This window comes from Bacillus sp. JNUCC-22, from assembly GCF_018861275.1.
GTDB lineage: Bacteria > Bacillota > Bacilli > Bacillales > Bacillaceae > Bacillus > Bacillus velezensis.
Genome location: NZ_CP076408.1, coordinates 2,204,395 through 2,259,940, shown reverse-complemented (window position 1 = coordinate 2,259,940; position 55,546 = coordinate 2,204,395). Strand labels below are relative to the sequence as shown.

Here is a 55,546-nt window from a genome sequence, read left to right as displayed (position 1 = left end):
GTGTATGAAAATGACGGAGACCCGATCACCCTGCTTGATCAGATCGCCGATCATTCAGAAGAGAAGTGGTTTGACAAAATCGCCCTCAAGGAAGCGATCAGTGATTTGGAAGAACGGGAAAAACTCATTGTCTATCTGAGATATTATAAAGATCAGACACAGTCGGAAGTAGCCGAACGGCTCGGGATTTCCCAAGTCCAGGTATCGAGGCTGGAGAAAAAAATATTAAAGCAGATTAAAGTGCAGATGGATCATACGGAAAGCTGACCTTTTACGGGCCGGCTTTTTTTATTTGTGCATAGGTGGTAATTTATGGTCTTTTGCCGCTGATGAATGAGAACAAAAGTGAACCGCATACTACATATATAACCACCCGAAAGATGGTGATGCAAGATGGAAAGACGAATATTTCTCAGACTTCGCCACCGCGTGAAGGCTCATACCGGAGATATCATCACAATCGGCGACGCCGCGCAGATCGCGGGACAGCAAAAGCTGAAAAAAAAACTGTCGGCACTGCCGCTGTATAAGGTCACGAAAAAAGACAAAAATATCGTCGTGCTGGACATCATAAAAGTGCTGAAAACCATTCATACCGCTTTTCCCGCGCTTGATGTCCAGACCGTCGGCGGCGCTGAAACGATAGTGGAAATCCATTACCAGAAAAAGCAGCTGTCAGCCGTTTTGTTCGTCGGTGTCTGGCTCCTGCTTTTTATCGGTTCATGTCTTGCCATTATGAATTTTCATGAAGATGTCAGTATGAGAGAAGTTCATATCGCCTTATATGAAATCATAACGGGCGAACGGAATGAATACCCGTATCTGCTTCAGATTCCGTACAGCATCGGCCTCGGTCTCGGTATGATCGTCTTTTTTAATCACATCTTCAAAAAACGCCTGAATGAAGAGCCAAGCCCGCTGGAAGTCGAGATGTTTAATTATCAGCTTGATCTCGATCATTATGTCGCAATGCACGAAAATGAAGAGACGATGAAAGATCTGCATGATCGTTAGCATTCTTTTCGTTATGTTTGTCGGGCTTGGCGGAGGGCTGACCGTGGGAGCGGGCTTTGTGGCTTTTTTAACCGTTATGGGAATCGTCCCCCGCCTTATGCAGCTGACAAAAACAATGCGCTTTGTACAGGCCTACGAAGGAGCTGTTATTTCAGGAGCTGTGTTCGGCGGCTGGGAAACCTTAAATATGAATCATTTTTTTTTATCTGAATGGCTGGCCGTTCCGGTCGGGCTTTTGGCCGGCATGTTTGTCGGCATGCTGGCCGCCGCGCTTACAGAAGTGCTGAATGTGCTTCCCATTCTTGCCAAACGGATCGGCTTCGGCAGCAAAATCATCATATTGCTGATGGCCATTGTGTTCGGCAAAATAGCCGGCTCTTTATTTCATTGGCTGTATTTTATCCATCATTCATAAGGAGGAACCGATGTGACAAACTTAAAAGAAAATTACAAAACAAAAGTGAAAGACTATCAGCCGAAACCGCCATATGTTTGGAATTGCGTCAAAGCCTTTCTGATCGGCGGTTTGATCTGTCTGATCGGGCAGGCTCTTCAAGACTTTTACATCCACTTTTTTAATTTTAATGAAAAAACAGCGGGCAACCCGACGTCCGCCACTCTTATTTTAATTTCCGCCCTTTTGACCGGATTCGGTATTTATGACAGACTCGGGCAGTTTGCCGGAGCGGGTTCAGCCGTGCCGGTGACGGGTTTTGCAAACAGTATGACAAGCGCCGCTCTGGAACACAGAAGTGAAGGACTCGTGCTCGGGGTAGCGACAAACATGTTTAAATTGGCGGGAAACGTCATTGTATTCGGCGTCGTGGCAGCCTATATCGTAGGTCTGATACGGTTTGCTTGTGAAAAACTGTTTTCGTAGGAGGAGAAAAAATGAAATTGACCGGAAAGCAAACCTGGGTATTTGAAAACCCGTTATTTGTAAATTCGGCGGGGACGGCCGCCGGACCGAAAGAAAAAGACGGCCCGCTCGGTTCGCTGTTTGATAAGACATACGATGAAATGCACTGCAATCAGAAAAACTGGGAAATGGCGGAACGTCAGTTAATGGAAGATGCCATCAACTCCGCTTTGCAAAAACAGAATTTGAAAAAGAGCGATATTGATTTGTTACTCGCGGGGGATCTTTTAAATCAAAATGTGACCGCCAACTACGTCGCCAGACATCTGAAAATTCCGTTCCTCTGTCTGTTCGGCGCCTGTTCGACATCAATGGAAACGATTGCCGTCGCATCCGCGCTCATTGACGGCGGTTTTGCGAACCGGGCGATCGCAGCCACGAGCAGCCATAACGCGACGGCAGAACGGCAATTCCGCAATCCGACGGAGTATGGCGGGCAAAAACCGGATACCGCCACTTCAACGGTCACGGGGGGCGGGGCGGTCATCATCAGCCAAAACCCTTCTGATATCAAGATTACAAGCGCAACAGTGGGAAAAGTAAGCGACCTCGGAATAACAGATCCGTTCGATATGGGATCCGCCATGGCGCCCGCTGCCGCCGACACAATCAAACAGCACCTGCAGGACTTAAACCGCACGGCGGATGATTATGATCTGATTTTAACGGGTGACCTTTCAGGCGTCGGCTCGCCGATCGTGAAAGATTTGCTCAAAGAAGAAGGCTATCCCGTGGTAACGAAACACGATGACTGCGGTCTTCTCATCTATACGCCGGATCAGCAGGTGTTTGCGGGCGGAAGCGGCTGCGCCTGCTCTGCGCTTGTTACGTACACACATATTTTTAATCAATTAAAAGCAGGGACTCTAAACAGGGTACTCGTTGTCGCGACAGGAGCGCTTTTAAGTCCGACAATGATCCAGCAGAAGGAAACCATTCCGACCATCGCGCACGGTGTGGTATTTGAGCGGGCGGGAGGTGCATCATAAATGGAATATCTGTTGGCTTTTGTTTGCGGGGGAATCATATGCATTATCGGTCAGCTGCTGCTTGACATTTTTAAACTGACACCCGCCCATGTGATGACAACTTTTGTCGTCATCGGCGCCTTGTTAGATGGGTTCGGAATATATGACAAATTTATCGAATTCGCGGGTGCGGGCGCGACGGTTCCCATCGTCAGCTTCGGTCACAGCTTATTGCACGGCGCCATGCATCAAGCTCACGAGCATGGATTTATCGGGATCGCCATGGGGATTTTTGAACTTACTTCCGCCGGTATATCTTCAGCGATTTTATTCGCATTTCTTGTAGCCGTTATTTTTAAACCGAAAGGATAATGCCTGATGACGAAACGGAAGGTCATTCTTGTGACAGACGGGGACGTATACGCCGCCAAAACAATTGAATATGCCGCGGAAAAAGTAGGCGGTCGGTGTATTTCCCAATCAAAGGGCAATCCGTCAACGAGAAGCGGGCCCGAACTTGTTCAGCTGATTAAAGCCGCGCCGAATGACCCGGTGTTTGTCATGTTTGACGATTCAGGCCTGCAAGGGGAAGGTCCGGGCGAAACGGCACTGAAATATGTCGCCTCACATCAGGACGTTGAAGTGCTGGGGGTGATTGCGGTCGCTTCTAAGACCCATCAGGCTGAATGGACGAAAGTCGATGTCTCCATTGACCGTGATGGAGAAGTGACGGAGTTTGGCGTCGATAAAACCGGAATGAGAGAAATGGACGAGCACAGAATGAACGGAGATACGGTGTATTGTCTGGATAAATTGGACGTTCCCCTCATTGTGGGCATCGGCGACATAGGAAAGATGGGGAGAAAAGATGACATATCCAAAGGCTCGCCGATCACGATGAAGGCGGTCGAATTCATTTTAGAAAGGAGCGAAAGCCATGCCGGAAAAACCGGAAAACATGATCAAGGTGTACCGGGATCCTAGAAAAAATGAACAATTTTTTAAAGACCGCGTCGGTATGGGAACGAGCTATGATGTCGGCGTCCGCAAAGTTCGAGTATTAGACCGGGAAGTTCAGATTTACTTTGTCAACGGATTAACCGATACTTTGTTTATCGTTCATTTAATGGAACAGCTCGTCGACATCAATAATTATGACGAGAATGCGGATGAAGCGATTGACGTTGTTGAAAACAGGCTTGTCAATCAGCAGGTCCAAAAAGTCAAAACGCTCGACGAAGTAACGGATCAGGTGCTTTCCGGACTTGTCGCCGTTATCGTTGAAGACGCGGGCTTCGCCTTTATCGTTGACGTCAGAAGTTACCCCGGACGCACACCTGAAGAACCGGATACGGAAAAGGTCGTCCGCGGAGCAAGAGACGGTTTTATCGAAAATATCGTCATTAATACAGCATTGATCAGAAGACGAATCAGGGACGAAAGGCTCCGCGTCAAAATTACGAAAGTCGGCGAGCGCTCTAAGACCGATCTTGCCATTGTGTATATAGAGGACATCGCGGATCCGGATCTTGTCAGCATCGTCGAAAACGAAGTGAATGCGATTGACATTGACGGATTGACGATGGCTGATAAAACGGTGGAAGAATTCATCGTCAAACAAGGCTACAATCCGTTTCCGATGGTCAGATACACGGAGCGGCCGGATGTGGCCGCCAATCACATTTTGGAAGGGCACGTCATCATCGTCGTTGATACGTCACCGAGCGTGATCATAACGCCGACAACGATTTTTCACCATGTTCAGCATGCGGAAGAATACAGGCAGGCGCCTTCAGTGGGAACATTTTTAAGATGGATCAGGTTCTTCGGTATTATCGCTTCAACGGTCCTGCTTCCGATCTGGTTCCTCTTTGTTCTTGAACCGTCTCTTCTGCCTGAAAGATTGGATTTTATCGGTTTAAATAAAAATACGCATATCCCGATCATTCTGCAAATCTTTTTGGCTGATTTGGGGATTGAGTTTCTCAGGATGGCCGCGATCCATACGCCGACCGCTTTATCCACCGCCATGGGTCTGATTGCGGCGGTGCTGATCGGTCAAATCGCCATAGCGGTGGGGCTGTTTTCAGCAGAAGTGATTCTGTACGTATCGATCGCCGCCATCGGATCATTTACCACGCCGAGCTATGAGCTCAGCCTCGCCAATAAAATGATACGCCTCATCTTAATGGTGCTCGTGGCCATTTTCCAAGTGAAAGGCTTTGTGATAGGTTTTACATTGCTGCTGATCATAATGGCGAATATCCGCTCGTTTCACACGCCGTATTTATGGCCGTTTTTACCGTTTAACGGCAAGGCGCTGTGGCAGGTGCTCGTCCGGACGACAGTGCCGGGAGCCAAAGTCAGGCCGAGCATTGTTCACCCGAAAGACCGTCAAAGACAGCCAAGCGGTTCATAATCGCATTGAAACCGACAGAAGATTATGATATTGTATGTCTTAACTTATACGGGACTTGTATAAGGACAGCTCAAAAGAAGCTGTCCTTTTCACCCATATGCGGATCAGAAAGAGGGAATGAGCATTGTTCTTACATGGCACAAGCAGACAAAACAAACTAGGTCATTTGGAAATCGGGGGTGTGGACGCGCTGTATTTAGCGGAGCATTACGGCACGCCTCTTTATGTTTACGATGTGGCTTTAATACGTGAGCGCGCTAAAAGCTTTAAACAGGCATTCATTGACGCGGATTTAAAGGCGCAGGTCGCGTACGCGAGCAAGGCGTTTTCTTCTGTTGCGATGATACAGCTCGCTGAGCAGGAGGGGCTCTCATTGGACGTTGTATCCGGCGGAGAGCTGTTTACGGCGGTTGCGGCTGGTTTTCCGGCTGACAGGATTCATTTTCACGGCAATAACAAAAGCGAAGAAGAGTTGAAAATGGCGCTCGATCATCAAATCGGCTGCATCGTCGTTGATAATTTTTATGAAATATCCTTACTCGCGGAACTGTGCCGCAAATCAGGGCGCACAATGGATGTGCTTCTGCGAATCACTCCGGGGGTAGAGGCGCATACGCATGATTATATTACGACGGGACAGGAAGATTCCAAATTCGGTTTTGATCTGCATAACGGGCAAATAGAAAAGGCGATTGAACAAGTATTACAGTCAGACCATATCCGCCTTCTCGGCGTTCACTGCCACATCGGATCGCAAATTTTTGATACGGCGGGCTTTGTGCTGGCCGCAGAAAAAATCTTCGCAAAACTGAATGAATGGAGAGAATCATTCGGCTTTGTCTCTGAAGTGCTGAATTTAGGGGGCGGCTTTGGCATCCGCTACACGGAGGAGGATGAACCCCTTCATCCCGCCGTTTATGTGGAAAAAATTATCGAAGCGGTAAAAGAAAACGCAGCGCTGCACGCTTTTGACATTCCGGAGATCTGGATTGAACCGGGACGCTCGCTCGTCGGAGACGCCGGAACGACGCTTTATACCATTGGTTCGCAAAAAGAAGTGCCCGGCACCCGTAAATATGCAGCGGTTGACGGGGGCATGAGCGATAATATCCGTCCTGCGCTGTATCAGGCGAAATATGAAGCCGTATCGGCAAACAGAATCGGAGAACACCACGATAAAACGGTATCCATTGCGGGTAAGTGCTGTGAAAGCGGTGATATGCTCATTTGGGATATAGATCTTCCGGAAGTGAAAGAAGGCGATCTTCTCGCCGTTTTCTGCACGGGAGCATACGGATACAGCATGGCTAACAACTACAACCGCATTCCGCGTCCCGCCGTCGTTTTTGTGGAAGACGGCGAAGCGCATCTTGTCATTAGAAGGGAAACTTATGAAGACATTGTAAAACTGGATCTGCCGTTTAAGACGGGGGTCAAACAATAAATAAAAAAGAGACCGGAACAATGGCGTCCGGTCTCTTTTTGCATTCAGCTGTTAGAACTTGATCCGCTGTCTCCTGTAAATACAGACACGATCGCATTCCAAATCGAAGCGAAGAAATCAATGACTTTTTGAACAAAGCTTTTGCCTTCATCGGATTGAATGAACTTCGTGATTTTGTCTTTTGCCTTGTCAAGCTGGCTGCCGACTTGGCCCCAATCAATCTTGGCATTTTTCATTTTATTAAACAATGAAACGAGCTGGTCTTTTTGAGCGTCAGTCAGTGTAATGTTAAGGTTTGAAGCCGCATCATCGACCTTTTTCTCGATTCCTTCTTTTGTATCGGGCACACCGTTTTTCGCGAAATCATCTTTAATGTTTGCGATGAGCGCGGAGGCGTTTTTATCCCCGATTTTATCCCCGAGATTTGAAGTGGTGACAAGCTCTTGGTTGGCGACCTGTTTTACATCTTCTGAAATCGCTTTGTCTGATGAGACTTCATATGCCTTGATGATTCCCGTTAATGCTGCGGTGCCTGATACCTCAAACGGCGCCGTCACGTATACTTTCGCATCTTTCACTCCTGCTGTCATCAGGGCGTTTAAGTACATTTCATCCGTGATGGAATCGATATTATGGGTCTTAACGTCAAGCCCGGACCCTTTCTTTGCCACCGTGATGGATGATGAAGAGATGGCTCTTGTGCCGATTTGGGCATTCGATATATATTTTCCCAGATACTCATGTTCTTCTTTATTCGTGACCGTCACTTTTGTCGCGTTATCAGGGACATTTAATTCGTCAAGCACTTTCTGACGGTTTTCGTTTGACAGATCCGCCCCCAGTGTGACGATGACATCTCCGACTGCGGCATCGGCCAGGCTGATTTTCGGTATTGTGCACAATACAACGGCCGCCGCCAGCAATCCAATCCACATTTTTTTCAAAGCGGTTAACCTCCTTCTTTTCACAAATGCCGTTTTGAAGCGGTTTGTGAGGGCCTGCGTGAAGCAGTTCCGATACATAGACGGCTGTGAAGCTGTTCTGGTTTCATTTTCTTTCTGCGGAAGCGGGGAGATTCGTTTTCCGGCTGAAGGTATGGTATAATAGCCGCGAAAAGAAGAGCAGAGGCCTCTTCCTTCAAAAGAATATCAAAAAGAAAGCCGGCTTACAATTGAAATTCATATTGAAGAAGGCTTTGACAAAAAACAATACGGAAGTAGGAATGAGAATGAAAACTGGTTACATCGAAATGGAAAACGGCAGCAGAATTGAATTTGAACTTTATCCGAATGAAGCGCCTAATACAGTCGCTAACTTTGAAAACCTGGCGAATACGGGCTTTTATGACGGCGTTATTTTCCACCGCGTGATTCCGGGCTTTGTCAGCCAAGGCGGAGATCCGACTGGGACAGGCATGGGCGGAAGCGGAAAAACGATCAAATGTGAAACAGAAGGCAATCCGCATAAGCACGAAGCCGGTTCTTTATCAATGGCGCATGCCGGTAAAGACACGGGTTCAAGCCAATTCTTCATCGTACATGAGCCGCAGCCGCATTTAAACGGCGTTCATACTGTATTCGGAAAAGTGACAAGCGGTTTAGAGCATGCGAAAAACATGTCTAACGGAGACAAAATGAAAGAAATCCGTGTAGAAGGATAATGACGGAAAACCCGCCTTTTTCAGGCGGGTTTTTTTATGTATATGAAAATTCTCATGTGTAAATCATGAAAAAATACATATATGAACATCAGTGATCATTCTGGTATAGTGAAAAAGACCGATTACAACAATGAAAAGAGGTAGAAACGTTGGTTCAATTGGCAACCGTTTTATTTGTCATTATCATTCTCGCACTTATGATTTGGTTCAGGGTGAAAAAGGGAAACAGGCCGATTAAAGGCGGCGGCTTCGGCATCATTCTCCCGCTTTTGATTATCGCCGTCATTTTTACATTCAGCATCAGCCAGCTCATGAATATCCCGGGAAAGCCGTTTCATTTTCCCGCTCTTTGGGAGCTCGCCATCGCCGGACTGTTAGGCGCGGTATTCGGCGTCATTATGCTGTCGCAAACCGCCTATGAAATTCGGGAAGACGGCTTTGTCTACTCCAAGCGGAATAAAAACTTTAAATATGTCATTATCGCGATTATTGCGATCCGTATCGTGCTCAGCCAATATTTCAAAAACATTGACGCGGCGGAATTCGCCGTTTTAACGATGGAACTTGCTTTTGTGTATTTGTGCATTTGGCGGATCGGAAGCTTCGTGAAATACCGTAAAATCAGCAGATCCGGCTTATAAAATGAAAAAAATGGATGAGGTGCGGGGCTTATTTGCCCTCTGTGCAGGGATTCATGGTAAAATAAAAACGACCATGGCTAATGGGAGGAAATCACTTGAAATCAGAAAAAGAAAAAACTTCTAAAAAAAGCGCCGTACTTGATTGGGCGAAAGCCATTATCATCGCTGTCGTTCTGGCACTGCTCATCCGAAACTTTTTATTTGCCCCTTATCTCGTTGACGGCGAATCAATGGATCCGACGCTGCATGACCGCGAGAGAATCTTTGTCAATATGACGGTCAAATACATAAGCGACTTCAAACGCGGCCAGATCGTCGTTCTGAACGGAGAAAACGAGCACTATGTCAAACGGATTATCGGACTCCCCGGCGACACGGTGCAAATGAAAAACGATCAGCTGTACATCAACGGCAAAAAAGTGTCCGAACCGTATTTAGCGGCAAACAAGCACAAGGCGAAGCAAGGCGGCTTTGACCGGCTGACAGAAGACTTTGGCCCGGTGAAGGTGCCGGACGACAAATATTTCGTCATGGGTGATAACCGCAGAGAATCTATGGACAGCCGCAACGGCCTCGGTCTTTTTACGAAAAAACAAATAGCGGGTACATCAAAATTCGTCTTCTTCCCGTTTAACGAAATTCGCAAGACGAAATAAACCGTACAGGCAGTTTTCTTCATGAGGAAAACTGCTTTTTTATATAAATTTATCTTTCCACCCTCAAAAACAGAACATAAATTCGTATATCTATTTAATAGATAGAAAGTTTTACAGATACATGAAACATCTTCCCTTTATGAAACGTTATATGAATAACTCACGCAGGGAAGAACGGTTTTCTATTCATGAAAAAAAGGAATATGACATAGTAATGAATAGATTGATACGGGCTGGAGGTAGAAAAATGGGAAGAATTAAAACAAAAGCAGCCATTTTACTTGTACTGCTGCTGTTATTAGCGGGCGGTTATATGGTCATAAACGATATTGAACTGAAAGACGTGCCGACTGCAATCGGACAAACCCTGTCCCAGGAAAAAGAAGAATATACAGTCAAAACATATAAAATTACGAAAATCGAAGGAACTGAGTACCACGGTACGGCAGAAAACGGCACAAAAATCATTTTTAACGGCGACAAGCTGAAGCAGGATCTCTCCGATGTGAAAAAGGGAGATAAGATTAAAGCGTATTTCAGCAAATCAAACCGGATTGACGGCTTATTGAAGGTCGTCAAAGTGAACGAATAAATAAAGGCGCCTTTTATGGGAAAAGGGCGCTTTTTATTTTTCTGAATAATTAGGTGCAAATTCATTGCGCCTGCCGCAAAGGATGTTATAATAGCGGATAAGGACAAAAAAATATTGATTGTATCCTTCGGGGCTGGGTGAAAATCCCGACCGGCGGTAATAAGGCGTTTTGCGCTTTACAGCCCGTGACCCGTATGCATCTGTATACGGTGGATTCAGTGAAAAGCTGAAGCCGACAGTGAAAGTCTGGATGGGAGAAGGATGAGAGAAGCTATGCAAAAAATAAACTTACTGTATAGTCTTATTTCCTATGGATTAAAACTGGCAAAGCCCCGAACTGTGTAAACATTCGGGGCTTTTTTGACGCCAAATTGCGTGGAAGAAGGGAGGGATAACGATGGAAGAATATTATATGAATACGGCAATAGAACTTGCCAGACGCGGTGAAGGACAGACACAGTCCAACCCTCTTGTCGGCGCTGTCGTCGTCAAAAACGGACAGATCGTCGGAATGGGCGCCCATTTGCAATACGGAGAAGCGCATGCCGAGGTTCACGCGATTCATATGGCCGGCAGACACGCAAAAGGCGCCGATTTGTATGTGACGCTGGAGCCTTGCAGCCATTACGGAAAAACACCGCCATGCGCCGAACTGATAATAGAGTCGGGGATAAAAAGGGTGTTTATCGCTGTGAAAGATCCGAATCCGCTTGTAGCCGGAAAAGGCATCGGAATGCTGGAAGCAGCGGGCATCGAAGTGAAAACCGGACTTCTCAGGCAGCAGGCAGAAGAGCTGAATAAAATGTTTCTTCACTTCATGCGGACCGGACTTCCGTATGTCACCTTGAAAGCGGCCGCGAGCCTTGACGGGAAAACAGCGACTGAAACCGGTGACAGCAAATGGATTACATCAGAGGCGGCAAGGCTTGATGCCCAGCAATACAGGAAATCGCATCAAAGCATTCTTGTCGGAGCAGGCACAGTCAAAGCCGATAATCCGAGCCTGACCTGCAGGCTTCCTGATGCGGTGAAGCAGCCGGTCAGAGTGATTCTCGATACAAAGCTGACCATTCCTGAAACGGCAAATGTGCTCACTGACGGTGCTGCGCCGACATGGATATTTACGGCCAAAGGTGCAGACGTGCAAAAGAAAGACCGGCTGACCGCACTCGGAATAAAAGTTATTCCGCTGGAAACAGACCGCATTCACGTCCCTGAGGTGCTCAGTATTCTCGCTGAAAACGGCATAATGTCCGTTTATGTGGAAGGCGGAGCATCCGTACACGGAAGTTTTGTCAAGGAAGGCTGTTTCCAAGAGCTTCATTTCTATTTCGCCCCTAAATTAATCGGAGGAACGCTTGCTCCCAGCTTGATCTCCGGTGAAGGTTTTCAATCAATGAAAGATGTCCCCCATTTACAATTCACACAAATCACCCAAATCGGGCCGGATATAAAACTGACGGCCATACCTAAAGATGGAAAGGATGGTGACGATGTTTACAGGAATCGTTGAAGAAACAGGCACGATCCAAGCAATCAAAAAGACAGGCCTTTCCATGGCATTAACCATCGCCGCTTCAAAAGTGACAAGTGATGTGAAACTTGGCGACAGCATTGCGGTAAACGGCATCTGCCTGACCGTAACCGGATTTTCTGACAATCAATTTACGGTTGATGTCATGCCGGAAACAGTGAAAGCCACTTCGCTGAACGGCTTGTCAAAAGGCAGTAAAGTAAACTTGGAAAGAGCGATGTCCGCCAACGGACGGTTCGGCGGCCACTTTGTATCAGGGCACGTGGACGGAACGGCGGAAATTACGCGGATCGAGAAAAAAAGCAACGCGGTCTATTACGATTTAAAACTTTCGCCGGAATTGACAAAAACGCTCGTATTGAAAGGTTCAATTACGGTAGACGGCGTGAGCCTGACGATTTTCGGTTTATCAGACGAAAGCGTGACGGTATCCATCATTCCGCATACCATCTCAGAAACGATTTTTCAGACGAAAACAGTCGGATCGACCGTAAATATTGAGTGTGACATGATCGGCAAATACTTATACCGCTTTTTGCACAAAACAGAACAAATGAAAAGCAATCAAACTATCACGGAAGCCTTTTTAAGCGAGAACGGCTTTTAGAAAGGAAGATCGATATGTTTCATCCGATAGAAGAGGCGTTAGAGGCGCTGAAAAAAGGTGAAGTCATCATTGTTGTCGATGATGAAGACAGAGAAAACGAAGGAGATTTCGTAGCGCTGGCTGAGCATGCCACGCCGGAAGTGGTTAATTTTATGGCGACCCATGGGAGAGGCCTGATCTGCACGCCGCTGTCTGAAGACATCGCCGGCCGGCTGGATCTTCACCCGATGGTCGATCATAATACGGACTCACATGAGACCGCGTTTACGGTCAGTATTGACCACAGGCTGACAAAAACGGGCATCAGCGCGCAGGAACGATCCTTTACCATTCAGGCGCTGTTGAACGAAGAATCTGTGTCTGACGATTTTCAGCGTCCGGGCCACATTTTCCCCTTAATCGCAAAAAAAGGAGGCGTCCTGAAGCGGGCCGGCCATACGGAAGCAGCCGTTGACCTTGCAAAAGCCTGCGGATCTCAGGGAGCGGGCGTCATTTGTGAAATTATGAATGAAGACGGCACTATGGCCAGAGTGCCGGAGTTAGCCGAAATCGCCGAACGCCACCAGCTGAAAATGATTACGATAAAAGACTTAATAGAGTACCGTTACAACATTACGACCCTTGTGAACAGAGAAGTTGATATTACGCTGCCGACTGACTTCGGCACGTTTAGAGTTTACGGATATACAAACGAGGTTGACGGAAAAGAACATCTCGCCTTTGTCATGGGGGATGTCCCGTTTAACAGCGAACCCGTTCTTGTCAGAGTGCACTCAGAATGCCTGACGGGCGATGTGTTTGCATCCCATCGCTGTGATTGCGGACCTCAGCTTCATGCCGCGCTTGCGCAAATTGCTGAAGAAGGCCGCGGCGTTCTATTGTATTTGCGCCAGGAAGGCAGAGGGATCGGTTTAATCAATAAGCTGAAGGCGTACCGATTGCAGGAACAAGGGTACGACACGGTTGAAGCGAACGAAGCGCTCGGCTTTCTGCCTGATCTGCGCAACTACGGCATCGGCGCCCAGATTCTCCGCGACTTAGGGGTTCAGCATATGAAACTTTTAACCAATAACCCCCGGAAAATCGCCGGCCTCGAAGGATACGGTCTCAGCATTTCAGAACGGGTGCCGCTTCAAATGGAAGCGAGTGAGCATAACAAGCAATATTTACAGACCAAAATGAAAAAACTTGGACATCTGCTTCATTTCTAAAAACAAATCTCACAAAAAAGGATGGATAACATATGAATATCATACAAGGAAACCTAGTAGGAACAGGACTTAAAATCGGAATCGTCGTCGGCAGATTTAATGAATTTATTACGAGCAAGCTGTTAAGCGGAGCGGAAGACACGTTGCTTCGCCACGGTGTAGAATCAAACGACATTGACGTCGCTTGGGTGCCGGGAGCGTTTGAAATCCCGTTTGCGGCAAAGAAAATGGCGGAAACGAAAAAATACGATGCCGTCATTACGCTCGGCACGGTTATCAGAGGAGCGACAACGCATTATGACTATGTCTGCAATGAAGCGGCAAAAGGCATTGCCCAGGCGGGAACGGCGACGGGCGTCCCGGTTATCTTCGGCATCGTGACGACTGAAACCATTGAGCAGGCCATCGAACGAGCCGGAACAAAAGCCGGAAATAAGGGAGCGGATTGCGCAGTATCTGCCATTGAAATGGCAAATTTAAACCGTTCATTTGAATAATTTGTTGAAAAGCGTTTAAAACAGCGGCGAAAATGATATAATGTGAGGAAACGGATCGCCTTTATGTATCCGTTTGATAGGACATGAATGGACATTTTGGATATAGAGGGGTTTTTATGTTAATTCGTTATAAAAAATCGTTTGAAAAGATTGCGATGGGTCTTCTGTCATTTATGCCGAATGAAAAAGATCTCAAGCAGCTTCAGCAGACAATAAAGGACTATGAAACGGATACTGGCCGCCAGCTCTTTCTTTGGAAAGAGGATGAAGATATCGTCGGAGCGATCGGAGTCGAAAAAAAGGACTCAGAAGTTGAAATCCGGCATATCAGCGTGAATCCTTCTCACCGCCATCAAGGAATCGGAAAGCAAATGATGGACGCCTTAAAACGTCTGTTCAAAACGGAGGCACTCGTTCCGAATGAATTAACGCAAAGCTTTTTTGAACGCTGTCAACATCAAAAAGATCAGGATATCTCATATAATAACTGACAAATGCTCCCGGAATCTTCACGGTTTCGGGAGCTGTTTTGATATAGAAAAAGCAGGGCTGACCGTCAGCCTCTGCTTTTTTTTCTTCTCTCAATTTCCCGTTCGCGTTCCTTAATGACATCCGTCCTGTCCCGCAGGCGGTGTTTATGAATAAGAAAGGTATCTGATACGCCGTCTTGCCCCCATGTATAGCCCTTTCGGCGGCATTCGGCAAGACATGCTTCTTTCAGGGCTTCATCTGTAATCGGCAGCATAACACTTCTGTAAGGCAGGCCCGCTTCTATATCGTCTGACAGCGTTTCTATCAGCTCAATCAGCTTCGGGTGGCTGAGACCGAGAGAACAGACCGCCTGCTTTTCAGACCGGAGAATACGTAAGCTGTTGGCAATCAGCCGTTTCGCCCCGGCTTCATTTCCCCTGCGCTGGTGATACAGAGCGACGGCAAGCTGAATCAGGCCGACCCAATGAATGCTCCGCTTTTCAGCCGGGCTTTCTTTCCAATATTCCTCTAACAGTTCATGACACTCAAAATAATCTCTTGATGCGTGAAATTCGGCCAAAAAGCCGATATAAGCTTTAGGATACAAGCCGATTCCTCCTTTTATGCTAAAACCAGTGTACCACAGCGCTATGAAAAGGAAAAAAAGAGCGGCTTGGTGTCTGAAGCCTGAGGAACTAGCAGATGTAAGATGCTCCTACGACAACGAGCAAAATAAACAGAACGACAATTAATGCAAAACCTCCGCCGAAACAAGCTCCGCTCATGTGAAATCAGCCTCCCTTTGTTTCAAGTTTACACGGCTATCATATGTGCATCCGCCTTTAAAGGTATAGGCGTATATCTTCTTTTTCAGTATTTTCTAAATAACGGAGGACGTGTATAAAAGTATTGGACGAGAGCATTTCGGTGGATTATACTAAAGGGTAGCCAGTTTTTCCGGCAATGAGAGTGATATTGAAAATGGTGAGATAATGGTAGAATATCAAGTGAAAATTGATACGTTTGAAGGCCCATTGGACCTGCTGCTTCATCTGATTAACCGTCTTGAAATCGACATATACGACATACCCGTGGCAACCATTACTGAACAATATTTATTATATGTACATACAATGCAAGAGCTTGAACTTGATGTCGCCAGTGAATATCTGGTCATGGCGGCGACGCTTCTCAGCATTAAAAGCAGAATGCTGCTTCCGAAACAAGAGGAAGAGCTGTTTGAAGACGAAATGCTTGAAGAAGAAGACCCTCGGGACGAGCTGATTGAAAAGCTGATTGAGTATAGAAAGTATAAAACCGCTGCGAAGGATTTAAAAGAGCGGGAAGAAGAAAGACAAAAGTCATTTACAAAGCCGCCGAGTGATTTAAGTGAGTATGCAAAAGAAATCAAACAGACCGAGCAGAAACTGTCGGTGACCGTTTATGACATGATCGGCGCGTTTCAAAAGGTGCTTCAGCGTAAAAAAATCACGCGGCCGAAAGAAACGACCATTACAAGACAGGAAATACCGATTGAAGACAGAATGAACGAAATCGTAAAAAGCTTAAAAACGGCGGGGAGAAGAATAAACTTCACGGAGCTTTTTCCCTCTCGGCAAAAGGACCATCTCGTCGTGACGTTTTTAGCAGTCCTGGAACTGATGAAAAATCAGCAGATTATCATTGAACAGGAAGAAAACTTTTCAGATATATACATTACGGGGAGTGAATCCATTCATGGCGCTTGATATCGTGAATTGGAAAGCGATTGTGGAAGCCTTGCTGTATGCGGCGGGTGATGAAGGGCTGACCAAAAAGCAATTGGTGACGGTGCTTGAAATAGAAGAAGCGGAACTGGCCGGAATCATGGAAGAAGTGGCCGCTCAGTACAAGGAAGACGACAGAGGCATCGAGCTTACCGAATATGCGGATACGTATATGCTTGGAACGAAAAAAGAATTCGTGCCTTATTTGAAAAAACTAATCGAAGTGCCGTCAAAAGGGCTGTCACAGGCTTCTTTGGAAGTGCTGGCGATCGTTTCGTACAAGCAGCCGATCACACGGGCGGAAATTGAAGATATCCGGGGCGTGAAGTCTGAGCGGATTCTGCACAGCCTCGTGTCAAAAGCGCTGCTGTGTGAGGTGGGCCGCGCCGACGGTCCCGGCCGGGCGATTTTATACGGCACGACACCGGTATTTCTTGAACAATTCGGCTTAAAAACATTGGAGGAGCTCCCGCCGCTTCCTGAAAATGCGGAGGAAGACGTTCTCCAGGAGGAAGCCGATTTATTCTTTGAAAACTTCAACCAAACTTTTGAGGATATTAAATAATAATCGTTTTTCATCATACGATAGTAGGGAAAGGCCATTGATGAATGACGCAAATGACGACGTACAAGAGAGGAAGGAAACGGACGGAAATGGGAAATTCGATTGTGAGGGCTCATACTGAAGAAACTGGTGAATTTTTAGCCGAGGTTGTCACGATGGTCAGCAGCTATTTAAATCATACAACTTTGCCGGAGATGCGGGCTCAAGGAGAGGCGGATGAGGCATACTGCCGCGACGTGCTCAGTGTGCTGAGGAGGATGACCGTCTTTTGCGAAGGCGCCCAGGAAGCCTGCAGGCGGCTTTTAATGCAGGAGACGTTTCATGAGGCGAGAGCGGAAAAAACGCTGTATAAAGTATATCATCAGTGCGTGGAAGAGTTTTTCATGCCGAAAAAGGATACATGGTACGAAAACAGCCGCGCCGCTTATACAGGCCAAAGCGCGATTGAATTCTACCAGCAAGTGCCGGACTCGCTGCGGAGCCTTCTGCTTTCGCTCAGCAGTGAATTTCTGCGCATGCGGGAAGAATTGGCGCAATATGAAGCATCAGGCTCAAATATGGCATCAGTCAGATAAAAACTCTTCCTTTTGGGAGAGTTTTTTTATGTGAAAGTGATGCAATTGGTATTCATAAGTCATGGACATGCGCATAAACTTGTACAAACCCACAACAAGGACGTGAGCATTCATGCGCTTTCTCAAAAAAGCTGCCGTATTTCTTTTGACTTTTGTTATTCTTTTTTCCATTACAGACGGCAATACGGCACATGCCCAAATACATGTCAGCGCAAAAAGCGCGATTATAATCGACGGAGCATCTGGCAGGGTGTTATTCGCCAAGGATGAACATCATAAGCGGCGGATTGCAAGCATTACGAAAATCATGACGGCGGTGCTGGCGATTGAATCAGGGAAGATGGAAGAGACCGTGACGGTTTCCCCGAATGCCGTAAAAACGGAAGGCTCAGCCATTTATCTTCAGCCGGGACAAAAAGTAAAGCTGAAAGATCTCGTATACGGGCTTATGTTAAGGTCAGGAAATGACGCCGCTGCGGCAATAGCGGAATATGTCGGCGGAAGCCTTGACGGTTTTGTATTTATGATGAACAAAAAAGCCGAGCAAATCGGGATGGAAAATACAAAATTTCAAAATCCGCACGGGCTGGACGACCATGAAAATTTATATTCAACGGCGTATGACATGGCGCTTTTGACTAAATACGCGATGAAAATCAAGGAATACCGGACCGTTTCAGGCACAAAAGTGTATAAGGCGGAAACGATGGACCGGGTATGGAAAAATAAAAACAAGCTTCTCACAGGGCTCTACCGTTACAGCACAGGCGGAAAAACAGGTTACACAAAAATCGCGAAACGGACGCTCGTCTCGACGGCCTCAAAAGACGGTACGGATCTCATCGCGGTCACCATAAATGATCCGGATGATTGGGATGATCATATGAATATGTTTAATTATGTCTTTGATCACTATAAAACCTATGTCGTCGCCAAAAAAGGCGGCATTCCGAAGCTGAAAAAGACGTTTTACGGAAAGCGCGCTTTTATTGCCCGGGATGTAAAATATTTGTTAAAAGAGGATGAAATCGACGATGTAAAAATCCGCACAACCTTAATAAAACCGAAAAAAGCCTGGAAAAAGGACGCCGCTCTCATTCCTGATGTCGTCGGCCGAATGACTGTTATGCATGATGGGAAAGTGATCGCCAGGATCCCCGTCTATTATGAAAACGAGCGCCATAAAAAACCGAAAAAGCATTTCATTGAGACGTTTACGAGCCTGTTTATGAGCGCGGCGGGCGGTTCGTCATGGTCAATTTAATCTGGGTATGTCTGACGGTAATCGGACTTGTCTTTGCGATGTTTAACGGTACCTTGCAGGATGTGAATGAAGCCGTTTTTAAAGGAGCGAAAGAAGCGGTTACGATCTCGTTCGGATTAATGAGCGTTCTCGTGTTCTGGCTCGGCCTGATGAAAATAGCCGAGCAGTCCGGCCTTTTGGATATATTCAGCAGAATGTGCCGCCCGTTTATTTCTAAGCTGTTTCCCGATATTCCCCCTGATCATCCGGCGATGGGATACATCTTATCAAATCTCATGGCAAACTTTTTCGGACTGGGAAATGCGGCGACACCGCTCGGCATTAAAGCCATGGAGCAGATGAAAAAGCTGAATGGAGGTAAGTCTGAGGCCAGCCGTTCCATGATTACCTTTTTGGCGGTAAATACTTCGAGTATTACATTGATACCGACAACCGTCATTGCCGTGCGCATGGCTTACTCGGCGAAATCACCGACCGATATCGTCGGGCCGACCATCTTAGCGACTTTAATTTCGGGAATCGGCGCGATTTTCATTGACCGCTACTTCTGGTACCGCCGTAAAAGAAAAGGGAGGTAAGCGAATGGAAATGGTGAATTGGCTGTCTTTAGCCATGATTCCGATTATTATCGCCGGTATATTGATATACGGCACGATCAAAAAAGTGCCGACGTATGAATCATTCGTTGAAGGCGGAAAAGAAGGAATTGAGATTGCGTTTTCCATCATTCCGTATTTGGTCGGGATGCTGGTGGCGATTACCGTATTCCGGGCCTCGGGCGCGCTGGATTTTGTCATGGGGCTGTGCAAGCCTCTCTTTACAGAAATCGGCATTCCCGCAGAAGTCGTGCCGCTTGCTCTGATCCGCCCGATTTCGGGGACGGCGGCGCTCGGCATGACGACAGATCTGATCGCCGTGTACGGGCCTGATTCATTTATCGGCAGGCTGGCTTCGGTCATGCAGGGATCGACTGACACGACGCTGTATGTCCTGACGGTGTATTTCGGGGCGGTCGGCATCAAAAAAATGGGGGATGCTTTAAAGGTTGGTCTTCTTGCTGATTTGATCGGGGTGGTTGCATCAATCATCATAGTTACGTTATTATTTGGAAGCGCCTGAAATCAGGCGCTTTTTATATATCAAAATAACTCTCCTTGAAAAAGCTTGTTTGTTCAAGGGGAAAAAAGTAAGATTATACTTGAGGTGAACGACATGGAAAGACTGCAAAAAGTTATTGCTCATGCCGGCGTGGCATCACGCAGAAAGGCGGAAGAGCTGATAAAAGAAGGAAAAGTAAAGGTGAATGGAAAAGTAATAACAGAGCTCGGCGTAAAAGTGACCGGTTCTGATCAGATTGAAGTAAACGGATTAAAGGTGGAGCGGGAAGAACCCGTGTACTTTCTGCTTTATAAACCGAGAGGAGTGATCTCAGCAGCTGATGACGACAAAGGGCGGAAAGTGGTGACCGACTTTTTCAAAGAAGTGCCGCAGCGCATTTATCCGATCGGCAGGCTTGATTATGATACGAGCGGACTTTTATTGCTGACAAATGACGGCGAGTTTGCCAACAAACTCATGCATCCGAAATACGAAATTGATAAGACGTACGTCGCCAAAGTGAAGGGGATTCCTTCCAAGGAACTTCTGAGAAAGCTTGAGCGCGGCATTCAGCTTGAGGAAGGCAAGACGGCGCCGGCCAGAGCGAAAATGCTTTCCCTGGACAAAAGAAAGCAGACGAGCATCATTCAGCTGACGATTCATGAAGGCCGAAACAGACAGGTCCGCCGCATGTTCGAGGCGATCGGTCATGACGTGCTGAAACTAAAACGTGAAGAATACGCATTTTTAGATTTAAGAGGCCTGCGCACAGGAGACGCAAGAGAATTGTCGCCGCATGAGGTGAAAAGGCTGCGGGCTTTAGCTGAACACGGTAAAAACGCTTTCTAATTTTCACATAACCTTCAAAAATTACAAAACGTGTTGATGATATAATTGAATGGATTTGCAGGCAGGGGAGGGGAGCAGTGTACAATGAACAAAAAACGGCGGCGTTTATTCATTCGGACCGGCATCCTTCTCATCTTACTCTGCGCGCTCGGATATACCATCTATAATGCCGTATACACAAACGGTGAGCGTATATCTGAGGGGTCCAAAGCCCCGAATTTCGCGCTGAAAGATACAGAGGGCAGACTCATAGAACTGAGTCAGTTAAAAGGAAAAGGTGTTTTTCTGAATTTCTGGGGAACGTGGTGCGAGCCGTGCAAGCAGGAATTTCCCTACATGGAGAATCAATACAAGCATTTTAAAGACCTCGGTGTCGAGGTGGTTGCGGTAAATGTCGGCGAATCAAAAATTGCAGTACATAATTTTATGAAAACATACGGCGTCAATTTCCCGGTTGCGCTCGATACTGACCGGCAAGTGCTGGACGCGTACGGCGTATCACCTATTCCGACGACATTTTTGATCAATCCCGACGGAAAAGTCGTGAAAGTGGTGACCGGCACGATGACAGAACGCATGGTTCATGACTATATGAATTTAATTAAGCCGGAGGCGTCTTCATGAAAAAGGTCAAATGTGAATGCAGGCACGTGAATCCAGCCGGGACGGTTTTATGCGAGTCGTGCGGGAAGCCGCTTGATGATCAAAAATCGCTGCTTGCGGATATGCGGTACGACGGCAGCGCAAGGCGTTCGCAAACATATAACAAAACAATCGTAGATAAGGTATGGAACTTCTTTTCTTCCGTAAAAGTCGGAATATGGCTGATCGTCATTACTCTGGCGGCGTCTGCTTTCGGCACGGTTTTTCCGCAGGAAGCTTATCTGCCGCCGGGCGCCCAGCCGGATACATATTATGAACAGCAGTATGGCATAATCGGTCAACTGTACTATCTGCTGGGATTTCATCACCTGTACGGCTCATGGTGGTATATGCTCCTGATCGCATCCATTGGTATATCACTGGTCATCTGCAGCTTGGATCGGGTGATTCCTTTGTACAGGGCGCTGAAAAATCAAGGAGTTCGGCGGAATCCGATCTTTTTGAAGAGGCAGCGTCTATACAGCCGGACAGAAACCGAGCTGAGCGGGGATGCGGCTGATAGCCTCAGAACACGATTGAAAAAAAAGCATTATAGAGTGCGAGAACAAGAGGGAAGCATTCTGGCGGAAAAAGGCCGTTTTTCAAGGTGGGGGCCCTACGTCAATCATATCGGTCTGATCATTTTTCTGATCGGAGCCATGCTGAGATTTGTACCCGGTATGTATGTCGATGAAACGCTCTGGGTCCGTGAAGGCGAAACCGCTCAGATCCCCGGCACTGATGGCAAGTATTACTTAAAAAACAACCGGTTCACGATGCAGACATATAACAAAGACACTGAGAAAAAAGTATTCGCCGACGCCATTGACAGAGCCGGAAACGGCAAAGTCGCCAAATCCTTCACAACGGACGCGGTTTTGTACAAGAGGGAAGGCGACATTGTATTCGGCGAAAAGCCGAAGCTTAAAAGAGTCAAAGAAAACAATATCCGCGTCAATGAACCGCTGCGTTTTGACTCCTATTCTGTGTATCAGGTGGACTATAAAGAAAACCAGCTCGATCAGATGGTATTTCAGCTGATCGACCAAAAAACAAAACAGTCATTCGGCAAACTGAAGATCAATCTTCTTGATCCCGACACGGACTATGATCTTGGTAACGGTTACAAAGTGCAGATCGCCAGTTATCTTCCTGATTTTTATTTTAACAAGGACGGAGAACCGAGCACGAAAACGAAGGTTCCTAACAATCCGGCTTTTGTCTTTAAAATCACGGCTCCTGACAAGCCAAAAGGGGAGAAAAGTTTTGTTGCGATTCAGCAGACTGTTGAAGGTTCCGAAAGTAACAAGTACAAATTAAAATTCGACCATGTGGAAACGAAAAACATTACAGGACTCACCGTCAGAAAAGACTTAACCTTATGGGTGCTTGCCGTCGGCGGCGCGATCTTTATGATCGGCGTCATTCAAGGAATGTACTGGCAGCACAGAAGGATCTGGATCAAAACAGGTGATCATGAAGTGCTTGTGGCGGGACATACGAACAAAAACTGGTTCGGTCTGAAAAAAGATATCGAATTTGTTCTTAGCGGGACCGGGATTCAAGAGCCGGCCGATCAAAAAGAATTGGCCAAAAATCAGGCCTAGTGAAAAAGGAGTGGTGTCATGGCGGAGCTGAGCGCAAATTTTCTTTATGCTGCCTTTTTGATTTATTTAATTGCCGTCCCGGTTTTCGGCGGCGCCATCCGGGGAACAAAAGGTGCTAAGGACGGTAAGGGCCGCTGGTCGGCTATCGGAATCACGTTAACCATTTTCGGATTTCTTTGTCATCTCGGCTACTTCATTGCGAGATGGTCGGCAAGCGGACATGCGCCTGTCAGCAATATGTTTGAATTTACGACGTCATTCGGCATGATGCTTGTTCTCGCTTTTATTATTATTTACTTTATTTACAGACTGCCTTCATTAGGCATGTTCACATTGTCTATCGCGCTTTTGCTTATCGCATATGCAAGCATGTTTCCGACAGACATCACGCCGCTTATTCCGTCACTGCAGAGCAATTGGCTGTACATTCACGTCACGACGGCGGCGCTCGGGCAGGCGATTCTTGCGATCAGTTTTGTAGCCGGCGTCATTTTCCTGTTAAAGCATGTCGACCAATCCAGACCGGGCAAAAAAACGTTCTGGCTTGAAGTCATCATGTTTATACTCGTGACGACCGTGGCATTTATCGCCGTCACGTCGGCATTCCGGCTGGCGGACTACAAAGCTGAATTTAATTGGGTGGATAAAAAAGAAGCCAAAAGCGTCATGATATATGATATGCCTGCGCTTGTCGGCCCGCATGAGGGAGAACTGCTTACGGAAGGCGCAATGAAGCCGCTTATTGAGCTTCCGGCCATTTTTTCAGGCAGAAAGGTCAATACGGTGATCTGGTCGTTTGGCGCAGGTCTCGTTTTATACGGTGCGCTCAGGCTGATATTCAGAAAGAGAATCAGCGCTCTTATCAGCCCGCTCGTCAAAAATGTGAATCTGGACTTGGTCGATGAAGTCGGCTACCGCGCTGTTTCCATCGGTTTTCCGGTATTCACACTCGGCGCGCTTGTGTTTGCGATGATTTGGGCGCAGCTTGCATGGACGCGTTTTTGGGGCTGGGACCCGAAGGAAGTATGGGCGCTGATCACCTTTTTATTTTACGCAGCGTATTTGCACTTGCGGCTGTCAAGAGGCTGGCATGGCGAAAAGTCCGCGTGGCTTGCCGTCATCGGCTTCGCCATTATTATGTTTAACTTAATTTTTGTGAATCTCGTGCTTGCCGGACTTCATTCGTACGCATAGATGCAAAAAGCCGATACAGTTCTCAAGCTGCCGCACAGTTTGTTAAAATGAAAGTAACAGAAGGAAAGCAGGGGGAAAACGATGGATCAAACAAATGAAACTAAAATATTAGTAGTAGATGATGAAGCCAGAATTCGACGCCTTTTAAGAATGTACCTTGAACGGGAAAACTATGTGATTGAAGAAGCGGAAAACGGCGACGAGGCCATTAAAATGGGGCTGGCATCAGATTATGATCTGGTGCTCTTGGATTTAATGATGCCGGGAACGGACGGAATCGAAGTATGCCGGCAGCTCAGAGAAAAAAAAGCGACGCCGATTATCATGCTGACGGCAAAAGGGGAAGAAGCCAACCGCGTCCAGGGGTTTGAAGCGGGTACGGACGATTATATCGTCAAGCCTTTCAGCCCGAGGGAAGTGGTGCTTCGGGTAAAGGCGCTTTTAAGAAGGGCTTCCCAAACATCTTATCTCACAGCCAATACCCCGACAAAAAATGTGCTCGTCTTTTCGCATCTATCCATTGATCACGATGCTCACAGGGTGACTGCGGACGGCACGGAGGTGAGCCTGACGCCGAAGGAATATGAACTGCTGTACTTCCTCGCGAAAACACCGGACAAAGTGTACGACAGGGAAAAGCTTTTAAAAGAAGTGTGGCAGTATGAATTTTTCGGAGACCTCAGAACGGTGGACACCCATGTCAAACGGCTCCGTGAAAAATTAAATAAAGTGTCCCCGGGAGCGGCGAAAAAAATCGTCACCGTATGGGGAGTCGGATACAAATTTGAGGTAGGCGCTGAATGAAGTTTTGGAAAAGCGTAGTAGGAAAGCTTTGGTTTACCATTCTTTCACTCGTGTTAATTGTTTTATTTATTTTAACGGTGCTGCTTCTGGAATTTATAGAAAATTACCACGTTGAAGAAGCGGAAAAAGATTTAACGCAGCTTGCCGATAAAATTGCGGTCATAATAGAAAATCATGAAGACCAGCCGCTTGCCAGATCCATCACGTGGGAACTGGCGGACAATTTAACGAGCATCGCGATCATTCAGGATGATAAGCATGTCTGGTATTCGCCCAATGACGATAATCATTTATCCTCTATTACATTAGAGCAGATCAAACATGACCGGGATCTGCACAAGGCGCTGACAGACCGCAAAAAAGTAAGCAAACGCGCGGTGCCCAACAATGCCGGTTCGGATAACGAACGGCTGATCGTCGGAGTGCCGTATGAAAAGGACGGCAAAAAAGGCATGGTCTTTTTATCCCAATCGCTGCTTGCCGTCAAAGATACGACGAAACATACAACACGCTATATTTTTCTTGCGGCGGGCATTGCCATCGTCCTGACAACGTTTTTCGCGTTCTTTTTATCCAGCAGGGTGACATATCCCCTTCGGAAAATGCGGGAAGGCGCCCAAGACTTGGCGAAAGGAAAGTTTGATACAAAAATTCCGATTCTGACCCAAGATGAAATCGGGGAACTGGCCATTGCCTTTAATCAGATGGGACGGCAGCTCAATTTCCATATTAACGCGCTGAATCAGGAAAAAGAACAGCTGTCCAATATTTTAAGCAGTATGGCAGACGGGGTCATCACCATTAATATCGACGGCACCATTTTGGTGACCAACCCGCCGGCCGAACGTTTTCTGCAGGCATGGTATTATGAGCAGAACATGAACATTAAAGAAGGAGACAACCTTCCCCCTGAAGCAAAAGAGCTATTTCAAAATGCAGTGAACACGGAAAAAGAGCAAATGATTGAAATGACGCTTCAAGGAAGGTCATGGGTTTTATTGATGTCGCCTCTTTATGCGGAATCACACGTCCGCGGCGCCGTGGCCGTGCTCCGTGATATGACCGAAGAGCGCAGGCTGGATAAATTGCGTGAAGACTTCATTGCCAATGTCAGTCATGAGCTCAGAACCCCGATTTCTATGCTGCAGGGATACAGCGAAGCAATAGTGGACGACATTGCAAGCACAGAAGAGGAGAAAAAAGAAATTGCGCAGATCATTTATGATGAATCTCTTCGCATGGGCCGGCTCGTCAATGACTTGCTGGATTTGGCCAGAATGGAATCCGGACATACGGGCCTGCACTATGAAACGGTAAACCTGCATGAATTTCTGGAGAAGATCTCCCGCAAATTTTCCGGGGTAGCGAAGGAAAAAGGCGTTTCGCTCACAGAGGACATCTCGGTGTCTCAGCCGGAGTGTGTCTTTGATGAAGACAAAATGGAACAAGTGTTTACCAACCTTATAGATAATGCGCTGCGCCATACGGAGTCAGGCGGAAGCGTTCATATCGCGGCTCAGACCGTAAAAGACGGACTGAAGATCGATATCAAAGATTCCGGCTCGGGAATACCGGAAGAGGACCTGCCTTTTATTTTTGAACGTTTTTATAAAGCGGACAAAGCAAGAACAAGAGGCAGGGCGGGAACCGGACTCGGACTCGCCATCGTAAAAAATATCGTGGAAGCCCACGGCGGCTCAATTGCGGTTCACAGCAGCATCGACAAAGGGACGACGTTTACATTTTATATTCCGACAAAAGTGCAGGATGACGTCTGAAATTGACGAACAATCTTGTTCCATACGAAACACCCGCATGTTCTGCGGGTGTTTTTTATTTGTTTCTCCTTTAAAAATTTAAGAATATGTTAATATAAATTCCCTTCCAAATTCCAGTTTCTCGTAATATAGTTGTAATGTAACTTTTCAACGCATTTTTACGACAAAAAAGTGAACGGAGGGGTTTCCCATGGAAGAAACCTTTCAGATATTATATGATGCATACCATCAAGATTTATATCAATTTTTATTTTATATGGTAAAAGATAAGTCGCAGGCTGAAGATTTGACGCAGGAAGTGTATATCCGCGTCTTGAATTCCTATCATACATTTGAAGGAAGAAGCAGTGAAAAAACATGGCTGTTGTCCATCGCACGCCATGTGGCGATTGACTGGTTCCGCAAGCAGCAGACGATCAGACAGCGTATTATGGGTACGTTTGATTGGGATACACAAGATGTCAGAGATCAGCATTTGCTTCCGGACGAACTCGCCGTACAGCATGAAAACGTCCGGGAAATTTATACCGCGCTTGATCATTGCACCATTGATCAAAGAGCTGTTATTATCTTGAGATTTATTCAGGGATATTCCATTCAGGAAACAGCCGCCGCTCTCCGCTTCTCGGAAAGCAAAGTCAAAACGACCCAACACAGAGGGCTCAAAATACTTCGGAAACAGATGGAGCTTTTGAGGGAGGAGCTAATGGATGATGAAGTCATATTGGAACGAAGAAAGAGTAGAGGAGTTGTTAAGACAACTTCCGGCGGTTAGAGATCATCGTTCACCCGAGGCCATTTACCGGAATATTGAAACGGGTAAACCGTACAGGAAAAAACCGGCCCGAAGCTGGATCGGCCCCGCCGCAGCCGGCGTCTGCGCATTGTGCATCGCTCTGATTATATCTCCTCACCTGATGACAAACAAATCTGCCGGTGATCTTACAGCTGACAGCGGTCAAGCTGAAAAAGCCAGTCAGTCAGCTGCTGTCAAGCCGGATCAGAAGACGTTTGTCGTTTCTAACGAAAACAAAAACAATTACATTACTTTGGCGTTTGCCGATTCAGATACATCCGCCGTCATACCGGTCAGTTTTGAAAAAAAGAAGCCGGATGAATCGGTATCAGAGGCTTTATCCGAAGCGGAAAACCTAGAAGTGCCCGAATCCTTCCTGTCTGTGCCGAACCTTTTGGACGGTGTGCAGGTAACGGCGGATAAGAAGGATTTGCTTGTGCAGGTAAACGGACGGCTCTCTATCGAATCAGCTGCCGAAGCTGACTTATTGAAAAAGATGCTGAAAGAGACTTTGACATGGAGTCCTTACGAGCGGATTAAATTGAAAAAGGTTCAAAACGGAGCCGGACAGGATTTTTATAAATCTTACGGCATTTCCGCTGAGATGTCCGTACATAAACAGACAAACCGGGCGTATTTTTCTTACAGCGACAGTCTGGGACAAGAGTATCTCGTCCCGTCTGAACAAACCTATTATTCAGTATATCAGGCTATTGACGGGATGAAGACAACAGACGGAGGCTCACAGACCGCGAGCATTATAGAAGCAGATGCGATTGCATCGGTATCGGAAAGGGAAGACGGCGAGCAGCTGCGGATTCAATTGTCCGAAAAGCATACGGTTGAAGATTCGCTGGAAGGGATTTTAATGATCGAAGGGCTTCTGTTAACTGCGAAGGAATTCGGTTATTCTGAGGTGCTGTTCACACATGCGCATACAAAGAAAATCGGTAATTATGATGTGACAAAACCTATCGCTGTGCCTGCCGCGCCTAATCCGCTTCCAAGCCATTAAACCTAATAAAACCCAAAACATATGAATGTTTTGGGTTTTTTGTTGGTTACGGAAGGTCAATCAGTTTAACGGAAACAATATCCTGAATTGAAGTCAGCTCATTGACGACTTTATCATCTAAATGTTTATCAAAAGAAAGCATCATAATGGCTTCTCCGCCTTTTTCTTTACGGCCTACCTGCATGGTAGCGATATTGATATCGTTATCGCCGAGGATGCGTCCGACGCGTCCGATTACACCAGTCGTATCCTGGTGCTGGATATAAACGAGGTGGCCGGCAGGATTTAAGTCAATATTAAAGCCGTTCAGCTCAACGATTCGTTCACCGAAGTGAGGGATATACGTAGCCGTTAACGTAAATGTGCTCCGGTCTCCGGTTACTTTTACGCTGATGCAGTTATCATATCCTGATTCATTGGAGGAAATCTTCTCGCTGAAGCTGATTCCGCGTTCTTTTGCTACACCGCCGGCGTTCACTTCATTGACCGTTGAGTCTACACGCGGTTTTAAGAAACCGGACAGCAGGCTTTTTGTAATAAATGATGTTTCAAGTTTGGCGATGGTGCCTTCATATTGAATCGCAACATCTTTGACGGGTTCCTTCATACATTGTGACACGAGACTTCCGATTTTATCGGCAATTTGGTGATAAGGCTGGATTTTTTTGAATTCATCTTTCGTCATCGCAGGCAGGTTGATCGCTGACATGACAGGCAGACCTTTTGCAAACTGCAGCACTTCTTCAGAAACCTGTGCAGCGACATTCAGCTGTGCTTCTTTCGTTGAAGCGCCTAAGTGAGGTGTGGCGATCACCAGCGGATGGTCGGGAAGCTTTGATTCAACTGGCGGTTCCACTTCAAACACGTCAAGGGCAGCGCCTGCGACATGGCCGCTTTCCAGCGCTTCCAAAAGCGCCGCTTCATCAATAATGCCGCCTCTTGCGCAGTTGATAAGACGGACGCCTTTTTTCGTTTTGGCAATGGTTTCTCTGTTAAGCAGTCCTTTTGTTTCCTTTGTTAAAGGCGTGTGGACGGTAATGATATCCGCGCTTTCAAGCACTTCTTCGAATGTCCGGCTGTTTACGCCGATTTTACCGGCTCTCTCTTCGGTTAAGAAAGGATCGAATACATGAACCGTCATACCGAACGCTCTGGCGCGCTGGGCAATCTCGCTTCCGATCCGGCCCAGACCGACAATGCCTAAAGTCTTTCCGTAGAGCTCCGCCCCGACAAAAGCCGTCCGGTTCCATTCTCTTGATTTTACTGAGATATTGGCTTGCGGAATGTGTCTCATTAATGAAGAAATCATCGCGAATGTATGCTCTGCCGTTGAAATGGTGTTTCCATTCGGCGCGTTTATCACGATAACCCCATGTTTTGTGGCCTCATCAATGTCGATGTTGTCTACGCCGACACCGGCTCTGCCGACGATTTTTAAAGAGGTCATTTTTTTAAACAATTCTTCGGTTACTTTCGTGGCACTGCGGACTAACAGGGCATCAAAGGTATGTAATTCATCTTCTGCATCCGCGACGTTTTTTTGAACAATTTCTATAAAGTCTGATTCCATCAGCGGCTTTAAGCCGTCATTGCTCATCTTATCTGAGACCAAAACTCGAAACATTGTTAGATTTCCTCCTAGTTTAGCTGACTAAATATCTGATAATTTATCATATTCTCAATAGAGTGTCAATGTGTATTGACGCAGTAAAGGAGAAAAGGAAACCGCTGAATCAGCTTAAATTGGGCTTCCCCAATATTTTATTTAAATTTGAGCAGTTCTCTATACAATTGCAATTTGATCATATATAATGTGAATAAATTCATAAGATCAATCTTCGGGGCAGGGTGAAATTCCCTACCGGCGGTGATGAGCATCATGCTCTAAGCCCGCGAGCTGCTTCGGCGGCAGGATCCGGTGAGATTCCGGAGCCGACAGTATAGTCTGGATGGGAGAAGATGGAGGTTCAGCAGACGTTTTGATGCTTATATCAAACGTTTCTTTGCCAAGCCTTAGTAAGCTCCCGCTTTTTAACAAAAGCGGTTTTTTTATTGGGGCGCAAAAGAACCTTTCCTCTTTTCGAGAGATTTGATCGAAAAGGAGAGAGCATTGTGAAAGTAAAAAAATTAGTTGTCATCAGTATGCTTAGCAGTATTGCTTTTGTGCTTATGCTGTTAAATTTCCCGTTTCCGGGGCTGCCGGATTACTTGAAAATTGATTTCAGTGACGTTCCTGCAATTATCGCCATTTTGGTTTACGGGCCTGCGGCGGGGATTGCGGTTGAAGCGATTAAAAATATTCTGCAGTATATCATTCAAGGAAGCATGGCCGGCGTGCCTGTCGGGCAGGCAGCCAATTTTATCGCAGGAACGCTGTTTATTCTGCCGACGGCGTTTATGTTTAAAAAGCTCAATTCGGCAAAAGGGCTTGCAGTGAGCCTGCTGGCCGGAACCGCGGCGATGACCGTGCTGATGAGTATTTTGAACTATATTCTTATCCTGCCCGCGTATACTTGGTTTTTACATTCACCGGCACTGTCAAACAGCCAGTTAAAAACGGCGGTTGTGGCAGGAATTCTGCCGTTTAACATTGTAAAAGGCGTTATCATCACCATTGTCTTTACGTTCATCTTTACGAAGCTGAAACCTTGGATTGAACAAAAACGCAGCATCCAGACACAATAACCACTCCAAAGCGCCCGCTCTGTAAAACACAGACCGGGCGCTTTTTTGATTGTTTGATCACGCAAAAAAAATAAGACTCCGGCCGATAACAGCCGGAGTCTTATTCAGGACGAAAAAGCTCCTCTCACGGGGAGGGCTTTTTTATTCGTATTTCAGCGGGTCGCCTTCGAACGGTTCATCCGCAACTTTGATTGAATCAGTAGGGCATCCTTCAAATGCGTCAATCATATCTTCTTCCAGAACTTCCGGAACTTCGACGACGCCTTTATTTTCGTCAAGCGTAACGAACGCAATGCCTTCATCATCATAATCATAAATGTCTGGTGCCGCAGCTCCGCAGGCGCCGCATGCAATACACGTATCTTTATCTACAATTGTGTACTTTGCCATGAATAAAACCTCCCAGATTGTTCGTGTTGGAACAAATGGTTTACCTTATATATTTTTAAATATAACACCTATTCCTCTTACTTATTGTAATGATGTTAGTGTCAAATTTCAACAGAAAAATGATTGAGAATGCTTATCACATAAGGGATTCTCTTTAGCACTTCCCCCTAAAAGATGACTTTAAACGTCAAATTTATATGAAAATCTGTTAAAATAAAAAGAACCAAAAAACGAAACTTGTCACAGAAGAAATGTAGGTGTGTTTAGATTGGCGATAAACTACTTTGATACCGTGGTTCTCGACTGTCTGGACAAAATAGACGGCGAACGGACTCCGAGTGCTGTGTTTCATTTATTAAAAGGAAAAAAGTCGTCTCAAACCATTCAGGATGCCGGCTTATTTCAGATCGCTCAATATTTCGGCATGGCTTCACATTGTGAACGCGGCGATATTGCGGCTTCTTTGCATAAACTCACCGAGAACTCATACATTACAGCCGGAAAAGAAGAGGGAACGTGGAAAGTGACTGCGCGCGGCGTTCAAAAGCTTGAACGGGCGTTTGCCGAGCGGCCTTGGCCGAAGCACTGCCACGGCGCGAATTATCAAACGCCTGCTGTTACCCTGTGGAGGCGGCTTTCCCTGCTCATTCAAGTCCTGTCAAACAAAGAGCATCAATGCAGTCAATATATCCCGGTTACAAACGATGTGCAGACGCTGAGATGGGTCAAACGGTTCATGCGGAAAAACATAGACGCTAAAGAGCTCTCCGTCCAAATGCATGAGACGCTGTTTCACCTTCTGCAAGGCGTAAGTGAACGGCAGGCGCTTATTTTTGTCTATTCTTTAACTTCATTCAACAGAATCGGCAAAACGAATAAGCAGCTTGCTCTCCAGCTGAACGAAGATGAATGGTATGTGTCCGTCCAGTTTTGGGGAGCGGTACATTATGTTATTCAATCGCTTCCGCAATGTGCATATCCCGCTCTGCGCGAGCTGTTGTCCGATCTGCAGGCGGAAAGCGCGCTGACACAGTCTGCCAGAAAAACCTTTGAGCTGTTGGAAAAAGGGTTTCCGATTGAACGGATCGCCGCGGTCAGAAATTTAAAAACCGCCACAATCGAAGATCATATCGTAGAAATATCATTGCATCAGCCTGCATTTTTTACAGAACAGTATCTTTCTGAAGAGGAACAGCGTATGATAACGGCATTTGCAAAACAGCATCAAACGAATAAAATTAAACGGATTCGCGAAGGAATGCAGATGCGCTTCAGCTATTTTCAGATCAGGCTGGCGCTGGCAAAGACGGTGAATCAGCATGACTGAGCTGCATAAAGCTTTATCCAGGTATTTTGGTTTGCATTCCTTTAAAAAAGGGCAGGAAGAGATTATGACTAGCGTGCTCCAAAAAAAAGATACGATCGCCATGCTTCCGACCGGCGGGGGAAAATCATTATGCTATCAGCTCCCGGGTTACATGATGGACGGGCTGGTGCTGATTATTTCACCGCTTCTATCATTAATGGAAGATCAGGTGCAGCAGCTGAAAGCGAAAGGAGAAAAGCGGGTTGCTGCATTAAACAGCATGCTGAATTCCGCAGAGCGGCATTTTATCCTCAGCAACATCAGCCGGTATAAATTTCTCTATATGTCTCCTGAAGCCCTTTCTTCACCTTATGTGCTGAACCGTTTGAAAAATGTCCCGGTCAGTTTATTTGTTATTGATGAGGCTCATTGCATATCAGAATGGGGACATGATTTCAGGCCTGATTACTCGAAGCTCGGGCCTTTCAGGCAGGCACTCGGAAAGCCGCCTGTATTGGCGCTGACCGCAACAGCGACAAAAGAAACGCTCAGAGACGTGACGGATGTGCTCGGACTTGAGCATGCGGTGCGTCATCTTTATTCAGTCAACCGGCCGAACATTCTCCTGGCGGCAGAACATTTGGCTGATAATACCGAAAAAATAAGCAGGCTCACGGAGCTTGCCGAAAAGCTTGAAGGCCCGGGTATCATATATTGTCCGACCAGAAAATGGGCGGAAGAGCTTGCGGCTGAGCTGAACGAAAAAACGGGAAAGCGGACGGATTATTATCACGGCGGAATGGATACAGGCGACAGGATTTTAATCCAGCAGCAATTTATCCATAACCAGCTTGATTGCATTTGCTGCACCAATGCGTTCGGCATGGGTGTGGATAAGTCAGATATCCGCTTTGTCATTCACTTTTATCCTCCCCAAACGGCCGAGGCCTTTATGCAGGAAATCGGCAGAGCGGGACGCGACGGCAGCCCGAGTGTCAGTATTTTGCTGAGGGCGCCCGGCGATACCGAGCTTCAGCAGCAGATTATTCAGACAGAAAGCCTGTCTGATTATGACCTGGAAGGCATTCTGGCCGTCATACGGGATGCCGGTACGGGTGATGAACGAAAGCTTCGGGACGTTCTGATCAATAAGGGCGTCCAGGAAACACAGGCGCGAACGGCCGTCCATCTGTTTCTGCAAGGAAAAACCACAAAAGACCAGCTGCGGGAAGAACTGACATACCGTGTGGAAAAGAAGCTGCGTAAAATGAATCGTTTTTCGGCGTTATTAGAGCGGAAAGAATGTATAAGAGAAGCGCTGCTGTCTTATTTTGATGAACCGTATGAGCCTGATGGTCAAACCGGACAATGCTGCAGCAGCTGCGGACTTGATCTGGCTCCGTACGAGCAAAAAGGAGAACGTAAAAATATGGAACGGTTAGAAGATTGGAAGCTGGAATTAGGCCGGATTTTCGGATCAGAGTCTGCGGGTGAGTTCAGCTGAGACGGCAAAGCGAATTGATCCGGCAGCTCTCAGACCGGGAGATTGTGATGCAGCTGTACGCCACCCAATTGCTCATATTGGCGGTTTCAGCTGTTATCGGCTTTTTCTTTTTTACCGACATTCACGATTTTTTAAAGCTGTGGCATATACGTGACGATAATATCATATGGTACGGTGTAACTCTTGCCGTCCTTGTCATTTTTGCCGATCTGGCGGTGATGAAATGGTGTCCTTCGCATTTATATGATGACGGCGGCATTAATGTATTGCTTTTTAAGAACAGGCCGGTTCTGCACATTTTGTTTTTGACGCTTCTCATTTCGTTCAGCGAAGAGATTTTGTTCAGAGGCGTTCTGCAGACACATATCGGCTTATGGGCCGCCAGCTTCATTTTTACCGTGCTTCATTTCAGATACTTGGCGAAGTGGCTTCTGTTTATGATGGTTGCGGGCATCAGTCTTTTGCTGGGGCTTATCTATGAATGGACCGGCAATTTATTCGTTCCGGTTACAGCGCATTTTATTATTGATGCGGTATTTGCCTGTCAGATCCGTTTTCAATATGTTAGGAGGGGTTTGCATGACGGAAATGTCAAGAGTTGAAAGAAGAAAAGCTCAGCTGCGTGCCGAGCAGCAGGTTGCCGCGGCCGCGGATGAACAAATTGAATATCTTGAAGACAGCCTCCCGACAAGACAATCTGTAAAAGAGGAGCGTAAAAAAAAGGAAGAGCAGGTGAAGGAAAAAACCAAAACAAAAACGCCGCTGTTCACTTTTCTGACCGTCCTGTTCATTATCGTAACAATCGGTGTCTTTTTCGGTCTTCTTTATATGACGAACAGCAGCAGATTTGACCCGAAGGACTATGAAGATGTCTTCATAGACCACAGTGAAAGCGCGCCTGCCGTTATTCCCAAAGGCGCTCAGAAAGAAACGTCAGAAACCGCTCTTTTAGAACAACCGAAAAAAAAGTCTGACGACAAAGATAAGAAAGAAGCGGCTGCACCTGAAAAAACGAAAGAAAAACCAAGTGAAAAAACACCTAAAAAAACGGAAACGCCCTCAGAAAAACAAGTAAAGCCGACAGACACCGAATACGCGGAGACAAAACAGCAGTCTCCGCCGGCTGTCCGTGAAAAAGCGGCTCCGGCTGAGGCGAGTGATCAAGCCGGGACTGTCCCAAAAAAAGTGCGGACCGTACAGCATACTGTACAGCCGAAAGAAACGCTTTACCGCATTTCAATGAAATACTATAAAAGCCGGGCGGGCGAAGAAAAAATCCGCAGCTACAACGGATTAAACGGAAACGACGTGTACACCGGCCAGGTTCTGAACATTCCGCTGTCTGATTAAAATAAATGCATGTTTTCACCGTGTTTTTCATATAGTGTACCAATGAAAACGGACAAGGTGTGAAGCGCATGGATTCTTTATGGAAGCAATTAGACCGATTTGCTGACGGACCGACGAAACAAATGCTTCAGGCGCTGGTGAAACGGAAATTAAAATACGAAAATTATGCCGCACAATGCCGAAGATGGCAGTGGGCGTCCCTCGTTTGTTTTTCCCTGATGTGCATACTGCTGATGTTTAAAAGCTTTAATGCCCCCCAAGCCTCTCCGCAGCTGATTCTGCAGGAAATATTAGGCCATACGGTTTACTTGTGCTGGATTATGGCTTCCGCTTTTGCGTATTGCACTTCTTATTATTTCAAAAAAAAGGAAGAAAAAGCTGAGGGTGAATTTCATAAACTGAGATGTGAAATTATCCAAAAAAGCACGGATTTATGGCCCCAGCCTGAAAAATGGAGGGCGAGAGAATCTGTTTTTCACTTGATGAAACATCAATATGATATCAATCTTTATTTTGAAAGCAAATAAAATGAGACGTTTTCCGGAAAGGATAGAAACGTCTTTTTTTGTTTGTCCGTCTAATATAAGACAATGACAGAATGGAGAGTGCGTTTATGAAGCTTACAGCGGGAATTCTCGGCTCATTGGCGGGAGCGGCTGCGGTTATGGCGGCCGTTATGTACAAAACGGCAAACGGCAGCCATCTGAAAACACATACATTTACGCTTGATAAAATGAAGGGGATGAAGCCGCTCACCATCTTTTTTATATCTGACGTGCACCGCCGTTTAATTGATGAAAAGCTTCTCCGCGAAGCGGCAGGTTATAAGCCGGATGCCGTTTTGCTCGGCGGTGATTTGGCGGAGGGCGGAGTTCCTTACGCCAGAATTGAAGAAAACATCAAACGTCTGACGGCTCTTGCGCCTGTCATGTATGTGTGGGGAAATAATGATTACGAGGTCAGCCAGCAAAAACTGCTCTCTCTTTTACGGGCATATAAAGTGATCCCGCTGAGAAATGAATCGGTTCAGTTTGCTTATAAAGGGGAAACCGTTACGATCTGCGGCGTGGATGATATCAGGATGATGATGGATGATTACGATGCTGCAATCAGATATACGGATGCTGACAAAGTAAACCTCCTGCTTTGCCATAACCCCGACATCCATGAGCAGATGAGGGAGTCAGACGGGATTGACGCTGTGTTCAGCGGCCATACGCATGGCGGCCAAATCCGTTTCGGACGGTTCGGGCCGTACGAATTGGGCAGGACGGGAACGGTAAAAAAAGCGCATTACCTGATCAGCAACGGCTACGGGACGACAAAAGTTCCGCTGAGGCTCGGGGCGAAACCGGAGACGCATATGATTACGCTGTGCGGACCGGATGAGCCGTCTTCCTGAAACAAACCCGGCCGTGGTGATAAAAAACGGCATTCTGCTTGTCTTCCCGCTGTACACGGTGTAAACTGATAACAAATTAAGAACCTATGACTCATTTATTCATATACTGTGTTATATGATTTGTGTGCAAGAAGAGGCAGGAGGGAACATTATGCGGCTTGAGCGTCTGAACTATAATAAGATTAAAATCTTTTTAACCCTCGACGATCTGACTGATCGGGGACTGACAAAAGAAGACCTCTGGAAGGACTCGTTTAAAGTCCACCAGTTATTTAAAGATATGATGAATGAAGCAAATACAGAGCTCGGCTTTGAAGCGAATGGTCCGATCGCGGTGGAAGTATATTCTCTTCAGGCACAAGGCATGGTTGTGATTGTAACGAAAAATCATGACACGGACGCAGAAGATGACGAATATGACGATGATTATATCGAGATGCAGGTCAAACTTGACGAAAGCCCGGATATTATTTATCAGTTCCATTCGTTTGAAGATATCATTCAGCTTGCCGGAAGCCTTCACCGAATCGGGATTACCGGCGGCACCGTCTACCACTATGAGAACCAATACTATGTAAGCCTTGAAGACCTCGGCTCCCGTTCCGCCGAAGGCGTCATCGCGGTGCTGGCTGAATACGGACACCCGGCGACGATTACGATTTACAGGCTCCATGAGTACGGAAAACTCATCATGGACGGCAATGCTGTGGAGACCATCCAGAAACATTTTTCATAAAAAAGATTTGAAACGGCAGCTGTTTTCAGCGGCCGTCTTTTTTTAAGCGAAATAATGGAAAAATCATTGTCTTTCTTCTATGCACGGAGATATTGAAGGTGTATACTAGTCACTGAAAGGGAGCATGAGAGAAACAGAAGATTTTAGGAGGTTAACTCAAATGGCAGCCGATCGATTCACCGGTCATAATGAAGAAGACAAACATGATGTATTAAAATCAACCCAAACCGTAATACATAAAGCTCTGGAAAAATTGGGGTATCCAGAAGAAGTGTATGAACTGCTGAAAGAGCCGCTCAGATTATTAACGGTTAAAATTCCTGTTCGGATGGATGACGGGTCTGTGAAAATATTTACAGGCTATCGTGCGCAGCACAATGATTCCGTAGGTCCGACAAAAGGCGGCATTCGTTTTCACCCGAATGTAACTGAAAAAGAGGTGAAAGCACTTTCCATCTGGATGAGTTTAAAATGCGGAATTATTGATCTTCCTTATGGCGGTGGTAAAGGCGGAATTGTTTGTGATCCGAGAAATATGTCATTCAGAGAGCTTGAAAGGCTGAGCAGGGGATATGTCAGAGCAATCAGTCAGATTGTCGGACCGACTAAAGACGTCCCGGCACCTGACGTATTTACAAACTCACAGATTATGGCTTGGATGATGGATGAATATTCAAGAATTGATGAATTTAACTCACCCGGCTTTATTACGGGAAAACCGCTTGTACTCGGCGGATCCCACGGCAGGGAATCAGCGACGGCAAAAGGCGTCACCATCTGCATAAAAGAAGCGGCAAAGAAAAAAGGTCTCGATATTCAGAACGCGCGCGTCGTCGTACAAGGTTTCGGAAATGCGGGCAGCTATCTGGCCAAGTTTATGCATGACGCCGGCGCGAAAGTTGTCGGAATTTCTGACGCGTACGGAGGCCTTTACGATCCGGACGGTCTTGATATTGATTATCTGCTTGACCGCAGAGACAGCTTCGGAACGGTGACGAAGCTTTTTAATGACACCATTACGAATCAGGAGCTGCTTGAGCTGGACTGTGATATACTTGTCCCGGCGGCGATCGAAAACCAAATTACAGAAGAAAACGCTGACCGCATCAAAGCGAAAATCGTTGTAGAAGCGGCAAACGGACCGACGACACTGGAAGGAACGAAAATCCTGACAGACAAAGGAACGCTGCTGGTTCCCGATGTTCTGGCGAGCGCCGGCGGTGTAACGGTTTCTTATTTCGAATGGGTTCAAAACAACCAAGGCTTCTACTGGAGTGAAGAAGAAGTCGAGGAAAAACTGGAAAATATGATGATAAAATCGTTTAATAATATTTATGAAATGTCCCAAAACCGCCGGATTGACATGAGGCTTGCGGCTTACATGGTCGGCGTGCGGAAAATGGCGGAGGCTTCGCGTTTCAGAGGCTGGATATAAACCAATCGTTTGCATAAACAAAAAAAATCTCCTATGATAATATAGGAGATTTTTTATATGAGTGGAAACTTATGATCGAAATGCCAATCGCAGGAGTTGAAGGACATGACAGAAGAAAAAGCAATTATAATAGGCGGAGGTCCTTGCGGATTATCGGCGGCTATACATCTGAAGCAAATTGGCGTGAACGCGCTTGTGATCGAAAAAGGGAATGTCGTAAACAGCATTTATAACTATCCGACCCACCAAACTTTTTTCAGTTCAAGTGAAAAATTGGAGATCGGCGATGTCGCCTTTATTACGGAAAACAGAAAACCGGTCCGCATACAGGCTCTCTCTTACTACAGAGAGGTTGTCAGAAGAAAAGAGCTGCGCGTAAACGCCTTTGAAACGGTGGAGCGCGTAACGAAACAGGAAGACGGCTGTTTTCTTGTAGAAACATCAAAAGACCGCTACCTCACTCCGTTTTGTATCATTGCGACAGGATATTATGATCATCCGAATTATATGAACATACCGGGTGAAGGGCTTCCTAAGGTATTTCATTACTTTAAAGAAGGCCATCCTTATTTTGATAAAGATGTTGCTGTGATCGGCGGGAAAAACTCAAGTGTGGACGCGGCTTTGGAACTGGTGAAGTCCGGTGCGCGCGTCACGGTGCTCTACAGAGGACATGAGTACTCCCCGAGCATCAAGCCGTGGATTCTGCCTGAGTTTGAGGCCCTCGTCAGAAACGGCACAATCCGGATGGAATTCGGCGCTTGTCTTGAAGAAGTGACGGAAGATGAAATCATTTTCCGCTCCGGCCGAAATGAGACGGTCCGGCTGAAAAACGATTTCGTATTTGCCATGACGGGATACCATCCCGATCACGGTTTCCTCGAAAAAATCGGTGTGCGGATTGATGCGGAATCAGGCCGGCCGTTTTTCCGGGAAGAAACGATGGAAACAAATGTTGACGGTGTTTTTATCGCCGGAGTCATTGCGGCTGGAAATAACGCCAACGAAATTTTTATCGAGAACGGCCGTTTTCACGGCGGTTTGATCGCAAATGAAATATCAAAACGGCTGGGTGCAGAGAGCATATGATCATTCATATGCTCTTTTTTAAAAAAATTGAAAGATGTAAAAATGTGAACAACATGGTACGATAGATATAGGAATATAAAGGAAAGAGGTTGCCTGATGTTTGCAATCATCTCTGCAGGAATTGCTCCCGGCATTGCGCTGTTAAGCTATTTTTATTTAAAAGATCAGTATGACAATGAACCCGTACATATGGTGCTGAGGTCTTTTTTTCTCGGGGTTGTCCTTGTGTTTCCGACCATGTTTATCCAATATGTTCTTGAAAAAGAGCATGTGGGGGGAGGAAGCTTTTTCGTTTCGTTTTTGTCTTCGGGATTTCTGGAAGAATCGGTGAAATGGTTCGTTCTGATGATCAGTGTGTATCCGCATGCTCATTTTGATGAGCATTATGACGGAATCGTTTACGGGGCCAGTGTGTCTTTAGGATTTGCCACGCTTGAAAATATTCTGTATTTATTCGGCCACGGCGTTGAACATGCTTTCATCAGGGCGCTTCTGCCGGTCTCCTGCCATGCGCTGATCGGAGTGATTATGGGATTTTATCTCGGAAAAGCCCGCTTTTCGCAGAAAAAAGCCCGTGTCAAATGGCTTGTGATTTCGCTGGCCGTGCCTTCATGTCTGCACGGTTCTTACGATTTTATTCTTACCGCCCTCAATCATTGGGTATATTATATGCTGCCGTTTATGCTGTTTTTATGGTGGTTCGGGCTGCGAAAGGCAAAAAAAGCACGCTCCGTCAATATGATCCAAGTGTGAAGAAACCGCGCGTCGCGTGCGGTTTCTTTTTTATGCCTTGACAGGGGATAAGAAGGAAACGTGCATAAAAATAACCTCGTGACAGACAATACGGGTACACTTTAAATTTTGCAGTAGGAGGCTTGAAGAGATGAAGTGCAAAGGAGCCTTTATGGCATGTCTCATTCTATTTTCTTTCGCCGCCGCTTTCTTCGATCATCATGAAACGGTTCATGCGTTTTCAAATCAAGTGATTCAAAGAGGCGCGACGGGTGATGATGTTATAGAATTGCAGGCCCGTCTTCAATATAACGGATTTTATAACGGGAAAATCGATGGTGTTTACGGCTGGACCACATACTGGGCCGTGAGAAATTTTCAGGAGAAATTCGGCATGAAACCGGTTGACGGCCTCGTCGGCGCGAAAACCAAACAGGTGCTGATTTCAAAATCAAAATATTACCGTGAATATGTAATGGAGCAGATCCAAAAAGGGAATACGTTCACTCATTATGGCAACGTCCCATTGGAAAACCAAACAAAACCGAGAGCCGGAACGCAGAAGCCGGCGGGAACGAATAAGCCTGCTCAAAAGCCGCAAAACAATACAGGCAGTCAGTCAAATCAAAAGCAAAATACGACAGCGGCCAATATGCCTGGCGGTTTCTCAAACAACGACATCAATCTTCTGGCACAGGCTGTGTACGGGGAAGCACGCGGTGAGCCGTTTGAAGGGCAGGTTGCCATCGCCGCGGTTATTTTAAACCGTATTAAAAGCCCGTTATTTCCGAATACGGTGGCCGGCGTCATTTTCGAACCGCTCGCGTTTACCGCCGTTGCCGACGGCCAAATATATATGCAGCCGAATGAAAGAGCAAAAGAAGCGGTTCTTGATGCGATCAACGGCTGGGATCCTTCTGAAAACGCGATTTATTATTTCAATCCTGATACGGCGACAAGCAAATGGATTTGGGGACGTCCGCAGATTAAAAGAATCGGAAAGCACATTTTCTGTGAGTAAAAGTACGCAAAATGAGGTGTTAACATGATTAGAGGAATCATTATCGCTGTTCTCGGTGTCGCGATCGCCGCAACCGGATACTGGGGATATAAAGAGCATCAGGAAAAAGATGCGGTCCTTCTGCATGCGGAAAATAATTATCAGAGGGCTTTTCATGAATTGACGTACCATGTAGATCAGCTTCACGACAAAATCGGGACGACGCTTGCGATGAACAGTAAAAAATCTCTGTCTCCGGCGCTCATTGATGTATGGAGAATTACATCTGAAGCACATAACAATGTGAGCCAGCTGCCGCTGACTCTCATGCCTTTTAATAAGACGGAGGAGTTTTTATCCAACATAGGAGATTTCAGCTATAAAACATCTGTCCGGGATTTAGACCAAAAACCGCTTGATAAGAAAGAATATACAACACTGAACAGCCTGTACAAACAGGCGGAGAACATTCAAAACCAGCTCCGCAGCGTTCAGCATCTCGTCATGAGCAAAAATTTACGGTGGATGGATGTTGAGATGGCGCTCGCCTCTGACAAAAAACAAAGCGATAATACGATCGTCGACAGCTTTAAAACAGTCGAAAAAAATGTAGGCGCTTTTTCTGAAGACAGCATCAGCCCCACGTTTACAAGCGCAAATACAGAACGAAAAGGTTTTACGCATCTGAAAGGAAAACAAATTACGGAGAAAGAAGCGGTCAAAATCGCGCAACGGTTTGCGCCTGATCATAATTATTCAATTAAAGTGGTCAAAAGCGGCAGGAAGACGAATCGGGACGTATACAGCATCCGCATGAAAGACGCCGACAACAAGTCTTTTATCTATATGGATATTACCCAAAAAGGCGGACATCCGGTCTATTTGATTCAAAAACGGGCCGTGAAGAAACAAAAGATCAGCCTCAATGAAGCATCTAACCGGGCCGTCGCGTTTTTAAAGAAAAATGGATATGAAACAAAAGGCCTCGAAATTGATGAAAGCGCGCAATATAATAACATCGGCGTCTTTTCTTTTATCCCCGTGGAGAAAAACGTCCGCATTTATCCGGAAGCCATCCGAATGAAAGTGGCGCTGGATGATGGTGAAGTCGTCGGTTTTTCCGCGCGTGATTACCTGGCGGCGCACCGCACGAGAACGATTCCGGCTCCCGCTTTGTCAGCTGATGAAGCGAAAGCGAAGCTGAATAAAAATGTTGAAGTGCGGGAGACCCGGCAGGCGCTGATCACGAATGAGCTCGGTCAGGAAGTGCTTTGCTACGAAATGCTCGGGACGATCGGGAAAGACACATATCAAATGTTCATTAATGCGGACGACGGAAAAGAGGAAAAAATAGAAAAGTTAAAAAGTGCAGAACCTATATATAAAGACCTATAAAAATAAAGGAGGAAAGGACTAAAAGTCTTTTCCTTTTTTTCGTTACATGCTTTAATAAAAGCATAAATAATGAAAGAGTGAAGGCCCATGATAGCTGTCGGAGATTATATTTGGATTGAATACATAGAGAACAATGAGCCCAAAAAAGCGAGGAGCAAAGCAGTAAGCGTTGAAAACGGCGAACTGCACATCTCATATCCCGTCGATCTGGATTCGGGACGGACGGTCTTTTTGCATAAAGGATTGGAAATAACAGCGGAATTTATGGGGAATGGCCACGTGCCGTATCAATTTAAAAGCATAATCAAAGGAAAGAAAAAAGACCCCATCCCGATGATCGGATTGGACATCCCCCCTCAGGAGGAAATGAAGCGGATTCAAAGACGCCGATACGTCCGTGCAGACGCAGTATTGGATGTATCCGTCAAAATGGAAGCGAAAAAAACCGCTTTCCAAACGGTTTCCTCTAATATCAGCGCCGGCGGAATCGCTGTTGTGATGCCTGAGCATATTTCCGCGGAACCAGGTGAAAAGCTGTATGTCTCATTTTCTCTTCCCGGCAAGGAAAATACAGCCGATATTACGGCCGAGGCTGTTACCCAGCGGATTTTTTATGATGAAAAGGCGGATAAACAAAAAATGACGCTTGAATTTGCAGAAATCGATCCCGCATCGCAGCAGCTTTTACTCCAATATTGTATGCGCGCGCAGCTGCAGCAGAGAAGAAACAGTCTGTCGGAATAAACAGCAGCGCACTTTTCCATACTAATCCTAATGGAGGTGCGCGTGTATGAAAACGTTTGAACGTCTGCTGGTCAAATTGGTCTGCATTCAGCTTATAATTTTGGGCGCGGTGCAATTTTTGCTTCATTATCAGCCTATTGAACCTTATATTTCGAAAGCTGTGAAATATGAGGGAGTTGATAAAATGGAGAAAAAAGAATGGATTGAAACGGTAAAGCGGTAAATCAGCTCAATTTTTTCGCCCCTTTTCCGGCAGTTCATGATACAATCCATAGAGGAGTAAAGAGCAAGGAGAGAGATTATGGACAAGAAATTATCAATTGCGATCGACGGGCCGGCCGCTGCCGGAAAAAGCACCGTTGCTAAAATAGTGGCTGAGAAAAAATCATATGTGTACATTGATACAGGAGCGATGTATCGTGCCATTACATATACGGCGCTCAAGCAGAATGCCGATTTAACTGATGAAGCGGCGCTTACAGAGCTGCTGAAGCGTACGGAAATTGAGCTTGTATCCGTTCCGGAAGGACAAATCGTTCTGGTAAACGGAGAAGATGTGACAGAAGAAATCCGTAAAGACGAAGTCAGCAACCAAGTATCAATCGCCGCCAAGCATAAAGGCGTCAGAGAAGAAATGGTCAAAAGACAGCAGCAGCTCGGACAAAAAGGCGGTGTCGTCATGGACGGCCGTGATATCGGTACTCATGTGCTGCCTGATGCCGAAGTGAAAATTTTTCTGCTCGCGTCCGTAGAGGAAAGAGCGAAGCGCCGATATGAAGAGAATAAGAAAAAAGGCTATGACGTGAATTACGAGACGCTCATTGAAGAAATTGCCAGACGCGACAAACTCGATTCAGAGAGGGAAGTTTCCCCGCTGCGCAAAGCGGAAGACGCGATTGAAATCGATACGACGTCACTCAGCATTGCCGAAGTCGCAGGAAAAATTCTGGAGATCGTCGAACAGAAATCACGTTAACTTCGGGCGGAGCGCTTTATAATTTTTTTCAAAAGACAAGATGTTATTGCTTGACAAACCAGTCCATTTATTAGAAGTTAATACTAATAAAACTTTTTATTGATCATTCAAAATCTTTTTTGGATGATTCTTTAATACATATTCGGCTGAAAAGCGGACATTCACATGTTCAGCTTTCAAACCGTATTAATTAAGCTGTGTAGGTTTGGACCAAGGAGGTTATTCAAATGACAGAGGAAATGAATCAAATTGATGTTCAAGTGCCAGAGGTTGGAGATGTAGTAAAAGGGATTGTGACAAAGGTAGAGGACAAGCATGTAGATGTCGAAATTGTCAATGTCAAACAGTCCGGAATCATTCCAATCAGTGAATTATCAAGTCTTCATGTAGAGAAAGCATCGGATGTCGTAAAAGTTGACGACGAGCTTGACCTGAAAGTAACAAAAGTGGAAGACGATGCTTTGATTTTATCTAAACGTGCCGTTGATGCTGACCGCGCTTGGGAAGACCTTGAAAAAAAATTCGACACAAAAGAAGTGTTTGAAGCTGAAGTGAAAGATGTGGTGAAAGGCGGTCTCGTCGTTGATATCGGCGTTCGCGGCTTCATTCCCGCATCACTTGTCGAAGCTCATTTCGTCGAGGATTTCACTGACTATAAAGGGAAAACCCTCTCTCTTATCGTCGTTGAACTCGACCGTGATAAAAACCGGGTGATTCTGTCACACCGGGCTGTAGTGGAAAAAGAACAGACAGCCAAAAAGCATGATTTTCTCCAAACGCTTGAGGTTGGAAGCGTGCTTGAAGGAAAAGTGCAGCGTCTGACTGATTTCGGCGCATTTGTCGACATCGGCGGAATTGACGGGCTTGTTCATATTTCGCAGCTGTCTCATTCACACGTCGAAAAACCGTCTGACGTGGTGGAAGAAGGTCAGGACGTAAAAGTGAAAGTACTGTCCGTAGACCGCGATAACGAACGTATTTCTTTATCTATTAAAGAAACGCTGCCGGGACCTTGGAGCCAGATCGGCGAAAAGGTAAAACAGGGAGATGTGCTTGAAGGAAAAGTGCAGCGCCTTGTAAGCTTCGGCGCCTTCGTTGAAATTCTTCCGGGCGTGGAAGGACTTGTGCACATTTCGCAAATTTCCAATAAACATATCGGAACGCCGCATGAAGTGCTTGAAGAAGGACAGACTGTTAAAGTGAAAGTGCTTGACGTGAACGAAAGCGAAGAGCGCATTTCCTTAAGCATGCGTGAGCTTGAAGAAGCGCCGAAAGCCGATCAGGAGGACTTCCGCCAATACCAGGCGAAAGAAGAGCCAAGCACCGGCTTCCAGCTTGGCGATTTAATCGGAGACAAGCTTAATAAATTAAAATAAATTGGTGATAAAACGTGACACGAGCAGAACGAAAAAGAGAACATATAAATCATGCGCTGTCTACCGGCCAAAACCGGGAAACGGGGCTTGATGATATTACGTTTGTTCATGTCAGCCTACCGAACCTAGCATTGGAAAAAGTGGATATATCAACGAAAATCGGCGGACTCACAAGCAGTTCGCCGATTTTTATCAATGCGATGACAGGCGGCGGCGGACAACTTACATACGAAATTAACAGATCGCTGGCAAGAGCCGCGCGCAAAGCCGGCATGCCGCTGGCTGTCGGTTCGCAAATGTCAGCTTTAAAAGATCCCTCCGAACGGTGTTCTTACGAGATCGTCAGAAAAGAGAATCCGGATGGGCTGGTATTTGCCAATTTAGGCAGCGAGGCGGATGCCGAGCAGGCGAAAAGGGCAGTTGATATGATTCAAGCAGATGCCCTCCAGATTCATTTAAATGTGATTCAGGAGATCGTCATGCCAGAGGGTGACAGAAGCTTTACTGGCGCTCTCGGCCGTATTGAGCGGATTGCGGCGGAAGCGGGAGTTCCCGTTTTTGTCAAAGAAGTCGGCTTCGGAATGAGCAGGGAATCGGCACGGCAGTTATTTGATGCTGGCGCAGCAGCAGTTGATGCCGGCGGATACGGAGGTACGAATTTCTCTAAGATTGAAAATATGCGCAGAGAGAAGGCGCTTCATTTTTTTAATACGTGGGGAATTTCCACTGCCGCAAGCTTAGCGGAAATCCACTCGCTCTCCGCTGATCAATCAATTATCGCATCCGGCGGGCTGCAAAGCGCCCTGGATGTCGCCAAATCGATTGCCCTCGGCGCTTCCGGCGCGGGAATGGCGGGCACTTTCCTGAAAGCTCTCACCTCTAAAGGAGAAGAGGGCCTGTTTGACGAGATGACGGCGCTTTTACAAGAGCTGAAAATGATTATGACCGCCCTCGGATGCCAATCGGTTTCCCAATTGCAAAAGGCGCCTTTGGTCATAAAAGGTGAGACACATCACTGGCTTTCTGAACGGGGGATTGACACGTCCCGTTTCAGCAGACGTTAAAAGGCATGCGAACCCGCATGCCTTTTTCTGTTTTTTACGATTTTCTTTTTCGGAATTCCCCGTTTTGCTCAAGGCTTGTCGCTCCTTTATGGTGAATCGAATCATCGCGATCAGATTCCACCCGTCGGGAGGCTTTCAGTTTTTTCTCCTGTCTGTCTTTTCCCATCCTTATCCGCTCCTTTCAGTCATAATTGGTTTAAAAAATGCGTTCCCGCTCCATACTGGTCAGAGGAGGAGCGATTATGGAACCGTTTTATTATTACTGGTCAATGTGGTTTTTATGGATACTTGCGACTTTTATTTTTGCCAAAACAAAAAGCCGTTTTTACGTATCAGTCTTTATTTTGACTAATATGATGGCAAGCATACATCAGATTACGGCTTATTTTACGCTGAATGCGGCATATGTCATGTTTTTTGCTGCGGCATTTGTTTATGCGGGAAGCCTCGGCATGCATAAACGGCTCCGTAATATTGTGATTCATCTGACGGCGGCTGCGGCGTACGGCTTTATTTTTCTTTTTGCATTATATGATCCTGTTTGGTTTATCATAAAACCTGAATGGGCGGCGGTTATACTGCTTACCGTTATTACGCTTTCCGTTGAGGGGCGGTTCCCTGAGAGGCTTTGTCTTTTTGTTCTCGGCATGTGCCAGGGGGAGCTATTGTATGCTGCGGTCATCCGCAATATTGCGGGTGCTGCAGCCGTCGGGGATTATAAATGGCTTTCAGGCTGTTCGGCGGGAGTGATTCTTCTCGTCGGGCTGACTACATATGAACAGCTTGCGGCGCGCATCAGCCAAAAAAGCAAAAAGCAGGGCAAAGGAGCGACAAAAATGTCTTGAAAACAGACGGAGACTGTTACATGAATGCGAAACATTTTGAAGAATACATTGTGATCTCAGTGAAAACTGATATAATAAATGAGTTAAGCCCTTCTGTTTGAAGGGTTCTTTTCATAGCGAAGATGATTTTTAATAACCGGTTGAACAATTTTTTGTGAAAATGTAAGCGGCTGGATTGAAAGGAAGGGTACTATGGGTAAACCTGTCGTAGCCATTGTCGGAAGACCGAATGTGGGAAAATCCACAATCTTTAACCGGATTGCGGGTGAAAGAATTTCAATAGTAGAAGATACCCCCGGAGTGACGCGGGACCGGATATACAGTTCGGCGGAATGGCTGAATTATGATTTTAACCTGATTGATACGGGCGGAATTGATATCGGAGACGAACCGTTTCTGACACAGATCCGCCAGCAGGCTGAAATCGCCATGGACGAGGCTGATGTGATCATCTTTATGGTGAACGGCCGCGAAGGTGTGACGTCTGCGGATGAAGAAGTGGCGAAAATACTGTACCGGACGAAAAAACCGGTCGTATTAGCCGTAAATAAATTAGATAATACCGAAATGAGAGCGAACATCTATGACTTTTATGCGCTCGGCTTTGGAGAACCGTATCCGATTTCGGGCACACACGGTTTAGGATTGGGAGATTTGCTCGATGCTTGTGCCGAGCATTTTAAAAACATTCCGGAGACGAAGTACAGTGATGATGTCGTTCAATTCTGCCTGATCGGCCGCCCGAATGTCGGAAAATCATCCCTTGTCAATGCGATGCTCGGCGAAGAGCGGGTTATCGTGAGCAACGTAGCCGGAACGACTAGAGACGCTGTGGATACGGCGTTCACCTACAATCAGCAGGAATTTGTAATCGTTGACACGGCGGGAATGAGAAAAAAGGGTAAAGTATATGAAACAACAGAAAAATACAGTGTGCTTCGGGCGTTAAAAGCCATTGACCGCTCAGACGTCGTCGGCGTTGTGCTGAATGCAGAAGAAGGCATCCTTGAGCAGGACAAGCGGATCGCCGGATACGCCCATGAAGCCGGGAAAGCCGTCGTCATTATCGTAAACAAATGGGATGCCGTTGATAAAGACGAGCGCACGATGAAAGAATTTGAACAGAATATTCGGGAACATTTCCAATTTCTCGATTACGCGCCGGTGCTGTTTATGTCGGCACTGACGACAAAGCGGATTCATACACTCATGCCTGCGATTATTAAAGCGAGTGAAAACCACTCTCTCCGCGTGCAGACAAATATCTTAAATGATGTCATTATGGATGCGGTCGCCATGAATCCGACTCCGACGCACAACGGCTCCCGTCTGAAAATTTACTATGCGACTCAAGTCGCTGTTAAGCCGCCGAGCTTCGTTGTTTTTGTCAACGATCCGGAACTGATGCATTTTTCTTATGAACGCTTTTTAGAAAACCGAATCCGGGACGCTTTCGGATTTGAAGGTACGCCAATTAAAATATTTGCAAGAGCAAGAAAATAAAAAGGTGTGATACAGAGATGAAAAAAGTGGCAATGCTTGGAGCGGGAAGCTGGGGCACTGCACTTTCTTTAGTGCTGGCTGATAACGGACATCAAGTCATGATGTGGGGACACCGTGCCGAATTGATCGATCAAATCAACGAACTGCATGAAAACAAAGATTACCTGCCGGGGGTGGAGCTATCAAGTTCTATCATCGGTACAGCTGATTTAAGCGAGGCTTTAAAAGGAGCTGACTTCATCATTGTGGCAGTTCCGACAAAAGCCATTCGGGAAGTGCTGAAAAAGGCTCTGCCGTACATCCCGAAACAATCGATTTTTGTTCATGTCAGCAAGGGAATTGAGCCGGATTCGCTTCTCCGCATTTCAGAATTAATGGAAGAGGAGCTGCCTGAGGAGTACAGAAAAGACATCGTCGTGCTTTCAGGGCCGAGCCACGCTGAGGAAGTCGGATTAAGACACCCGACGACTGTTACATCATCTTCAAAAAATATCAAGGCTGCAGAAGCGGTTCAGGATTTATTCATGAACCAGCATTTCCGCGTCTATACCAATCCGGATATGATCGGTGTTGAAATAGGGGGAGCGTTAAAGAATATCATCGCTCTTGCAGCGGGGATTACAGACGGATTGGGATACGGAGATAATGCAAAAGCGGCCTTAATCACCCGAGGTCTTGCTGAAATCGCCAGACTCGGCACAAAGATGGGCGGAAATCCGCTCACCTTTTCCGGCCTGACCGGCGTAGGCGATTTAATCGTGACGTGTACAAGCGTTCATTCCCGAAACTGGCGCGCCGGCAACCTGCTCGGCAAAGGATATAAGCTGGAAGCTGTCCTGGATAAGATGGGGATGGTTGTTGAAGGCGTGCGGACGACGAAAGCTGCGTATCAGCTGTCTCAAAAATACCAAGTGAAAATGCCGATCACAGAGGCGCTTCATCAAGTATTATTTAACGGGCAGAAGGTAGAAACGGCCGTAGAATCCTTAATGGCCAGAGTGAAAACCCATGAGATGGAAGACTTGGTCAACACATTCGAAAACCGGGTGAAGTGACAATACCATGCCGTCAGCATATTCTGAAGTGACGAAAGTCCAAAACGCAGAACTCTCCGGCTGAAATCGCTTAAAACATTTGCTGATTTAGGCAGAAGAGGATGCAGACGTATGCATCTGCGCATACTATAGCATCGAAGTCCAAGAGAGTGTATCTCAGACGTACAGGTGAATATAGTCAACTTGACTGAAGCAAAGTCCCCCTCTTTGCTTCAGTTTTTTTGTTTTTCAATAGATGGAAAACCTGTTGATCTTTTCAACATTTGTATATTAAAATGAAATATAACGCTTACAATGATGGGACGGGGGGCACGAACGTGAGTGTGGCATTGATGAAAATGTGGTTTGCGCTTGGTGCGATGGGATTAATGTTTGTTGCAGTGGCCTCTATTTATGTCAGCAGGTACAAAGTGAAAAACAAACTGATAAAAGCAGCGGTTTCTTCACTCGCTTATGCCTGCATGATCATCTCGGGATTGATCGTGTTAATGGTCGTTTTCAGCGGGCCTGTCAATGAATAAAGCAAAAAGGGGGCGCGGAATGCATAAGTTAAAAATGGCCGTCATAACGGCAATGGCGGTGCTCCTCCTGTCCGGCTGTCTGTACCCTGAAGCGGAAAAAACTGAAAATAAAGTATCTTACAAACATCAGCTTCAGCAGGTGCAAGCGGCAGTGGATGAATTTAAAAAGGCGAACGGCGGACTTCTGCCGATTCAGACAAAAGATATGAAAACACCGCTCTATCAAAAATATCCGATAGATTTTAAGCGGCTCGCGCCCAGATACATAGAGGAGCCGCCGGCCTCAGCTTATGAAAGCGGTGGAATGTACCAATACGTGCTTGTCGATGTGGAAAATAAGCCGACCGTCAAGCTGGTCGATCTCCAAATGGCGGAAGCAATCCGCGACATGAAGCTGCGTGTCAAAATGTATCAGGAAAAGCATACATATCCTCCCTATGAGGACGCCGTTTCAAAAGGGCTGTTCACTTTAAATAAAAAAAAGCTCGGCATGAAAGACTCTCCTTCAGTCAAAAGTCCGGTTTCAGGCACGTCTCTGCCGCTTTTAATCGGCGCTGACGGAGAAATCTATGCCGACTATCGCGTCGATCTCGCCCGCTGCCTGAAGGAAAACAAAAAGAAAATCAAACCGGGCGCGGAAATTCAAGATATTTTATGGAAAGAGACTCCTTTCGTCCCGGCCTTTTCAGTCACATACACCGTAAATGAAAAACAGGAACCCGTTTTTTTAGAAAGTCAAACGAAACAGGAATGAACCTTTTTCCCGCGCATACAAATAGGGAGAAAGGTTTTTTTGATTTTGATAGAACAGACTGCCTGAAAATTTTCTAAAGATGTCATATTGAAATAGGACAACGTCATACACATATAGTGTCCTGTATTTGATTGGAGAATGGTGAATGAAAAATGATAAGGATAGGAAGTCCGGGAGGGGATCACTTGGAAAAGGTCGATATTTTCAAGGATATCGCTGAACGAACAGGGGGCGATATATACTTAGGAGTCGTTGGCGCTGTCCGTACAGGGAAATCTACATTCATTAAAAAATTTATGGAGCTCGTGGTGCTCCCGAATATCAGCAATGAGGCCGATCGAGCGCGGGCGCAGGATGAGCTTCCGCAAAGCGCAGCAGGAAAAACGATAATGACCACAGAACCAAAATTTGTCCCGAATCAAGCCATGTCCGTTCATGTCGCGGAAGGACTTGATGTCAACATCCGTCTTGTGGATTGTGTGGGATATACGGTTCCCGGGGCGAAGGGATATGAGGATGAAAACGGCCCGAGAATGATCAATACACCTTGGTACGAAGAACCGATTCCCTTTCATGAGGCAGCGGAAATCGGTACGAGAAAAGTCATCCAGGAACACTCCACAATCGGGGTCGTCATTACGACAGACGGCTCAATCGGCGATATTGCGCGGGGCGATTACGTGGAAGCGGAAGAAAGAGTCATCGACGAGCTGAAGGAAGTCGGCAAACCGTTTATTATGGTCATCAACTCGGTAAAACCGTACCACCCGGAAACAGAAGCGCTCAGAGCTGAATTAAGCGCGAAATATGATATTCCCGTCCTCGCCATGAGTGTTGAAAGCATGCGGGAAACAGATGTGTTAAGCGTCCTCAGAGAAGCGCTTTACGAGTTCCCTGTGCTGGAAGTCAATGTCAACCTTCCGAGCTGGGTCATGGTGCTGAAAGAAAATCACTGGCTCAGAGAGAGCTACCAGGAATCAGTGAAAGAAACCGTAAAAGATATTAAACGCCTGCGTGATGTCGACCGGGTTGTCGGCCACTTCAGTGAATTTGAGTTTATTGAAAGCGCCGGTCTGGCCGGAATCGAACTTGGCCAGGGTGTCGCAGAAATTGATTTGTATGCGCCGGATCATTTATATGACCAGATTTTAAAAGAAGTTGTCGGTGTTGAAATCCGCGGGAAAGACCACCTGCTTGAATTAATGCAGGACTTCGCCCACGCGAAAAAAGAATATGATCAGGTATCAGATGCGCTGAAAATGGTGAAACAGACCGGCTACGGCATTGCCGCCCCGGCCTTAGCCGATATGAGCCTTGATGAACCGGAAATCATCAGACAGGGATCAAGGTTCGGAGTAAGGCTCAAAGCGGTCGCTCCGTCCATTCATATGATCAAAGTGGATGTGGAAAGTGAATTCGCGCCGATCATCGGGACGGAAAAACAAAGTGAAGAACTTGTCCGTTACTTAATGCAGGACTTTGAAGATGATCCGCTTTCTATCTGGAACTCCGATATTTTCGGCAGATCATTGAGCTCTATCGTAAGAGAAGGAATCTCCGCAAAACTGTCACTCATGCCGGAAAATGCGAGATATAAACTGAAAGAAACGCTGGAGAGAATTATTAACGAAGGCTCAGGCGGCCTGATCGCCATTATTTTGTAAGCTGAAGGACCTCTTCCTGAAACGGGGGGTCTTTTTTTATTCTTTTTAGATACTGGAAATCAATCAAGGATTAGGAGGAAAAAAGCAAAAAAAGGAATATTTGTTCGGTAAAACACGTGAAAACCTTGACGAGCAAGGGATTGAGGCTTTAAAATGCTTGATATGGCTTTTTATATGTGTTACTCTACATACAGAAAATCTTCACTTTGTTGGACAAACATTCCTCAAAGTGTCTGTTTTCTTTTGAAAAGCCGTTTACTTGTCTGTTCTTCCCTGCTTTGATTTTTTATCAGACAGGTTTAGAATCAGGCTGAACTGTGAAGAAATGATAATAAACTGCTGATTTGATACCCTTTTGGGAGGAGGTGAAAGGCATGAACAAGACAGAACTAATCAATGCGGTTGCTGAAGCAAGCGAATTGTCTAAAAAAGACGCTACAAAAGCAGTTGATTCTGTTTTTGATACGATTTTAGATGCACTTAAAAACGGTGATAAAATCCAACTGATCGGTTTCGGTAACTTTGAGGTGCGCGAGCGCTCTGCACGTAAAGGACGTAACCCGCAAACAGGTGAAGAAATCGAAATCCCTGCAAGCAAGGTACCTGCTTTCAAACCAGGTAAAGCTCTTAAAGACGCTGTTGCAGGAAAATAATTGTGAATATAGATCGTGTATGCATCTGATACATACACTTTGTTTCTTCACAGAAAAGCCCCTTGATAAAGGGGCTTTTCATATTTAAGCAGCCTCGGTCACCGGGCAGGACTTTCGTTTTGCTTTTGGCGCGGCAAATGTGCTAGAATCGAAATTAAATGTATTCAATGGTGGAGGACACAGACAATGAAAGAAGTTAATAAAGAACAGATTGAACAGGCGGTTCGCCAGATTTTAGAGGCGATTGGAGAAGACCCGGACCGGGAAGGGCTTTTAGATACGCCGAAACGCGTGGCAAAAATGTACGCGGAAGTATTCTCGGGATTAAATGAAGACCCGAAAGAACACTTTAAAACCGTTTTCGGAGAAGACCATGAGGAGCTTGTTCTTGTAAAAGATATCGCGTTTCATTCCATGTGTGAACATCACCTTGTTCCTTTTTACGGAAAAGCGCATATTGCCTACATTCCGCGCGGCGGCAAAGTGACGGGCCTGAGTAAATTGGCGCGGGCGGTGGAAGCCGTCTCAAAACGCCCGCAGCTGCAGGAGCGCATCACTTCAACGATTGCAGAAAGCATCGTAGAGACCTTAGATCCCCACGGCGTCATGGTTGTCGTCGAAGCTGAGCATATGTGCATGACGATGAGGGGCGTAAGAAAGCCGGGTGCAAAAACAGTGACTTCCGCTGTAAGAGGTATTTTTAAAGATGACGCAGCGGCGCGTTCCGAAGTGTTAGAACATATTAAACGTGCGGATTAATAATGATAGAGGGTGCAGATAT

General features: G+C 46.2%; 65 protein-coding genes and 2 riboswitches (2 of these 67 running past the window's edge). Of the genes, 59 read left to right on the top strand and 6 right to left on the bottom strand.

The genetic code is table 11. The features are described 5' to 3' along the window. The 9 genes from sigF to lysA form a co-directional block, all read left to right on the top strand. Positions 1 to 267: the 3' portion of an RNA polymerase sporulation sigma factor SigF gene (sigF, locus tag JNUCC22_RS10930; RefSeq protein ID WP_003153348.1), read on the top strand. The gene continues 501 nt to the left of window position 1, outside the view; only the last 267 of its 768 coding nucleotides appear in the window; its start codon lies beyond the left edge, outside the window; the stop codon is at positions 265 to 267. A 126-nt stretch (positions 268 to 393) separates the two neighbouring features. Then, complete coding sequence (locus JNUCC22_RS10925; protein WP_007409412.1) at positions 394 to 1,014, top strand: stage V sporulation protein AA; 621 nt, start codon at positions 394 to 396, stop codon at positions 1,012 to 1,014. Beyond that, the gene (locus JNUCC22_RS10920; RefSeq protein WP_014418289.1) at positions 1,004 to 1,429 is read left to right on the top strand and encodes a stage V sporulation protein AB; all 426 of its coding nucleotides are present in this window, start codon (positions 1,004 to 1,006) and stop codon (positions 1,427 to 1,429) included. The genes JNUCC22_RS10925 and JNUCC22_RS10920 overlap by 11 nt, the downstream gene beginning before the upstream one ends. 12 nt (positions 1,430 to 1,441) lie before the next feature. Further along, on the top strand, positions 1,442 to 1,894 hold the full coding sequence (spoVAC, locus tag JNUCC22_RS10915; RefSeq protein ID WP_007612334.1) for a stage V sporulation protein AC: 453 nt from the start codon (positions 1,442 to 1,444) through the stop codon (positions 1,892 to 1,894). A gap of 11 nt (positions 1,895 to 1,905) precedes the next feature. After that, positions 1,906 to 2,922, top strand: coding sequence for a stage V sporulation protein AD (spoVAD, locus tag JNUCC22_RS10910; RefSeq protein ID WP_216061713.1), 1,017 nt, complete (start codon positions 1,906 to 1,908; stop codon positions 2,920 to 2,922). Next, a complete protein-coding gene (gene spoVAE / locus JNUCC22_RS10905; protein ID WP_007409415.1) occupies positions 2,923 to 3,273 on the top strand; it encodes a stage V sporulation protein AE in 351 nt (116 codons plus the stop codon). 3 nt (positions 3,274 to 3,276) lie between these two features. Beyond that, positions 3,277 to 3,885 (top strand): stage V sporulation protein SpoVABEA, encoded by a 609-nt coding sequence (locus JNUCC22_RS10900; protein WP_216062329.1) that lies wholly within the window; start codon positions 3,277 to 3,279, stop codon positions 3,883 to 3,885. Next, on the top strand, positions 3,839 to 5,320 hold the full coding sequence (locus tag JNUCC22_RS10895) for a spore germination protein (protein ID WP_007612331.1): 1,482 nt from the start codon (positions 3,839 to 3,841) through the stop codon (positions 5,318 to 5,320). The genes JNUCC22_RS10900 and JNUCC22_RS10895 overlap by 47 nt, the downstream gene beginning before the upstream one ends. Positions 5,321 to 5,444: 124 nt before the next feature. Further along, complete coding sequence (lysA, locus tag JNUCC22_RS10890; protein ID WP_012117893.1) at positions 5,445 to 6,764, top strand: diaminopimelate decarboxylase; 1,320 nt, start codon at positions 5,445 to 5,447, stop codon at positions 6,762 to 6,764. A gap of 44 nt (positions 6,765 to 6,808) precedes the next feature. On the opposite strand, the gene JNUCC22_RS10885 is transcribed toward lysA, so the two are convergent. Continuing rightward, complete coding sequence (locus JNUCC22_RS10885) at positions 6,809 to 7,708, bottom strand: DUF1002 domain-containing protein (RefSeq protein WP_014418285.1); 900 nt, start codon at positions 7,706 to 7,708, stop codon at positions 6,809 to 6,811. A 284-nt stretch (positions 7,709 to 7,992) separates the two neighbouring features. Between JNUCC22_RS10885 and JNUCC22_RS10880 the strand changes: the two genes are divergently transcribed. From JNUCC22_RS10880 to ribT, 9 genes are all read left to right on the top strand, one after another. Beyond that, positions 7,993 to 8,424, top strand: coding sequence for a peptidylprolyl isomerase (locus JNUCC22_RS10880; RefSeq protein ID WP_003153363.1), 432 nt, complete (start codon positions 7,993 to 7,995; stop codon positions 8,422 to 8,424). Positions 8,425 to 8,573: 149 nt separating this feature from the next. After that, the gene (locus JNUCC22_RS10875) at positions 8,574 to 9,065 is read left to right on the top strand and encodes a CcdC protein domain-containing protein (RefSeq protein ID WP_007409421.1); all 492 of its coding nucleotides are present in this window, start codon (positions 8,574 to 8,576) and stop codon (positions 9,063 to 9,065) included. A gap of 80 nt (positions 9,066 to 9,145) precedes the next feature. Then, on the top strand, positions 9,146 to 9,721 hold the full coding sequence (gene lepB / locus JNUCC22_RS10870; RefSeq protein ID WP_039063276.1) for a signal peptidase I: 576 nt from the start codon (positions 9,146 to 9,148) through the stop codon (positions 9,719 to 9,721). 247 nt (positions 9,722 to 9,968) lie between these two features. After that, on the top strand, positions 9,969 to 10,313 hold the full coding sequence (locus JNUCC22_RS10865) for a hypothetical protein (RefSeq protein WP_007409423.1): 345 nt from the start codon (positions 9,969 to 9,971) through the stop codon (positions 10,311 to 10,313). Between the two features lie 119 nt (positions 10,314 to 10,432). Continuing rightward, a riboswitch (FMN riboswitch) is annotated at positions 10,433 to 10,579 on the top strand. 131 nt (positions 10,580 to 10,710) lie between these two features. Further along, positions 10,711 to 11,826, top strand: a complete 1,116-nt coding sequence (gene ribD, locus JNUCC22_RS10860) for a bifunctional diaminohydroxyphosphoribosylaminopyrimidine deaminase/5-amino-6-(5-phosphoribosylamino)uracil reductase RibD (RefSeq protein ID WP_216061712.1) — start codon at positions 10,711 to 10,713, stop codon at positions 11,824 to 11,826. After that, entirely contained in the window at positions 11,807 to 12,454 is a 648-nt protein-coding gene (gene ribE, locus JNUCC22_RS10855; RefSeq protein ID WP_216061711.1) for a riboflavin synthase, read from the top strand. The genes ribD and ribE (JNUCC22_RS10855) overlap by 20 nt, the downstream gene beginning before the upstream one ends. 14 nt (positions 12,455 to 12,468) lie before the next feature. Further along, entirely contained in the window at positions 12,469 to 13,665 is a 1,197-nt protein-coding gene (locus JNUCC22_RS10850) for a bifunctional 3,4-dihydroxy-2-butanone-4-phosphate synthase/GTP cyclohydrolase II (RefSeq protein WP_003153371.1), read from the top strand. A gap of 32 nt (positions 13,666 to 13,697) precedes the next feature. Continuing rightward, positions 13,698 to 14,162, top strand: a complete 465-nt coding sequence (gene ribE / locus JNUCC22_RS10845) for a 6,7-dimethyl-8-ribityllumazine synthase (protein ID WP_003153372.1) — start codon at positions 13,698 to 13,700, stop codon at positions 14,160 to 14,162. A gap of 116 nt (positions 14,163 to 14,278) precedes the next feature. Further along, entirely contained in the window at positions 14,279 to 14,653 is a 375-nt protein-coding gene (gene ribT, locus JNUCC22_RS10840) for a GNAT family N-acetyltransferase RibT (protein WP_003153373.1), read from the top strand. Positions 14,654 to 14,718: 65 nt separating this feature from the next. On the opposite strand, the gene JNUCC22_RS10835 is transcribed toward ribT, so the two are convergent. Together JNUCC22_RS10835 and JNUCC22_RS10830 are read right to left on the bottom strand one after the other, a co-directional pair. After that, positions 14,719 to 15,240, bottom strand: coding sequence for a DUF309 domain-containing protein (locus JNUCC22_RS10835; protein WP_003153375.1), 522 nt, complete (start codon positions 15,238 to 15,240; stop codon positions 14,719 to 14,721). Positions 15,241 to 15,328: 88 nt separating this feature from the next. Further along, positions 15,329 to 15,418 carry a YjcZ family sporulation protein gene (locus JNUCC22_RS10830; protein WP_003153376.1) on the bottom strand — a complete coding sequence of 30 codons (90 nt, stop codon included), beginning with the start codon at positions 15,416 to 15,418 and terminating at the stop codon, positions 15,329 to 15,331. A gap of 207 nt (positions 15,419 to 15,625) precedes the next feature. On the opposite strand from JNUCC22_RS10830, the gene JNUCC22_RS10825 reads away from it, so the two are divergent. The 14 genes from JNUCC22_RS10825 to JNUCC22_RS10760 all read left to right on the top strand — a co-directional run bounded on the left by JNUCC22_RS10825 (position 15,626) and on the right by JNUCC22_RS10760 (position 28,586). Further along, the gene (locus JNUCC22_RS10825) at positions 15,626 to 16,381 is read left to right on the top strand and encodes a segregation/condensation protein A (RefSeq protein WP_007409427.1); all 756 of its coding nucleotides are present in this window, start codon (positions 15,626 to 15,628) and stop codon (positions 16,379 to 16,381) included. After that, positions 16,371 to 16,964, top strand: coding sequence for an SMC-Scp complex subunit ScpB (gene scpB / locus JNUCC22_RS10820; RefSeq protein ID WP_007409428.1), 594 nt, complete (start codon positions 16,371 to 16,373; stop codon positions 16,962 to 16,964). Before JNUCC22_RS10825 ends, scpB begins: the two co-directional genes overlap by 11 nt. A gap of 89 nt (positions 16,965 to 17,053) precedes the next feature. Then, entirely contained in the window at positions 17,054 to 17,539 is a 486-nt protein-coding gene (locus JNUCC22_RS10815) for a DUF3907 family protein (RefSeq protein ID WP_216061710.1), read from the top strand. A 112-nt stretch (positions 17,540 to 17,651) separates the two neighbouring features. After that, complete coding sequence (locus tag JNUCC22_RS10810) at positions 17,652 to 18,803, top strand: D-alanyl-D-alanine carboxypeptidase family protein (RefSeq protein WP_216061709.1); 1,152 nt, start codon at positions 17,652 to 17,654, stop codon at positions 18,801 to 18,803. Continuing rightward, positions 18,791 to 19,381, top strand: coding sequence for a nucleoside recognition domain-containing protein (locus JNUCC22_RS10805; RefSeq protein ID WP_003153385.1), 591 nt, complete (start codon positions 18,791 to 18,793; stop codon positions 19,379 to 19,381). The genes JNUCC22_RS10810 and JNUCC22_RS10805 overlap by 13 nt, the downstream gene beginning before the upstream one ends. A gap of 4 nt (positions 19,382 to 19,385) precedes the next feature. Then, positions 19,386 to 19,922, top strand: a complete 537-nt coding sequence (spmB, locus tag JNUCC22_RS10800; protein ID WP_216061708.1) for a spore maturation protein SpmB — start codon at positions 19,386 to 19,388, stop codon at positions 19,920 to 19,922. Between the two features lie 93 nt (positions 19,923 to 20,015). Beyond that, entirely contained in the window at positions 20,016 to 20,750 is a 735-nt protein-coding gene (gene rluB, locus JNUCC22_RS10795; protein ID WP_007612296.1) for a 23S rRNA pseudouridine(2605) synthase RluB, read from the top strand. An 84-nt stretch (positions 20,751 to 20,834) separates the two neighbouring features. Further along, positions 20,835 to 21,374: a thiol-disulfide oxidoreductase ResA gene (locus JNUCC22_RS10790; RefSeq protein ID WP_003153391.1), complete on the top strand. Its 540-nt coding sequence runs from the start codon at positions 20,835 to 20,837 to the stop codon at positions 21,372 to 21,374. Beyond that, positions 21,371 to 22,999, top strand: coding sequence for a cytochrome c biogenesis protein ResB (locus JNUCC22_RS10785; protein ID WP_216061707.1), 1,629 nt, complete (start codon positions 21,371 to 21,373; stop codon positions 22,997 to 22,999). Before JNUCC22_RS10790 ends, JNUCC22_RS10785 begins: the two co-directional genes overlap by 4 nt. A gap of 18 nt (positions 23,000 to 23,017) precedes the next feature. After that, on the top strand, positions 23,018 to 24,193 hold the full coding sequence (gene ccsB, locus JNUCC22_RS10780) for a c-type cytochrome biogenesis protein CcsB (protein WP_007409434.1): 1,176 nt from the start codon (positions 23,018 to 23,020) through the stop codon (positions 24,191 to 24,193). A gap of 81 nt (positions 24,194 to 24,274) precedes the next feature. Beyond that, the gene (gene resD, locus JNUCC22_RS10775; protein WP_003153397.1) at positions 24,275 to 24,997 is read left to right on the top strand and encodes a DNA-binding response regulator ResD; all 723 of its coding nucleotides are present in this window, start codon (positions 24,275 to 24,277) and stop codon (positions 24,995 to 24,997) included. Next, positions 24,994 to 26,775, top strand: a complete 1,782-nt coding sequence (locus JNUCC22_RS10770) for an ATP-binding protein (protein ID WP_007409435.1) — start codon at positions 24,994 to 24,996, stop codon at positions 26,773 to 26,775. Before resD ends, JNUCC22_RS10770 begins: the two co-directional genes overlap by 4 nt. Before the next feature lie 190 nt (positions 26,776 to 26,965). After that, positions 26,966 to 27,550 carry an RNA polymerase sigma factor SigX gene (sigX, locus tag JNUCC22_RS10765; RefSeq protein ID WP_003153399.1) on the top strand — a complete coding sequence of 195 codons (585 nt, stop codon included), beginning with the start codon at positions 26,966 to 26,968 and terminating at the stop codon, positions 27,548 to 27,550. Continuing rightward, on the top strand, positions 27,525 to 28,586 hold the full coding sequence (locus tag JNUCC22_RS10760) for a sugar dehydratase (protein ID WP_122504100.1): 1,062 nt from the start codon (positions 27,525 to 27,527) through the stop codon (positions 28,584 to 28,586). The genes sigX and JNUCC22_RS10760 overlap by 26 nt, the downstream gene beginning before the upstream one ends. Positions 28,587 to 28,632: 46 nt before the next feature. Here the strand turns inward: JNUCC22_RS10760 and serA are convergent, their stop codons facing one another. After that, positions 28,633 to 30,210 carry a phosphoglycerate dehydrogenase gene (serA, locus tag JNUCC22_RS10755; protein ID WP_007409437.1) on the bottom strand — a complete coding sequence of 526 codons (1,578 nt, stop codon included), beginning with the start codon at positions 30,208 to 30,210 and terminating at the stop codon, positions 28,633 to 28,635. A gap of 206 nt (positions 30,211 to 30,416) precedes the next feature. Continuing rightward, positions 30,417 to 30,551, top strand: a riboswitch (FMN riboswitch). A 147-nt stretch (positions 30,552 to 30,698) separates the two neighbouring features. On the opposite strand from serA, the gene JNUCC22_RS10750 reads away from it, so the two are divergent. Then, positions 30,699 to 31,271 carry a riboflavin transporter FmnP gene (locus JNUCC22_RS10750; RefSeq protein WP_007409438.1) on the top strand — a complete coding sequence of 191 codons (573 nt, stop codon included), beginning with the start codon at positions 30,699 to 30,701 and terminating at the stop codon, positions 31,269 to 31,271. Between the two features lie 141 nt (positions 31,272 to 31,412). Here JNUCC22_RS10750 and JNUCC22_RS10745 read toward each other — a convergent pair whose 3' ends face one another. Beyond that, positions 31,413 to 31,661 carry a ferredoxin gene (locus JNUCC22_RS10745; protein WP_003153403.1) on the bottom strand — a complete coding sequence of 83 codons (249 nt, stop codon included), beginning with the start codon at positions 31,659 to 31,661 and terminating at the stop codon, positions 31,413 to 31,415. Between the two features lie 268 nt (positions 31,662 to 31,929). Between JNUCC22_RS10745 and JNUCC22_RS10740 the strand changes: the two genes are divergently transcribed. From JNUCC22_RS10740 to fni, 17 genes are all read left to right on the top strand, one after another. Next, positions 31,930 to 32,988, top strand: coding sequence for a YpbB family protein (locus JNUCC22_RS10740; protein WP_119001831.1), 1,059 nt, complete (start codon positions 31,930 to 31,932; stop codon positions 32,986 to 32,988). Then, on the top strand, positions 32,981 to 34,471 hold the full coding sequence (locus JNUCC22_RS10735; protein WP_108724845.1) for a RecQ family ATP-dependent DNA helicase: 1,491 nt from the start codon (positions 32,981 to 32,983) through the stop codon (positions 34,469 to 34,471). Before JNUCC22_RS10740 ends, JNUCC22_RS10735 begins: the two co-directional genes overlap by 8 nt. A gap of 14 nt (positions 34,472 to 34,485) precedes the next feature. Then, positions 34,486 to 35,073 (top strand): CPBP family intramembrane glutamic endopeptidase, encoded by a 588-nt coding sequence (locus JNUCC22_RS10730; protein ID WP_007409441.1) that lies wholly within the window; start codon positions 34,486 to 34,488, stop codon positions 35,071 to 35,073. Then, positions 35,051 to 35,821, top strand: a complete 771-nt coding sequence (locus JNUCC22_RS10725) for a LysM peptidoglycan-binding domain-containing protein (RefSeq protein ID WP_007409442.1) — start codon at positions 35,051 to 35,053, stop codon at positions 35,819 to 35,821. The genes JNUCC22_RS10730 and JNUCC22_RS10725 overlap by 23 nt, the downstream gene beginning before the upstream one ends. Positions 35,822 to 35,889: 68 nt before the next feature. Further along, entirely contained in the window at positions 35,890 to 36,348 is a 459-nt protein-coding gene (locus JNUCC22_RS10720) for a YpbF family protein (RefSeq protein ID WP_020956009.1), read from the top strand. Between the two features lie 86 nt (positions 36,349 to 36,434). Continuing rightward, complete coding sequence (locus JNUCC22_RS10715) at positions 36,435 to 37,223, top strand: metallophosphoesterase (protein ID WP_032866320.1); 789 nt, start codon at positions 36,435 to 36,437, stop codon at positions 37,221 to 37,223. A gap of 151 nt (positions 37,224 to 37,374) precedes the next feature. Beyond that, entirely contained in the window at positions 37,375 to 37,959 is a 585-nt protein-coding gene (locus JNUCC22_RS10710) for a genetic competence negative regulator (protein WP_007409445.1), read from the top strand. Positions 37,960 to 38,119: 160 nt separating this feature from the next. Further along, positions 38,120 to 39,394 (top strand): NAD-specific glutamate dehydrogenase, encoded by a 1,275-nt coding sequence (gudB, locus tag JNUCC22_RS10705; RefSeq protein ID WP_003153413.1) that lies wholly within the window; start codon positions 38,120 to 38,122, stop codon positions 39,392 to 39,394. Positions 39,395 to 39,499: 105 nt separating this feature from the next. Next, positions 39,500 to 40,483 carry a YpdA family putative bacillithiol disulfide reductase gene (locus JNUCC22_RS10700; RefSeq protein ID WP_039063269.1) on the top strand — a complete coding sequence of 328 codons (984 nt, stop codon included), beginning with the start codon at positions 39,500 to 39,502 and terminating at the stop codon, positions 40,481 to 40,483. A gap of 96 nt (positions 40,484 to 40,579) precedes the next feature. After that, positions 40,580 to 41,236 carry a glutamic-type intramembrane protease PrsW gene (gene prsW / locus JNUCC22_RS10695; RefSeq protein ID WP_003153415.1) on the top strand — a complete coding sequence of 219 codons (657 nt, stop codon included), beginning with the start codon at positions 40,580 to 40,582 and terminating at the stop codon, positions 41,234 to 41,236. A 130-nt stretch (positions 41,237 to 41,366) separates the two neighbouring features. Further along, complete coding sequence (gene sleB / locus JNUCC22_RS10690; protein WP_039063268.1) at positions 41,367 to 42,236, top strand: spore cortex-lytic enzyme; 870 nt, start codon at positions 41,367 to 41,369, stop codon at positions 42,234 to 42,236. A 24-nt stretch (positions 42,237 to 42,260) separates the two neighbouring features. Beyond that, positions 42,261 to 43,610 (top strand): germination protein YpeB, encoded by a 1,350-nt coding sequence (gene ypeB / locus JNUCC22_RS10685; protein WP_007612264.1) that lies wholly within the window; start codon positions 42,261 to 42,263, stop codon positions 43,608 to 43,610. An 87-nt stretch (positions 43,611 to 43,697) separates the two neighbouring features. Further along, positions 43,698 to 44,354, top strand: coding sequence for a flagellar brake protein (locus tag JNUCC22_RS10680; protein WP_007409449.1), 657 nt, complete (start codon positions 43,698 to 43,700; stop codon positions 44,352 to 44,354). A 46-nt stretch (positions 44,355 to 44,400) separates the two neighbouring features. Further along, positions 44,401 to 44,577 (top strand): YpfB family protein, encoded by a 177-nt coding sequence (locus JNUCC22_RS10675; protein WP_003153420.1) that lies wholly within the window; start codon positions 44,401 to 44,403, stop codon positions 44,575 to 44,577. Positions 44,578 to 44,655: 78 nt separating this feature from the next. Next, positions 44,656 to 45,330: a (d)CMP kinase gene (gene cmk / locus JNUCC22_RS10670; RefSeq protein WP_007409450.1), complete on the top strand. Its 675-nt coding sequence runs from the start codon at positions 44,656 to 44,658 to the stop codon at positions 45,328 to 45,330. 227 nt (positions 45,331 to 45,557) lie between these two features. Next, the gene (rpsA, locus tag JNUCC22_RS10665; RefSeq protein WP_003153426.1) at positions 45,558 to 46,706 is read left to right on the top strand and encodes a 30S ribosomal protein S1; all 1,149 of its coding nucleotides are present in this window, start codon (positions 45,558 to 45,560) and stop codon (positions 46,704 to 46,706) included. Positions 46,707 to 46,720: 14 nt separating this feature from the next. After that, complete coding sequence (gene fni / locus JNUCC22_RS10660; RefSeq protein ID WP_061046652.1) at positions 46,721 to 47,770, top strand: type 2 isopentenyl-diphosphate Delta-isomerase; 1,050 nt, start codon at positions 46,721 to 46,723, stop codon at positions 47,768 to 47,770. A 34-nt stretch (positions 47,771 to 47,804) separates the two neighbouring features. Here the strand turns inward: fni and JNUCC22_RS10655 are convergent, their stop codons facing one another. Further along, complete coding sequence (locus JNUCC22_RS10655; RefSeq protein WP_003153429.1) at positions 47,805 to 47,936, bottom strand: YpzI family protein; 132 nt, start codon at positions 47,934 to 47,936, stop codon at positions 47,805 to 47,807. Positions 47,937 to 48,012: 76 nt separating this feature from the next. Here JNUCC22_RS10655 and JNUCC22_RS10650 point away from each other — a divergent pair, with 76 nt between their 5' ends. The 9 genes from JNUCC22_RS10650 to mtrB form a co-directional block, all read left to right on the top strand. Continuing rightward, positions 48,013 to 48,615, top strand: coding sequence for a YphA family membrane protein (locus tag JNUCC22_RS10650; protein WP_012117870.1), 603 nt, complete (start codon positions 48,013 to 48,015; stop codon positions 48,613 to 48,615). A 192-nt stretch (positions 48,616 to 48,807) separates the two neighbouring features. Further along, positions 48,808 to 50,118: a ribosome biogenesis GTPase Der gene (engA, locus tag JNUCC22_RS10645; RefSeq protein ID WP_015240107.1), complete on the top strand. Its 1,311-nt coding sequence runs from the start codon at positions 48,808 to 48,810 to the stop codon at positions 50,116 to 50,118. Between the two features lie 17 nt (positions 50,119 to 50,135). Continuing rightward, a complete protein-coding gene (locus JNUCC22_RS10640) occupies positions 50,136 to 51,173 on the top strand; it encodes an NAD(P)H-dependent glycerol-3-phosphate dehydrogenase (protein ID WP_003153434.1) in 1,038 nt (345 codons plus the stop codon). 317 nt (positions 51,174 to 51,490) lie between these two features. After that, positions 51,491 to 51,694: a DUF2768 domain-containing protein gene (locus tag JNUCC22_RS10635; protein ID WP_015240106.1), complete on the top strand. Its 204-nt coding sequence runs from the start codon at positions 51,491 to 51,493 to the stop codon at positions 51,692 to 51,694. Between the two features lie 19 nt (positions 51,695 to 51,713). Next, positions 51,714 to 52,448, top strand: a complete 735-nt coding sequence (locus JNUCC22_RS10630) for a hypothetical protein (protein ID WP_007409453.1) — start codon at positions 51,714 to 51,716, stop codon at positions 52,446 to 52,448. Between the two features lie 185 nt (positions 52,449 to 52,633). Continuing rightward, positions 52,634 to 54,112, top strand: coding sequence for a stage IV sporulation protein A (spoIVA, locus tag JNUCC22_RS10625; RefSeq protein WP_007409454.1), 1,479 nt, complete (start codon positions 52,634 to 52,636; stop codon positions 54,110 to 54,112). 374 nt (positions 54,113 to 54,486) lie between these two features. After that, positions 54,487 to 54,765 carry a non-specific DNA-binding protein Hbs gene (gene hbs, locus JNUCC22_RS10620; protein WP_003153447.1) on the top strand — a complete coding sequence of 93 codons (279 nt, stop codon included), beginning with the start codon at positions 54,487 to 54,489 and terminating at the stop codon, positions 54,763 to 54,765. A gap of 186 nt (positions 54,766 to 54,951) precedes the next feature. Further along, complete coding sequence (folE, locus tag JNUCC22_RS10615) at positions 54,952 to 55,524, top strand: GTP cyclohydrolase I FolE (RefSeq protein WP_003153448.1); 573 nt, start codon at positions 54,952 to 54,954, stop codon at positions 55,522 to 55,524. Positions 55,525 to 55,544: 20 nt separating this feature from the next. Further along, positions 55,545 to 55,546, top strand: partial view of a trp RNA-binding attenuation protein MtrB gene (gene mtrB, locus JNUCC22_RS10610; RefSeq protein ID WP_094031808.1) — a 2-nt sliver only. 226 nt of this gene lie beyond the right edge of the window; a 2-nt sliver of its 228-nt coding sequence is all that appears in the window; the start codon is cut by the window's right edge — 2 of its three bases fall inside, at positions 55,545 to 55,546; its stop codon lies beyond the right edge, outside the window.

Excerpts from the sequence above, each read along its gene's own strand:
- JNUCC22_RS10815 (WP_216061710.1), top strand. The coding sequence starts at position 17,054 with ATGGGAAATTCGATTGTGAGGGCTCATACTGAAGAAACTGGTGAATTT.
- engA (WP_015240107.1), top strand. The coding sequence starts at position 48,808 with ATGGGTAAACCTGTCGTAGCCATTGTCGGAAGACCGAATGTGGGAAAA.
- JNUCC22_RS10715 (WP_032866320.1), top strand. The coding sequence starts at position 36,435 with ATGAAGCTTACAGCGGGAATTCTCGGCTCATTGGCGGGAGCGGCTGCG.
- prsW (WP_003153415.1), top strand. The coding sequence starts at position 40,580 with ATGTTTGCAATCATCTCTGCAGGAATTGCTCCCGGCATTGCGCTGTTA.
- JNUCC22_RS10745 (WP_003153403.1), bottom strand. The coding sequence starts at position 31,661 with ATGGCAAAGTACACAATTGTAGATAAAGATACGTGTATTGCATGCGGC.
- JNUCC22_RS10725 (WP_007409442.1), top strand. The coding sequence starts at position 35,051 with ATGACGGAAATGTCAAGAGTTGAAAGAAGAAAAGCTCAGCTGCGTGCC.
- serA (WP_007409437.1), bottom strand. The coding sequence starts at position 30,210 with ATGTTTCGAGTTTTGGTCTCAGATAAGATGAGCAATGACGGCTTAAAG.
- lepB (WP_039063276.1), top strand. The coding sequence starts at position 9,146 with ATGGGAGGAAATCACTTGAAATCAGAAAAAGAAAAAACTTCTAAAAAA.
- JNUCC22_RS10920 (WP_014418289.1), top strand. The coding sequence starts at position 1,004 with ATGATCGTTAGCATTCTTTTCGTTATGTTTGTCGGGCTTGGCGGAGGG.
- JNUCC22_RS10785 (WP_216061707.1), top strand. The coding sequence starts at position 21,371 with ATGAAAAAGGTCAAATGTGAATGCAGGCACGTGAATCCAGCCGGGACG.
- JNUCC22_RS10880 (WP_003153363.1), top strand. The coding sequence starts at position 7,993 with ATGAAAACTGGTTACATCGAAATGGAAAACGGCAGCAGAATTGAATTT.
- JNUCC22_RS10830 (WP_003153376.1), bottom strand. The coding sequence starts at position 15,418 with ATGAGCGGAGCTTGTTTCGGCGGAGGTTTTGCATTAATTGTCGTTCTG.
- folE (WP_003153448.1), top strand. The coding sequence starts at position 54,952 with ATGAAAGAAGTTAATAAAGAACAGATTGAACAGGCGGTTCGCCAGATT.
- JNUCC22_RS10735 (WP_108724845.1), top strand. The coding sequence starts at position 32,981 with ATGACTGAGCTGCATAAAGCTTTATCCAGGTATTTTGGTTTGCATTCC.
- spmB (WP_216061708.1), top strand. The coding sequence starts at position 19,386 with ATGGAAATGGTGAATTGGCTGTCTTTAGCCATGATTCCGATTATTATC.
- JNUCC22_RS10720 (WP_020956009.1), top strand. The coding sequence starts at position 35,890 with ATGGATTCTTTATGGAAGCAATTAGACCGATTTGCTGACGGACCGACG.
- resD (WP_003153397.1), top strand. The coding sequence starts at position 24,275 with ATGGATCAAACAAATGAAACTAAAATATTAGTAGTAGATGATGAAGCC.
- JNUCC22_RS10810 (WP_216061709.1), top strand. The coding sequence starts at position 17,652 with ATGCGCTTTCTCAAAAAAGCTGCCGTATTTCTTTTGACTTTTGTTATT.
- JNUCC22_RS10655 (WP_003153429.1), bottom strand. The coding sequence starts at position 47,936 with ATGGGAAAAGACAGACAGGAGAAAAAACTGAAAGCCTCCCGACGGGTG.
- JNUCC22_RS10865 (WP_007409423.1), top strand. The coding sequence starts at position 9,969 with ATGGGAAGAATTAAAACAAAAGCAGCCATTTTACTTGTACTGCTGCTG.
- JNUCC22_RS10805 (WP_003153385.1), top strand. The coding sequence starts at position 18,791 with ATGGTCAATTTAATCTGGGTATGTCTGACGGTAATCGGACTTGTCTTT.
- gudB (WP_003153413.1), top strand. The coding sequence starts at position 38,120 with ATGGCAGCCGATCGATTCACCGGTCATAATGAAGAAGACAAACATGAT.
- scpB (WP_007409428.1), top strand. The coding sequence starts at position 16,371 with ATGGCGCTTGATATCGTGAATTGGAAAGCGATTGTGGAAGCCTTGCTG.
- JNUCC22_RS10630 (WP_007409453.1), top strand. The coding sequence starts at position 51,714 with ATGCATAAGTTAAAAATGGCCGTCATAACGGCAATGGCGGTGCTCCTC.
- JNUCC22_RS10825 (WP_007409427.1), top strand. The coding sequence starts at position 15,626 with ATGGTAGAATATCAAGTGAAAATTGATACGTTTGAAGGCCCATTGGAC.
- JNUCC22_RS10640 (WP_003153434.1), top strand. The coding sequence starts at position 50,136 with ATGAAAAAAGTGGCAATGCTTGGAGCGGGAAGCTGGGGCACTGCACTT.
- spoVAE (WP_007409415.1), top strand. The coding sequence starts at position 2,923 with ATGGAATATCTGTTGGCTTTTGTTTGCGGGGGAATCATATGCATTATC.
- JNUCC22_RS10770 (WP_007409435.1), top strand. The coding sequence starts at position 24,994 with ATGAAGTTTTGGAAAAGCGTAGTAGGAAAGCTTTGGTTTACCATTCTT.
- JNUCC22_RS10790 (WP_003153391.1), top strand. The coding sequence starts at position 20,835 with ATGAACAAAAAACGGCGGCGTTTATTCATTCGGACCGGCATCCTTCTC.
- hbs (WP_003153447.1), top strand. The coding sequence starts at position 54,487 with ATGAACAAGACAGAACTAATCAATGCGGTTGCTGAAGCAAGCGAATTG.
- cmk (WP_007409450.1), top strand. The coding sequence starts at position 44,656 with ATGGACAAGAAATTATCAATTGCGATCGACGGGCCGGCCGCTGCCGGA.
- JNUCC22_RS10850 (WP_003153371.1), top strand. The coding sequence starts at position 12,469 with ATGTTTCATCCGATAGAAGAGGCGTTAGAGGCGCTGAAAAAAGGTGAA.
- JNUCC22_RS10895 (WP_007612331.1), top strand. The coding sequence starts at position 3,839 with ATGCCGGAAAAACCGGAAAACATGATCAAGGTGTACCGGGATCCTAGA.
- spoVAD (WP_216061713.1), top strand. The coding sequence starts at position 1,906 with ATGAAATTGACCGGAAAGCAAACCTGGGTATTTGAAAACCCGTTATTT.
- ribT (WP_003153373.1), top strand. The coding sequence starts at position 14,279 with ATGTTAATTCGTTATAAAAAATCGTTTGAAAAGATTGCGATGGGTCTT.
- ribD (WP_216061712.1), top strand. The coding sequence starts at position 10,711 with ATGGAAGAATATTATATGAATACGGCAATAGAACTTGCCAGACGCGGT.
- sigX (WP_003153399.1), top strand. The coding sequence starts at position 26,966 with ATGGAAGAAACCTTTCAGATATTATATGATGCATACCATCAAGATTTA.
- ypeB (WP_007612264.1), top strand. The coding sequence starts at position 42,261 with ATGATTAGAGGAATCATTATCGCTGTTCTCGGTGTCGCGATCGCCGCA.
- JNUCC22_RS10700 (WP_039063269.1), top strand. The coding sequence starts at position 39,500 with ATGACAGAAGAAAAAGCAATTATAATAGGCGGAGGTCCTTGCGGATTA.
- JNUCC22_RS10710 (WP_007409445.1), top strand. The coding sequence starts at position 37,375 with ATGCGGCTTGAGCGTCTGAACTATAATAAGATTAAAATCTTTTTAACC.
- JNUCC22_RS10680 (WP_007409449.1), top strand. The coding sequence starts at position 43,698 with ATGATAGCTGTCGGAGATTATATTTGGATTGAATACATAGAGAACAAT.
- sleB (WP_039063268.1), top strand. The coding sequence starts at position 41,367 with ATGAAGTGCAAAGGAGCCTTTATGGCATGTCTCATTCTATTTTCTTTC.
- ribE (WP_216061711.1), top strand. The coding sequence starts at position 11,807 with ATGTTTACAGGAATCGTTGAAGAAACAGGCACGATCCAAGCAATCAAA.
- JNUCC22_RS10650 (WP_012117870.1), top strand. The coding sequence starts at position 48,013 with ATGGAACCGTTTTATTATTACTGGTCAATGTGGTTTTTATGGATACTT.
- JNUCC22_RS10925 (WP_007409412.1), top strand. The coding sequence starts at position 394 with ATGGAAAGACGAATATTTCTCAGACTTCGCCACCGCGTGAAGGCTCAT.
- ccsB (WP_007409434.1), top strand. The coding sequence starts at position 23,018 with ATGGCGGAGCTGAGCGCAAATTTTCTTTATGCTGCCTTTTTGATTTAT.
- rluB (WP_007612296.1), top strand. The coding sequence starts at position 20,016 with ATGGAAAGACTGCAAAAAGTTATTGCTCATGCCGGCGTGGCATCACGC.
- ribE (WP_003153372.1), top strand. The coding sequence starts at position 13,698 with ATGAATATCATACAAGGAAACCTAGTAGGAACAGGACTTAAAATCGGA.
- rpsA (WP_003153426.1), top strand. The coding sequence starts at position 45,558 with ATGACAGAGGAAATGAATCAAATTGATGTTCAAGTGCCAGAGGTTGGA.
- JNUCC22_RS10675 (WP_003153420.1), top strand. The coding sequence starts at position 44,401 with ATGAAAACGTTTGAACGTCTGCTGGTCAAATTGGTCTGCATTCAGCTT.